Source organism: Stutzerimonas marianensis (assembly GCF_022810315.1).
GTDB lineage: Bacteria > Pseudomonadota > Gammaproteobacteria > Pseudomonadales > Pseudomonadaceae > Stutzerimonas > Stutzerimonas marianensis.
Map to the genome: position 1 here is coordinate 284,609 of NZ_JALGRD010000003.1, position 57,671 is coordinate 342,279.

Annotated in this window: 41 protein-coding genes (2 of these 41 running past the window's edge); 20 read left to right on the forward strand and 21 right to left on the reverse strand. The window is 63.9% G+C overall.

The genetic code is table 11. From position 1 onward, the window contains the following. On the forward strand, positions 1-437 hold the 3' end of the coding sequence (locus tag MST27_RS07035; RefSeq protein ID WP_275973113.1) for an efflux transporter outer membrane subunit. The gene continues 1,030 nt to the left of window position 1, outside the view; the window shows 437 of its 1,467 coding nt (coding positions 1,031-1,467); its start codon lies beyond the left edge, outside the window; it ends in the stop codon at positions 435-437. A 54-nt stretch (positions 438-491) separates the two neighbouring features. Here MST27_RS07035 and MST27_RS07040 read toward each other — a convergent pair whose 3' ends face one another. From MST27_RS07040 to MST27_RS07060, 5 genes are all read right to left on the reverse strand, one after another. Beyond that, on the reverse strand, positions 492-1,484 hold the full coding sequence (locus MST27_RS07040; RefSeq protein ID WP_243605395.1) for a TRAP transporter substrate-binding protein: 993 nt from the start codon (positions 1,482-1,484) through the stop codon (positions 492-494). Positions 1,485-1,696: 212 nt separating this feature from the next. After that, positions 1,697-3,100, reverse strand: a complete 1,404-nt coding sequence (locus MST27_RS07045) for an efflux transporter outer membrane subunit (RefSeq protein WP_243605291.1) — start codon at positions 3,098-3,100, stop codon at positions 1,697-1,699. Next, positions 3,097-6,267: an efflux RND transporter permease subunit gene (locus MST27_RS07050; RefSeq protein WP_243605292.1), complete on the reverse strand. Its 3,171-nt coding sequence runs from the start codon at positions 6,265-6,267 to the stop codon at positions 3,097-3,099. The genes MST27_RS07045 and MST27_RS07050 overlap by 4 nt, the downstream gene beginning before the upstream one ends. Positions 6,268-6,362: 95 nt before the next feature. Further along, entirely contained in the window at positions 6,363-7,595 is a 1,233-nt protein-coding gene (locus tag MST27_RS07055) for an efflux RND transporter periplasmic adaptor subunit (RefSeq protein WP_243605293.1), read from the reverse strand. A 259-nt stretch (positions 7,596-7,854) separates the two neighbouring features. Beyond that, the gene (locus MST27_RS07060; RefSeq protein ID WP_243605294.1) at positions 7,855-8,772 is read right to left on the reverse strand and encodes a LysR family transcriptional regulator; all 918 of its coding nucleotides are present in this window, start codon (positions 8,770-8,772) and stop codon (positions 7,855-7,857) included. Positions 8,773-9,039: 267 nt separating this feature from the next. Here MST27_RS07060 and MST27_RS07065 point away from each other — a divergent pair, with 267 nt between their 5' ends. The 11 genes from MST27_RS07065 (at position 9,040) to glgB (ending at position 27,127) form a co-directional block, all read left to right on the forward strand. After that, positions 9,040-10,056 (forward strand): zinc-dependent alcohol dehydrogenase family protein, encoded by a 1,017-nt coding sequence (locus MST27_RS07065; protein ID WP_243605295.1) that lies wholly within the window; start codon positions 9,040-9,042, stop codon positions 10,054-10,056. Positions 10,057-10,410: 354 nt separating this feature from the next. After that, a complete protein-coding gene (locus MST27_RS07070; RefSeq protein WP_243605296.1) occupies positions 10,411-11,268 on the forward strand; it encodes an SDR family oxidoreductase in 858 nt (285 codons plus the stop codon). Between the two features lie 25 nt (positions 11,269-11,293). Then, the gene (ku, locus tag MST27_RS07075) at positions 11,294-12,301 is read left to right on the forward strand and encodes a non-homologous end joining protein Ku (RefSeq protein ID WP_243605297.1); all 1,008 of its coding nucleotides are present in this window, start codon (positions 11,294-11,296) and stop codon (positions 12,299-12,301) included. Between the two features lie 17 nt (positions 12,302-12,318). After that, positions 12,319-13,239: a non-homologous end-joining DNA ligase gene (ligD, locus tag MST27_RS07080; protein ID WP_243605298.1), complete on the forward strand. Its 921-nt coding sequence runs from the start codon at positions 12,319-12,321 to the stop codon at positions 13,237-13,239. Positions 13,240-13,395: 156 nt separating this feature from the next. After that, entirely contained in the window at positions 13,396-16,470 is a 3,075-nt protein-coding gene (gene fdnG / locus MST27_RS07085; RefSeq protein WP_243605396.1) for a formate dehydrogenase-N subunit alpha, read from the forward strand. Then, complete coding sequence (gene fdxH, locus MST27_RS07090; RefSeq protein ID WP_243605299.1) at positions 16,470-17,405, forward strand: formate dehydrogenase subunit beta; 936 nt, start codon at positions 16,470-16,472, stop codon at positions 17,403-17,405. Before fdnG ends, fdxH begins: the two co-directional genes overlap by 1 nt. Continuing rightward, a complete protein-coding gene (locus MST27_RS07095) occupies positions 17,402-18,088 on the forward strand; it encodes a formate dehydrogenase subunit gamma (RefSeq protein WP_243605300.1) in 687 nt (228 codons plus the stop codon). Before fdxH ends, MST27_RS07095 begins: the two co-directional genes overlap by 4 nt. Further along, complete coding sequence (gene fdhE, locus MST27_RS07100) at positions 18,085-19,026, forward strand: formate dehydrogenase accessory protein FdhE (protein ID WP_243605301.1); 942 nt, start codon at positions 18,085-18,087, stop codon at positions 19,024-19,026. Before MST27_RS07095 ends, fdhE begins: the two co-directional genes overlap by 4 nt. A 408-nt stretch (positions 19,027-19,434) precedes the next feature. Further along, positions 19,435-21,447 carry an alpha-1,4-glucan--maltose-1-phosphate maltosyltransferase gene (locus MST27_RS07105; RefSeq protein ID WP_243605302.1) on the forward strand — a complete coding sequence of 671 codons (2,013 nt, stop codon included), beginning with the start codon at positions 19,435-19,437 and terminating at the stop codon, positions 21,445-21,447. 143 nt (positions 21,448-21,590) lie between these two features. Beyond that, entirely contained in the window at positions 21,591-24,914 is a 3,324-nt protein-coding gene (gene treS, locus MST27_RS07110; RefSeq protein ID WP_243605303.1) for a maltose alpha-D-glucosyltransferase, read from the forward strand. Continuing rightward, positions 24,911-27,127, forward strand: a complete 2,217-nt coding sequence (gene glgB, locus MST27_RS07115) for a 1,4-alpha-glucan branching protein GlgB (protein WP_243605304.1) — start codon at positions 24,911-24,913, stop codon at positions 27,125-27,127. Before treS ends, glgB begins: the two co-directional genes overlap by 4 nt. Before the next feature lie 64 nt (positions 27,128-27,191). On the opposite strand, the gene MST27_RS07120 is transcribed toward glgB, so the two are convergent. The 6 genes from MST27_RS07120 to MST27_RS07145 form a co-directional block, all read right to left on the reverse strand. Then, complete coding sequence (locus MST27_RS07120) at positions 27,192-28,202, reverse strand: lysylphosphatidylglycerol synthase domain-containing protein (protein ID WP_243605305.1); 1,011 nt, start codon at positions 28,200-28,202, stop codon at positions 27,192-27,194. Further along, positions 28,199-29,434: a cardiolipin synthase ClsB gene (clsB, locus tag MST27_RS07125; protein ID WP_243605306.1), complete on the reverse strand. Its 1,236-nt coding sequence runs from the start codon at positions 29,432-29,434 to the stop codon at positions 28,199-28,201. The genes MST27_RS07120 and clsB overlap by 4 nt, the downstream gene beginning before the upstream one ends. Continuing rightward, positions 29,431-30,234: an endonuclease/exonuclease/phosphatase family protein gene (locus MST27_RS07130; RefSeq protein WP_243605307.1), complete on the reverse strand. Its 804-nt coding sequence runs from the start codon at positions 30,232-30,234 to the stop codon at positions 29,431-29,433. Before MST27_RS07130 ends, clsB begins: the two co-directional genes overlap by 4 nt. Continuing rightward, a complete protein-coding gene (locus tag MST27_RS07135; protein ID WP_243605308.1) occupies positions 30,231-31,148 on the reverse strand; it encodes a DUF72 domain-containing protein in 918 nt (305 codons plus the stop codon). The genes MST27_RS07130 and MST27_RS07135 overlap by 4 nt, the downstream gene beginning before the upstream one ends. A gap of 16 nt (positions 31,149-31,164) precedes the next feature. Next, on the reverse strand, positions 31,165-32,430 hold the full coding sequence (locus tag MST27_RS07140; protein ID WP_243605309.1) for a zinc-dependent alcohol dehydrogenase: 1,266 nt from the start codon (positions 32,428-32,430) through the stop codon (positions 31,165-31,167). A 270-nt stretch (positions 32,431-32,700) separates the two neighbouring features. Then, positions 32,701-33,621: a LysR family transcriptional regulator gene (locus MST27_RS07145; protein ID WP_243605310.1), complete on the reverse strand. Its 921-nt coding sequence runs from the start codon at positions 33,619-33,621 to the stop codon at positions 32,701-32,703. Between the two features lie 102 nt (positions 33,622-33,723). Here MST27_RS07145 and MST27_RS07150 point away from each other — a divergent pair, with 102 nt between their 5' ends. Together MST27_RS07150 and MST27_RS07155 are read left to right on the forward strand one after the other, a co-directional pair. Beyond that, a complete protein-coding gene (locus MST27_RS07150; protein WP_243605311.1) occupies positions 33,724-34,536 on the forward strand; it encodes a DODA-type extradiol aromatic ring-opening family dioxygenase in 813 nt (270 codons plus the stop codon). A 19-nt stretch (positions 34,537-34,555) separates the two neighbouring features. Further along, positions 34,556-34,843, forward strand: coding sequence for a DUF2218 domain-containing protein (locus MST27_RS07155; protein ID WP_243605312.1), 288 nt, complete (start codon positions 34,556-34,558; stop codon positions 34,841-34,843). Between the two features lie 270 nt (positions 34,844-35,113). On the opposite strand, the gene MST27_RS07160 is transcribed toward MST27_RS07155, so the two are convergent. From MST27_RS07160 to glgA, 7 genes are all read right to left on the reverse strand, one after another. Next, entirely contained in the window at positions 35,114-35,968 is an 855-nt protein-coding gene (locus MST27_RS07160; protein WP_243605313.1) for a M23 family metallopeptidase, read from the reverse strand. A gap of 200 nt (positions 35,969-36,168) precedes the next feature. Further along, positions 36,169-38,319, reverse strand: coding sequence for a glycogen debranching protein GlgX (gene glgX / locus MST27_RS07165; RefSeq protein WP_243605314.1), 2,151 nt, complete (start codon positions 38,317-38,319; stop codon positions 36,169-36,171). A gap of 105 nt (positions 38,320-38,424) precedes the next feature. Continuing rightward, a complete protein-coding gene (locus tag MST27_RS07170) occupies positions 38,425-38,808 on the reverse strand; it encodes a DUF2934 domain-containing protein (protein WP_243605315.1) in 384 nt (127 codons plus the stop codon). Beyond that, positions 38,805-41,618: a malto-oligosyltrehalose synthase gene (locus MST27_RS07175; RefSeq protein WP_243605316.1), complete on the reverse strand. Its 2,814-nt coding sequence runs from the start codon at positions 41,616-41,618 to the stop codon at positions 38,805-38,807. Before MST27_RS07175 ends, MST27_RS07170 begins: the two co-directional genes overlap by 4 nt. Next, positions 41,615-43,693, reverse strand: a complete 2,079-nt coding sequence (gene malQ / locus MST27_RS07180) for a 4-alpha-glucanotransferase (protein WP_243605317.1) — start codon at positions 43,691-43,693, stop codon at positions 41,615-41,617. The genes MST27_RS07175 and malQ overlap by 4 nt, the downstream gene beginning before the upstream one ends. Continuing rightward, on the reverse strand, positions 43,690-45,459 hold the full coding sequence (gene treZ / locus MST27_RS07185) for a malto-oligosyltrehalose trehalohydrolase (RefSeq protein ID WP_243605318.1): 1,770 nt from the start codon (positions 45,457-45,459) through the stop codon (positions 43,690-43,692). The genes malQ and treZ overlap by 4 nt, the downstream gene beginning before the upstream one ends. A 12-nt stretch (positions 45,460-45,471) precedes the next feature. Continuing rightward, positions 45,472-47,025 (reverse strand): glycogen synthase GlgA, encoded by a 1,554-nt coding sequence (glgA, locus tag MST27_RS07190; RefSeq protein ID WP_243605319.1) that lies wholly within the window; start codon positions 47,023-47,025, stop codon positions 45,472-45,474. Between the two features lie 299 nt (positions 47,026-47,324). Here glgA and MST27_RS07195 point away from each other — a divergent pair, with 299 nt between their 5' ends. Continuing rightward, the gene (locus MST27_RS07195; protein WP_243605320.1) at positions 47,325-47,825 is read left to right on the forward strand and encodes a CinA family protein; all 501 of its coding nucleotides are present in this window, start codon (positions 47,325-47,327) and stop codon (positions 47,823-47,825) included. A 70-nt stretch (positions 47,826-47,895) separates the two neighbouring features. Here MST27_RS07195 and MST27_RS07200 read toward each other — a convergent pair whose 3' ends face one another. Beyond that, positions 47,896-49,008, reverse strand: coding sequence for a mechanosensitive ion channel family protein (locus tag MST27_RS07200; RefSeq protein WP_243605321.1), 1,113 nt, complete (start codon positions 49,006-49,008; stop codon positions 47,896-47,898). A gap of 270 nt (positions 49,009-49,278) precedes the next feature. On the opposite strand from MST27_RS07200, the gene MST27_RS07205 reads away from it, so the two are divergent. Next, entirely contained in the window at positions 49,279-49,809 is a 531-nt protein-coding gene (locus tag MST27_RS07205; RefSeq protein WP_243605397.1) for a ferritin-like domain-containing protein, read from the forward strand. 10 nt (positions 49,810-49,819) lie between these two features. On the opposite strand, the gene MST27_RS07210 is transcribed toward MST27_RS07205, so the two are convergent. After that, positions 49,820-50,098 carry a DUF1652 domain-containing protein gene (locus MST27_RS07210; protein ID WP_243605322.1) on the reverse strand — a complete coding sequence of 93 codons (279 nt, stop codon included), beginning with the start codon at positions 50,096-50,098 and terminating at the stop codon, positions 49,820-49,822. A 233-nt stretch (positions 50,099-50,331) separates the two neighbouring features. Here MST27_RS07210 and MST27_RS07215 point away from each other — a divergent pair, with 233 nt between their 5' ends. Together MST27_RS07215 and ligD (MST27_RS07220) are read left to right on the forward strand one after the other, a co-directional pair. Continuing rightward, positions 50,332-50,652 carry a hypothetical protein gene (locus MST27_RS07215; RefSeq protein ID WP_243605323.1) on the forward strand — a complete coding sequence of 107 codons (321 nt, stop codon included), beginning with the start codon at positions 50,332-50,334 and terminating at the stop codon, positions 50,650-50,652. Positions 50,653-50,670: 18 nt separating this feature from the next. Further along, positions 50,671-53,235: a DNA ligase D gene (gene ligD / locus MST27_RS07220; protein ID WP_243605324.1), complete on the forward strand. Its 2,565-nt coding sequence runs from the start codon at positions 50,671-50,673 to the stop codon at positions 53,233-53,235. A 570-nt stretch (positions 53,236-53,805) separates the two neighbouring features. On the opposite strand, the gene MST27_RS07225 is transcribed toward ligD (MST27_RS07220), so the two are convergent. Beyond that, complete coding sequence (locus MST27_RS07225; RefSeq protein ID WP_275973115.1) at positions 53,806-54,822, reverse strand: SDR family oxidoreductase; 1,017 nt, start codon at positions 54,820-54,822, stop codon at positions 53,806-53,808. Positions 54,823-55,135: 313 nt separating this feature from the next. Between MST27_RS07225 and MST27_RS07230 the strand changes: the two genes are divergently transcribed. Continuing rightward, positions 55,136-57,337 carry an FAD-dependent oxidoreductase gene (locus tag MST27_RS07230; protein WP_243605325.1) on the forward strand — a complete coding sequence of 734 codons (2,202 nt, stop codon included), beginning with the start codon at positions 55,136-55,138 and terminating at the stop codon, positions 57,335-57,337. A gap of 80 nt (positions 57,338-57,417) precedes the next feature. Continuing rightward, a protein-coding gene (locus MST27_RS07235) for an AEC family transporter (RefSeq protein ID WP_243605326.1) crosses the window boundary here: on the forward strand, positions 57,418-57,671 show its 5' portion. It continues 676 nt past the right edge of the window; 254 of the gene's 930 nt are visible here — the first part of the coding sequence; the start codon lies at positions 57,418-57,420; its stop codon lies off the right edge, out of view.

Genomic DNA, 57,671 nt, shown 5'->3' on the forward strand with positions numbered 1-57,671 from the left:
GCTACTGGTCGTTGGGGCCGCAGCTGGCCGTCACGCTGCTGGACTTCGGTGCCCGCCGCGCGGATATGGAGCAGGCCGAAGCCGCCTACGACCAGACCGTGGCCAACTACCGGCAGACGGTGCTCGACAGTTTCCGCGAGGTCGAGGACTCGTTGGTTCAAATGCGCGTACTGGCACGAGAGGCCGTCGTCCAGCAGGAGGCATTGGACGCCGCTCAGGAGTCCCTGCGCCTGATCGAAAACCAGTATCGCGCCGGTACGGTCGACTTCCTGAGTGTCGTCACGGTGCAAACCACGGCGTTGAACAACGAACGGACCAATCTGACCTTGTTGGGTGACAGGCTGATCGCGAGCGTTCAGTTGATTGCCGCGTTGGGCGGAGGGTGGGACGAGGTGTCGCTGGAACAGGAGCCGGCGCTGCGGGCGCCTACGCCCTGATCGTGACAGGGGCAACGGCCCAGGAAATTCCTGGGCCGTATGGCAGGCGGGGTATCAGTTGCGCTGTTTGCGGTTGACCGTCTGCGCCGCTTTGATGATGTCGGCACCGATGTCGGATTCGAATTCCTTCCAGACGGGGCGCATGGCGTCGCGCCAGGCTTCGCGCTGCTCCGGGGTCAATTCGATGATTTCGCTGGTGCCTGCCTTGCGGATTCGCTCGCGGTCGGCTTGGTTGGCTTCCTCGGCAGCACGATTCACCTGATAGGTGACCTCTTCGATGATGCCCTCGAGCTGCGTCCGGATCTGATGCGGAATGGCGAACCAGAATTTGGTGTTGCTCACCAGCATGTAGTCCAGCACACCATGGTTCGTCTCGGTGATGTACGGCTGAACCGTATGCATCTTCTTGCTGTAAATATTCGACCAGGGGTTTTCAGCGCCCTGAACCGTTCCGTTCTGCAGAGCGGAGAAGGTTTCGGCGAACGCGATTTTCTTCGTCGAGGCACCCAGCTGGGCGAACTGCGACTCCAATACCCCGGAAGGCTGAATGCGGAAGGCGAGGCCACTCGCATCGTTTGGCATGCGCAGCGCTTTGGTCGCCGAGAGTTGCTTCATCCCGTTGTGCCAATAGGCCAGACCGGTGATGCCTTGCTTCTCCATCGACAGCAGCAGCTGACGGCCTTTGGCGCGTTTCTGGAAGCGATCGACCGAAGCGAGGTCGTCAAACAGGAAGGGGAGGTCAAAGACCTGCAATTGCTTGGTGTACTGCTCGAACTTGGCCAGCGAGGGCGCAAGTAGCTGGACCTCGTTCTTGGCCAGGGCATCCAGTTCGTCGGCGTCGCCGAAGAGCGTGGAGTTGGGGTAGACCTCGACGGTGACCTGACCTGGCAGGCGTTCCTCGACCAGTTTCTTGAACAACAGGGCGCCTTGGCCTTTGGGCGTGCTCTCGGCGACGACGTGAGAAAACTTGATGACGATGGGTTCAGCTTCGACCGCGGTCGCGGTGAGGGCCAGCACAAGTCCGGCCAGGGTGATGATCGGCTTGATCATGGAGGGCTCTTTGTTCTTGATCGGTTGGCATGACATCCGAATCGGATGCGATTGAGCTTCCGCGACGTTATGCCAAATAAGCCGCATCACAAAAAGTGATTTCGCGCAAAATTCACAACTAACCGAGCGGGACCGGGAACAGATCACATTTTTCGCTGTCCCGCGCAATTGCCTACGCCGGCGAATGCCGGCGTAGAGCGCTCCGTTGATCAGCTACGGTCGACCTGCCAGCCGCCCCCCAGCGCTTTGTACAGCGCGACGACGCCGCGATAGAGCTCAACCTCGGCTTGCGCCTGCGCATCCTCGGCCTGTAACCGCTCGCGCTCGGCGTCAAGCAGCACCAGAAAGTCGGCGGTGCCCTCGCGGTAACGCACCTCGGCCTGTTGCGCCGCGGCCCGGCTGGCGGTGGACTGGCGGATCAGCGCGAGCAGGCGCTCTTGCGTTCGCGAATAATCGGAGAAGGCATTTTCCGACTCCTCGAGCGCCAGCAGCACCTGCTGCTCGTAATTCGCCAGGGCGCCGTCGGCGTCCGCCTCGGCGCCCCGCAGGCGGGCGCGAACGCTGCCCAGGTCGAAGGCGGCCCAGCGAATGCTGGGAGCGACCGACCAAGCCTCTGCCGCGCTGGCACCCAGTTGCGAGCCCCGCCCGGCGATGAACCCCAGGAAGCCGGACAGGCTGACGCGGGGAAAGAGATCGGCAGTCGCGACACCGACATCCGCCGTGGCCGCCGCCAAACGACGCTCCGCGGCGATGACGTCCGGGCGACGGCGCAACAGCTCGCCCGGGTCACCGATCGGCAAGGCCTTGGCGATCGCCGGCAGGTTCCGTGCAGACAGGTCGACGCTCAGCTGGTCGGCGCGCTGGCCGAGCAAGGTGGCGATACGGTTGCGCGCCCGGGTTTGCTGGGCCTGCAGCTGCGGCAGGCTGGCTTCGGTCGACGCCAGTCGCGCGTCGGCACGCAGTACATCGAGTTCGCTGCCGACACCGGCTTCGCGCAGTTGCTCGGTGAGCCGATGCGAGTTGCGCTGGTTGGCCAGGTTCTCCCGCGCAATTCGCTCACGGAGCTGGGCGCCGCGCAATTGCCCGTAGGCGTCCACCAGCTCCGCGACGATACTCACCTGCAATTGATACAGCTCGGCTTCGGCGGCTTCGGTCTGCGCTTCGCTGGACTCGATGCGCCGCTGGATGCGACCGAACAGGTCCAGCTCCCACGCCATGTCCAGGCCCAGGTCGTAGCGTTCGCTGTTGGTGCGCTCGTCCGTGAAGCCCGGCTGTTGCGCTTCTCCGATTTCCGCGCTGGTTCGAGCGGTCACCGTGGGGATCCGGTCATTGGCGGCGTCGTCTCGTATTGACCGCGCGGCGCGCAGGCGAGCGAACGCCACCCGCAGTTCACGATTGTCCGCCAGCGCCTGACCAACCAGGGCGTCCAGCGTCGGGTCCTCGAATTGCCGCCACCAGGCGGCTTCGAATTGCGTGCGGTCGAATGGGTCCGTCGTGGCCCGCTCGATACGGGCCGGCTCCGTTTGCGGCGCTCGGTAGTCCGGGCCGACTGCGCAGGCGCTCAGGGCCACGGCAATAGCGAGCAGCAGCGGGGTGGTGACAATGGCCTTCATGCATGAGCCTCCTTCAGTACAGCCTTTTTCTCCTCGCGCCGTTCGACGAAGGCGCGGATCACCAGATAGAACACGGGGGTTAGCAGCAGACCGAAGAAGGTCACCCCGAGCATCCCGCTGAACACCGCGACGCCCATGGCATGGCGCATCTCCGCACCGGCCCCGGTGGAGATCACCAGCGGCACCACACCCATGATGAAGGCGAAGCTGGTCATCAGGATCGGCCGCAACCGCAGGCGGCAGGCTTCGAGCACGGCGGCCAGGCGGTCCATGCCTTCTTCCTGCTTGTCCTTGGCGAACTCGACGATGAGGATCGCGTTCTTGCACGCCAGGCCCACGAGTACGATCAAGCCGATCTGGGTAAATACGTTGTTGTCGCCTCCCGACAGAATCACCCCGGTGATCGCCGAGAGCAGCGTCATGGGGACAATCAGGATCACCGCCAGCGGCAGACTCCAGCTTTCGTACTGCGCAGCCAGCACCAGGAAGGCAAGCAGCACGCAGAGCGGGAAGACGAAGATCGCCGTGTTGCCCGCCAGAATCTGCTGGTAGGTCAGCTCGGTCCACTCGAACGTCATGCCGTTGGGCAGCTCGTTGCGCAGCAGCCGTTCCATGGCGGCCTCGGCCTGGCCGGAGCTGTAGCCCGGTGCGGCGGCGCCGTTGATTTCCGCGGTCAGGAAGCCGTTGTAGTGCATCACGCGATCAGGCCCCGCGCTGTCGCTGACCTTGACGAAGGTCGACAGCGGGACCATCTCGCCGCGGTCGTTGCGTACCTTCAGCTGCCCAATCTGCTCGGGCGTGAGGCGAAACTTCTGCTCGGCCTGCACATTGACCTGGTAGGTGCGCCCGAAGCGATTGAAGTCGTTGGCGTACAGCGAACCGAGGTAGACCTGCATGGTGTCGAAGATCTGGTCGATCGCCACGCCATGGGTCTTGGCCTTCTCACGATCGATGTCGGCATCCACCTGCGGCACGTTGACCTGATAGCTGGTGAACAGCCCCGCCAGCTCCGGATAGTCGGCGCTCTTGGCGATGACGTTCTGCACCTGCTTGTACAGCTCCTCGTAGCCGAGGTTGCCACGGTCCTGCACCTGTACGCGGAACCCCCCGATGGTGCCCAGACCCTGCACGGGCGGCGGCGGGAAGATCGCGATGAAGGCATCCTGAATCTGTGCAAACTGGCCGTTCAGATCCGCCGCAATGGCGTTCGCCGACAGCGACGGGTCCTTGCGCTCGTCGAAGGGCTTGAGCGGGGTGAAGACGATGCCGCTGTTCGGGCTGTTGGTGAAGCCGTTGATCGACAGGCCCGGGAACGCCACGGTGTTCTCCACGCCGGGATGCTCCGCGGCGATCTGCGACATGCGCTTGATGACGTCTTCGGTACGGTCCAGCGTGGCGGCGTCCGGCAGTTGGGCGAACGCGACCAGGTACTGCTTGTCCTGCGGCGGCACGAAGCCGGTCGGTGTACTGGCGAAACCCATGTAGCCGAGTCCGACCAGGCCGACATAGATCACCAGCGCGATGCCGCTGCCGCGCAGAATGCGCCGTACCGCACCGACGTAGCCATGGCTGGCGCGATCGAAGACGCGGTTGAAGGGACCGAACAGCCAGCGACCGAACAGCCTGTCCAGCAGCCGCGAAAAGCCGTCCTTGGGGGCGTCGTGGCCACGCAACAGTGCGGCGGCGAGGGCAGGGGAAAGCGTCAGCGAGTTGAACGCGGAGATTACGGTCGAGATGGCGATGGTCAGCGCGAACTGCTGATAGAACTGCCCGGTCAGGCCGGAGATGAACGCCGTCGGGATGAACACGGCACAGAGCACCAGGGCGGTAGCGATGATCGGTCCGGTCACTTCCTTCATGGCCTGCTTGGTCGCCTCCACCGGCGACTTGCCCAGACCAATGTTGCGCTCGACGTTTTCCACCACGACGATGGCGTCGTCCACCACGATACCGATCGCCAGCACCAGACCGAACAGCGACAGTGCGTTGAGCGAAAAGCCGAGCAAGTGCATGACGGCAAAGGTGCCAATCAGCGAAACGGGCACGGCAGCGAGCGGAATGATCGAGGCGCGCCAGGTTTGCAGGAACAGGATGACCACCAGCACCACCAGCACGATGGCTTCGAGCAGGGTATGAACCACCGCTTCGATGGAACCACGCACGAAAATGGTCGGGTCATAGACGATTTCATAGTCGACCCCCTGCGGGAAATCCTTTTTCAGTTCGGCCATGCGTGCACGAACCGAGTCCGAAATTTCGATGGCGTTGGAACCGGGGCGCTGGAACACCGGAATGGCAACCGCGGGCTGGTTGTTTAGCAACGAACGCAGCGCGTACTGGCTGGAGCCCAGTTCGACACGTGCGATGTCCCGCAGACGGGTGATTTCGCCATCGCTGCCGGCGCGAATGATGATGTTCTCGAACTCATCCTCGGTGACCAGGCGGCCCTGGGTATTGATCGACAGCTGGAAGTCGGTCGCACCGGGGGCGGGCGGCGCACCCAGCGCACCGGCGGCGACCTGGCGGTTCTGCTCGCGAATGGCGTTGACCACGTCGGTCGCGGTCAGGTTGCGCGAAGCGACCTTGTTCGGATCGAGCCAGACGCGCAGTGAATAGTCACCCATGCCGAACAGCTGCACGTCGCCGACGCCATCCAGGCGCGCCAGCTCGTCTTTCACGTTGATCGCGGCGTAGTTCGACAGGTACAGCATGTCGTAGCGGTTATCCGGCGACGTCAGGTGCACCACCATGGTCAGGTCGGGTGAAGCCTTGTCCACAGTCACACCGAGCCGCTGCACTTCGGTCGGCAGCGTGGGCATCGTCCGCGTAACCCGGTTCTGCACCTGCACCTGGGCATTGTCCAGGTCGGTGCCCAGCGCGAAGGTGATGGTCAGGTTCAGCTTGCCGTCGGCTGTCGCCTGGGAAGACATGTAGAGCATGCCCTCGACGCCGGTGATGGCCTGTTCCAGCGGCGAGGCGACGGTTTCCCCGATGACCTTGGGGTTGGCGCCGGGGAAGTTCGCCCTGACGACGACCGTTGGCGGGACCACCTCGGGGTATTCGCTGATCGGCAGCTGGAACAACGAGATGGCGCCGCCGATGAGGATCACCAGGGACAGCACCGCCGCGAAGATCGGCCGCTGAATGAAGAATTGCGAGAAATTCATGACGCACTCCGGGGAAGAGGGCGCGCCGGACGCGCCCTGACGGAATCGGATGGTGTTGTTGCGCCGTGGCGCGGAATCGAGGACTTGCGCGGGGCTCAGCTGCTAGGGCGACGCGCGACGTTGCGATCGACGACCTCGGTCTTGAAGGCAGCCGTGATGGCGCGGTTCTGTTCCTTGAGCGCAGCCAGGGTGTCGGCGTCGGCCATGGGGACTGTTTCCGGTGTCACCGGGCTGCCTGGGCGAACCCGCTGCAGGCCGTTGACGACGATGGTCTCGCCTTCGGCCAGGCCATTGCGCACGATGCGCAGCCCTTCAAGCTTCGGTCCGAGCTCGACGGCGCGATAGCTGACCTTGCCGTCTTCCTCGAGCACCAGGACGAACTTCTTCCCAAGGTCGGTTCCTACGGCGACGTCCTTGATCAGCACGGCGTCATAGGTGGCACTGCCGACCAGCTTCAAGCGCGCATAGAGGCCGGGGGTGAAGCTGCCGTCACGGTTGTCGAACACCGCACGGCCACGAATGGTGCCGGTGCGCGGGTCGACCTGGTTGTCGACGAAGTCCATATGGCCCAGGTGCGGATGACCCTCTTCGTCGGAGAGACCGAGGTACACGGGCGTTTCGTCGCCGCGCGAGCCGTTGCGGGCCAGTTCGCGATACTTCAGGTAGGTACGCTCATCCGCCTCGAAATAGGCATACACCTTGTCGGTGGACACCAGGGTGGTGAGCAGGGCTTCACCGGCGTTGACGAGGTTGCCCGCCGTGATCATCGCGCGGCCGACGCGACCATCGATGGGGGCGGTGACACGGGTGAAACCAAGGTCCAGCCTGGCGGCCTCCAGTTGCGCCTGAATGGCGGCCACGGCGGATTTCGCTTCGCTGGCGGCACTGACACGGGCGTCGGCCAGCTCCGCGGAGATGGCATTGTTGGCGCGCAGCCGCTCGCCGCGCTCGGCCTCGCTGGCGGTCCGACGCTGAGTCGCCAACGCCTGTTGCAGTTCGGCCTGCAGGCGTTTCACCTCGGCTTCGAACGGACGTGGGTCAATCTGGAAGAGCAGGTCGCCCTTGTTGACCAGTTCACCCTCCTCGAAGGCGACCTTGTCGATGAAGCCGGACACCCGCGGGCGAATCTCGACCGATTCCGGGGCTTCGAGGCGCCCGGTCAGTTCGTCCCATTCGGTTACCTGTTGTTCGATGACCTGGGCGACGCTGACGGCCGGTGGAGGCGGCGCTGCAGCCTCGGTTGCTTCCGGCGATCGTCCGCATGCGCTGATCAAGGCTGCGACGACCGCAACCAGTGGATAACGCAAGGCTTTGAGTGAACGTTCCATGCTTGACTCCAGAAATCGCTTTTTTATCGATGGCGTGGAGTGTGCGTGGCGCGGGACCAATGCAGAAATCGAACGAGGCGAATGTAAATATCATCCGCGATGATGTTGCAGGGTTTTTCATTGATGGCCAGTGCGATGGGGTTGGCCGCAGAGCTGAGTTCATCAAAAGGCGGGCGCGAGGGCGCAGGCCCCGAGTCGAACGTCGGGACGTTATTCCACGAGCGGATTAGCGCTGAGTTCCGGCAGGGGCGATCTTGTTTTACAGACTGTCCGGGTCACCGACGAACATCTGGATCCGCGAACGCAACCAGCGTTCGGCCGGGTCGTTGTCCTGCGCGCCGCTCCAGGCCATGGACAGTTCGAAATCCTGACTGGTCTCGAAAGGCAGCGGCTCGGCCCGCACGCCGCCGCGTGCGGCAAGGGCCTCGGCGGCATAGTCGGGCACCGTTGCAACCAGATCGGTGCCGGCCAGCAGGCTTGCCAGACCGTTGAACTGGGGGACGGCCAGCACCACCTTGCGCTTGCACCCGTGCAGCGCAAGTTCCTCGTCGATGTAGCCATTGAGGTCACCCGCGAAGGACACCATGGCATGCGGACGGGCGCAGTAGTCTTCCATGGTCATGCGCCCCGGAATGCTGTCGGCGCGGAGGAGCATCGGTTTCGGCCGACGCAACACCTTGCGCTTGGCGTTGGCGGGTAGCTCCTCGGTGTAGCAGACACCCACCGAAATCTCCCCGGACGCGAGCAAGCCCGGCATCAGCAGATAGTTCGCGCGCCTTACCACCAGCACCACGCCCGGCGCTTCGGCGCGAATACGGCGAAGCATCTGCGGCAGCAGAGCGAATTCCACTTCGTCAGTCAGGCCGATGCGAAACACCAGCGTGCTGGTAGCCGGGTCGAAGGTCGCCGCGCGGCTGACGGCGGTGGAAATCGAATCGAGCGCTGGAGACAGCAACCCGGCGATCTCCTGCGCGCGGGCGGTCGGCTCCATGCTCCGCCCGGTGCGTACGAACAACGGATCGTCGAACAGCGTACGAAGGCGGGCGAGGGCAGCGCTGATGGCGGGCTGCCCGAGAAAGAGCTTTTCCGCTGCACGCGTCACGCTGCGCTCGTGCATGAGCGTTTCGAAGACGATCAGCAGATTCAGGTCTACACGGCGAAGATCGTTGCGGTTCATGCCATTCACTTCATGCTGGGGTCAGCCTGGGAATGCGGCTAACCTTCAAGGTGTGCGCCTGCATTCTAGACACAACCATGAGGCCGGAGCATGTCCATTTCCGCTTTGCAAATGCATAAACCTGCACGGGTTGGTTTGGCATTACATACACACCATCATCATTCCTGTGCATGGCAACTATCGAACGGAATGCGGTATCGGCGGCTGGAGTTGTGCCAGCGGTGCAGATAGAGTCACAAACACAGTAGTAACCGAGGGGTCTTCTCCATGTCCCGCATCATCCGTTTTCACCAGTTCGGCCCAGCCGAAGTGCTGCGCTACGAGCAGCGGGACACGCCGCGCCCGGGGCCGGGCGAAGTGCTGGTTGGCGTGAACGCCATTGGGGTCAGCTGGAACGACGTGCTCTGGCGACAGAATCTCGCGCCTCGCAAGGCTCAGCTGCCGGCCGGGCTTGGTAGCGAAATCGCCGGCGAAGTTCTGGCGGTAGGGGACGACGTGGACGGTTTCGCCGTTGGTGACCGGGTCGCGAGCTTTCCCGGACACGATCTCAACCAATATCCGCTGTATGCCGAGCAGGCGCTGTTGCCCTTTACCTCGCTTGTTCACTATCCCGAGGTGCTCAGCCCCACCGAGGCCTGCGTACATTACACGCCGGCGCTGGTGGCCTATTTCGCGCTGGTTGAATTGGCGCAACTGGAGCCGGGGCAGCATGTGCTGGTCACCGAAGCCAGGCACTGCACCGGGCCAACCGCCGTTCAGCTGGCAAAAGCGCTGGGTGGGCGAGTGATCGCCACCTGCGATACCTCCGAGGATCGCGATTACCTGCGTGAAATGGGCGCCGAGACGGTGATCGCCACTGAGGAAGAGGACCTCGTTGGCCGTTTGCAGAAAATTACCGGCGGCTCCGGCGTGGAGGTGGTTCTCGACGGGTGTGGCGGATCGCGGATGAAGCTGCTGGGTGATGTCATCGCTCCGCGCGGCAAGCTCATCCTCTATGGCCTCAACGGCGGTAACGAAACGGCATTTCCGGCTTGCGCGGCGTTCCAGAAGAACTTCAAGTTCTTCCTGCACTGCCTCTGCGATTTCACCGGGCAACCGGAACTGGGCATCGAGCAGAATTGCCAGGCGCTGGAGCGCGCGCTGCGGCACATCAACCAACTGACCGCCGACCGGCTCGTTACTCCGCAGGTCGATCGCGTATTCGGTTTCGACGAGGTGGTGGCCGCCCACGCATACGTCGAAAGCGGCGTGCCCCGCGGACGGGTCGTGATGCGCGTGGATTGACTGAATCGGCAACAGTGCCGCCCCGTAACGGACCCCGCCTAGCGCGGGGTTTCTGTTTTTCAGGTGACTGATCCCACCTGCTGGAAGGGCGTCGCCTTCGAGCGGGTGTGCAGGTGTTGGGTCAATTCCTCTGCGTCGTCGGCGCTGGCGAGCTCACCGTCGTTGAAGAACGCGAGCCAGCCACCGCGTCGCTGGCGGCGCGCCGAAACTCTTGCTCGCCCCACCGCCGTACGCTATGGCGAACGCTCAGCAATGCGGCCGCATCCATGGCCCCTCTCATCGCGCGGCCGAAACTTTTCGCGGCGCGGCCAAGTCCTCCGAAGACATTCATCACTCCATTGGCGAGGCGAATTCATGTCCGACGAGAACCAGACACTCCCACCACAACAGCAACCTGAACCTGGCAAGGAAGGGGAAATGAATCCACGTCCGGAATACCGAGGCGAGGATTACAAGGCGGCTGGCAAGCTGCAGGGCAAGGTCGCGATCATCACCGGCGGCGACAGTGGCATTGGCCGCTCGGTGGCCGTGCTGTTCGCGAGAGAAGGTGCTGACGTGGCGATCCTATACCTCGACCAGCATCAGGATGCCGAGCAGACCCGCAAGGTCGTGGAGGAGCATGGCCGTCAGTGCCTGACCTTCGCCGGTGACGTGGCGGATCGGAGCGTGTGCGACAAGGTCATCAACGAAACCCTGGGCAAGTTCGGCAAGCTGGATATCCTGGTCAACAACGCCGCCGAGCAGCACCCGCAGAAGTCCTTCGAAGACATCCCGCCGGAGCAGTGGGAGAAGACCTTTCGCACCAACGTCTTTGGCATGTTTCAGATGACCCAGGCCGCGCTGCCGCATCTGAAGGCAAGTGCCTCGATCATCAACACCAGTTCGGTCACGGCCTACAAGGGCAATCCGATGCTGATCGACTACAGCTCGACCAAGGGCGCCATCGTCGCCTTTACCCGGGCGCTGTCGATGAGCCTTGCCGAGCGGGGGATCCGCGTCAATTCCGTCGCGCCGGGTCCGATCTGGACACCGCTCATCCCATCGACCTTCGACGCGGACAAGGTTGCCGAATTCGGCGCCAACGTCCCCCTCAAGCGCCCCGGTCAGCCGGACGAAGTGGCACCGGCCTACGTGTATCTCGCCAGCAGCGACGCCTCGTACGTCAGTGGTCAGGTGATCCACGTGAACGGTGGCACGGTGGTGAACGGCTGAACCCGGCCCAATCAGGAGAACGCTCATGCCTCGCACGATCTGGAAGGGTGCGGTCAGTTTCGGTCTGGTGCATATCCCCGTCGCGCTGGTTCCGGCGACGACACGGCAAGGCATCGACTTCGACTGGCTCGACAAACGCAGCATGGATCGCGTCGGTTACAAGCGCATCAACAAGACGACCGGCGAAGACATCGACAGCGAGAACATCGTCAAGGGGGTCGAGTACGAGAAGGGGCACTACGTCGTGATCAGCGATGACGAGATCAAGGCAGCCCACCCCAAGGCGACACAGACGGTGGACATCATTGCTTTCGTCGATGCCAAGGACATCTCCTTTCTGTACATCGATACGCCGTACTACCTCACGCCGGACCGACGAGGCGAAAAGGTCTACGCGCTGCTGCGTGAAACCCTGATCCAGACCGGCAAGGTCGGCATCGCCAACGTCGTGCTGCGCAACAAGCAGCACCTGGCGGTGGTGATGCCGCTGGGCAAGGCGCTGGTGATGAACACCCTGCGCTGGGCCGACGAGGTGAGAGGCGTCGAATACCTCGAAATGAAGGATGAGGCGCTCAACGCGGAACTCAATCCACGTGAACTGGACATGGCCAAACGCCTGGTCGAAGACATGAGCGAGGAATGGGACCCGGCCCAATACAAGGACACCTTCCAGGATCAGATCATGGATCTGGTCGAGACCAAGGCGCGCGAAGGCAAGCTGGAAGCGGTCGGCGGGCCGGAAGAATCGGTGGATCGACGCTCGGCGGATGTCATCGATCTTACTGAACTGCTCAAGCGCAGCCTCGCCGGCAAATCGGCGAAGAAACCGGCGCCGGAAGAGGCGTCCGACAACGAGGATGAGGACGAAGAACGGGCGTCACCAACCCGGCGCTCGACGAGCAAGGCGGCTTCGAACAAGAAGGCTCCGGCCAAATCCACGGCCAGCAAAGCCAGCGCCAGCAAATCGACTACCAGCAAGACAACCACGCGCAAGACCAGCACGAGCAAATCCAGCAGCAAGAAGGCCAGTTGACCCGACGAGGAGGCTGCATGCCTGCAAAGACCGGCAAGAGCCGCCCCGACGTGGGCGGCATCGGTATCAGCAATCCCCAGCGGGTCATCGACTCGCACAGTGGCGCCACCAAGCTGCAGCTCGCGCAATACTACCTCGCGGTCGGTGAATGGCTGGTGCCGCAACTGGCCGGGCGGCCCCTGTCCATCGTGCGTGCACCGGATGGGGTCGAGGGCGACAGCTTCTTTCAGCGGCACTGTGGCCGGCTGAAGATGCCGCACATGAAGGTGCTGCCCAAGTCGCTCGACCCGGAACATGCGCGTCTGATCCAGGCCGATAGCGTGACGGCAGTGGTCGAGGCGGCGCAAATGGGCACGGTCGAATTCCATACCTGGAACGCTCACAGCGACCGTATCGACCGGCCGGACCGCGTGGTCTTCGACCTCGATCCCGACCCCGAACTGCCTTGGGAGAAGATGGTCGAGGCGACCGGCCTGACGCTGGACCTGCTCGACAGCCTGGGACTGCGTGCTTTCATCAAGACCAGTGGCGGCCGCGGCATGCATGTGGTCGTGCCCATCGACCGGCGCAGCAGCTGGGATTGCGTCAACGAGTTCGCCCGCGGCGTCACCGTTCGGCTGGCCAAGGAGTCGCCTGAGCGAATCGTGGCCAAGATGGGGCCGAAAAACCGGATCGGCAAAATCTTCGTCGATTACCTGCGCAACCAGCGTGGCGCCAGCACCGTCGCGGCCTACTCAGCGCGCGCCAGGCCTGGGTTGCCGGTCTCGATGCCCGTGCGTCGCGACGAGCTGGGTAGCCTCGGCGCGGCGAACCGCTGGAACATCCTCAACGCCCACGAGCGCCTGGATGCCCTTGAACATGACCCCTGGGCCGACTACGGCTCGACCCGCCAATCGCTCTCCAGCCGCCTGTTGGCGTCGCTCGGCAGTCGCGAATGATGGCGAAAACTTTCCTTCGCCGATTCCTCAGCTAGCCTTACAGAAGCGCAGCCGACATGCGCCTGCCTCATCACGCTGGAGGAACCATCCTAGAGCGGGTGGAGTCGATTGTTGCGATGAGGCAGACATAATAAGTAGCAGGAGATACCGATGACCGTGCGAGTATCCCGGCGACAGTTCCTGAAGTTCGGTGCAGCCGGAATTGGCGCATCGAGCATGGCAATGATGGGATTTGCGCCTGATGAAGCCGTTGCGTCGATACGTCACTTCAAACTGACCGGCGCCAAAATAACCCGCAACATCTGCACCTATTGTTCAGTGGGCTGCGGCATGCTGCTTTACGCGCGTGGAGACGGCTCGGCCAACGTGGTCGACGAGATCTACCACGTCGAAGGCGACCCGGATCACCCGGTCAGTCGCGGTTCGCTCTGCCCTCGAGGCGCGGGCGTGCTGGATTTCATCAAGAGCGAATCGCGGGTCAAGTACCCGGAAGTTCGCGAGCCCTACACCAACGAGTGGAAGCGGATCAGCTGGGACGAGGCGTACAGCCGCATCGCCCGGCATATGAAGGACGACCGCGACAGGAATTTCGAGACGCATGACGAGCAGGGCAGGCTGGTCAACCGCTGGATGACGACCTCGATGGTAGCCGCCTCGGCCTGCACCAACGAGACGGCTTATCTGACGCAGAAAATCACCCGCGCACTCGGCATCCTCAAGCTGGACAACCAGGCTCGCGTTTGACACGGACCAACGGTGGCAGGTCTTGCCCCAACATTTGGTCGCGGTGCCATGACGAACCACTGGACCGACATTGCCAACGCCAATGTCATCCTGTCCATGGGCGGCAATTCCGCTGAAGCACACCCGGTCGGTTTCCGCTGGGTCATCAAGGCCAAGGAGCGCAGCAATGCGATCCTGATCTCCATCGACCCCCGGTTCAACCGAACCACGGCGGTGGCGGATTATCACGCCTGGATCCGTACCGGCACGGACATCGCGTTCCTGGGCGGCTTCATCAATTACCTGATCGAGACCGACCGCTACGCGCACGAGTACGTGCGCGAGTACACCGATGCCAGCCTGATCGTGGCGGAGGGGTTCGGGTTCGAGGAGGGGCTGTTCACCGGTTACGACCCGGAAAACACCAGCTACAACCGCGAAACCTGGAATTTCGAGCTGGATGAAAACGGCTTTGCGCGTCGTGATCCATCGCTCGAACACCCGCGCTGTGTCTTGCAGCTGATGCGCAAGCACTACAGCCGCTACACGGTGGAACAGGTCGAGACCATCTGCGGCATGCCGAAAGAGACGGTCCTGCAGATATGGGACCTGATGGCGCAGACCTCGGCGCCCGACAAGACCATGACGATCCTCTACGCGCTGGGGTGGACGCAACACACCATCGGCTCGCAGATCATTCGTTGCGGCGCCATGGTGCAGCTGCTGCTGGGCAACATGGGGATGCCAGGCGGCGGCGTGAACGCCCTGCGTGGCCACTCCAATATCCAGGGCCTGACCGATATCGGCCTGCTGTCGAATCTGCTGCCGGGCTACATGAACCTGCCGTCGGTGACGCTTCAAAGCTACGACGAGTACATGAAGACCCGCGTCAAGCAGCCGCTGCTCGAAGGCGAGGTGTCCTACTGGAAGTTCTACGAGCGGTTCTTCGTCAGCCTGATGAAGGACTGGTACGGCGACGTCGCCACGCAAGAGAACAACTGGTGTTACGACTGGCTGCCCAAGCTGTCCGAGCCGATCTACGACGTGCTGTACGCCATCAACGACATGACGCTGGGCAAGATGACCGGTGCGTTCTGTCAGGGCTTCAACATCCTGGCGGCCTTCCCGAACAAGGCGAAGGTCATGGATGGTCTGTCCAAGCTCAAGTACCTGGTCATCATGGACCCGCTGACGGTGGAAACCGGAGAGTTCTGGAAGAACTTCGGTGAATACCACGACGTGGATCCCTCGCAGATCGCTACCGAGGTGTTCCGCCTGCCGACGACCTGTTTCGCCGAGGATGACGGTTCCATCACCAACAGCTCGCGCTGGCTGCAATGGCACGAGAAAGCCGCACCCGGACCGGGCGAGTCGATGACCGACACCGAGATTCTCGGGGAAGTCTTCCTGCGGCTGAAGCACATGTACCAGGAGGAGGGCGGCGCGTTCCCGGACCCGATCCTGAACCTCAGCTGGAACTACAAGGATCCCGAGTTCCCCAAAGCTTCCGAACTGGCCATGGAGTACAACGGCCGCGCCCTGGCGGACATCACCGACGATGCCGGCAATGTTATCCGGCGCAAGGGTGAGCAGCTGAAGGACTTCAGCGAGCTGCGCGCGGATGGGTCGACCGCCTGCGGTTGCTGGATCTATTCCGGCGCGTGGCCGCAGGAAGGCAACATGATGGCGCGGCGCGACAACGCCGACCCCTACAACACGGGCAACACGCTCGGCTGGGCCTGGGCCTGGCCGATGAATCGCCGCCTGCTGTACAACCGTGCCTCGGCACGGCCGGACGGGACACCCTGGGCACCGAACAAGGCGTTCATCTGGTGGAACGGCGAGCGCTGGGTCGGTGCGGATGTACCGGACTTCCCCGTCACGTCGCCACCGGAACAGGGTGTCGGGCCCTTCATCGTCACGCAAACGGGCGGAGGGCACTTCTTCGCCTGCGAGTGGCTTAATGAAGGGCCCTTCCCGGAGCACTACGAGCCGATGGAGAGCCCGATCGACCGTAATCCGATGAGCCCGAACAATCCCCTGGCGATGCACAACCCCGTCGCCCGGGTATTCGAGCAGGATCGCGATTCGTTCGGCAGCAACAAGGACTTTCCATACGCCGCCACGACGTACCGCCTGACCGAGCACTTCCACTACTGGACGACGCACGTGCGGCTCAATGCCATCGCTCAGCCCGAGAAGTTCATCGAAATGAGCGAAGTACTGGCCAACGAGCTGGGTATCGCGGCGGGCGAACGGGTGCGAGTGACTTCCAAGCGTGGGTATATCACTGCCGTCGCGGTGGTAACCAAACGGCTGGTTCCGTTGCAGATCGACGGCCGGACCGTGCATCAGATCGGTATTCCGATCCACTGGGGTTTCAAGGGCGTCGCGAAGAAGGCGCACCTGACCAATACCCTGACGCCCTTCGTGGGTGACGGGAATACCCAGACACCCGAGTTCAAGTCGTTCCTGGTGAACGTGGAAAAAATCGGAGGATCCGTCTGATGCGTGGCGACCAGATCAATCTGCAGAACATCATCGCCCGCTCGGCTGAGACCACGCCGTCGCCGCAGGTGCGGCACGGCGGCGTCGACAAGGTGACCAAACTGATCGACGTCTCCGTGTGCATTGGCTGCAAGGCCTGCCAGGTGGCGTGCTCGGAGTGGAACGACCTGCGTGACGAAGTCGGCGAGTGCGATGGCACCTATAACAACCCGCAGGACCTGACCCCGGAGTCCTTCGAGGTCATGCGCTTTTCCGAGTACGAGGACGAGCAGGGCAATCTCGAATGGCTGATCCGCAAGGACAACTGCATGCATTGCGCCGAGCCGGGCTGCCTCAAGGCCTGCCCGTCCCCCGGCGCCATCGTGCAGTACGCCAACGGCATCGTGGATTTCAACTCCGAACACTGCATCGGCTGCGGCTACTGCGTGGCGGGCTGCCCCTTCGACATCCCGCGGATCTCGAAAAAGGACAACAAGGCCTACAAGTGCACGCTGTGTTCGGATCGTGTCTACCACGGCCTCGAGCCGGCCTGCGTCAAGAGCTGCCCGACCTCGGCGATCATGTTCGGGACCAAGGACGACATGCTCGACTACGGCGCCCATCGGGTTGAACACCTCAAGGGCAGGGGGTACGAAAATGCCGGGATCTACGATCCGCCCGGCGTTGGTGGGACCCACGTCGTGTATGTCCTGCAGCATGCCGACAAGCCGGAAATCTACAGCGGCCTGCCAAAGGATCCGCACATCAGCCCGACCGTCGAGCTGTGGAAAGGCGTCACCAAACCGATCATGTCCGTGGCGCTGGGGATGTCGGTGCTGGCGGGCTTCTTCCACTACGTCATGAAGGGGCCGAAGGAAGAGCCGGAGGATGATCCCGATCCCGAGCTCGCCGCGGCGGACCGCGACCTCGATCGTCGCGGGGAGGAGAGGTTATGAGCCATTCCAATGTGAAGCACGGCATCCTGCGGTATGGTTGGTGGACGCGCGTCAACCACTGGTTGATCGCCTTCAGCTTTGTACTGCTGACGCTGAGCGGCCTGGCCTTGTTCTACCCGGCGTTCTTCGGCCTGACCGCGCTGTTCGGCGGGCCGGAGCCGACGCGGATCGTGCACCCCTACATCGGGGTGTTCATGTCGCTGTTCTTCGTCATCCAGGCCGTGCGCTTCTTTGGTGACAACCTGATCCGCCGGCATGACATCCAGTGGGCGAAGCAAATCCGGGACGTGCTGAGCAATCGCGACGAGCGTCTGCCCCCGGTTGGCAAGAACAACTTCGGGCAGAAGATCGTGTATTGGATATTTCTAGCCACGGTTCCCGTGCTGCTGGTCACCGGCGTGGTGCTCTGGCGGCCCTGGATCGCCAACGACATGCCAATCTGGGCGCTTCGCTGGGCCGTGACCATCCATGCCTATGCGGCGTTCATCGCCATCATCACCCTTGTTATTCACGTCTATTCGGCGATCTGGGTGAAAGGGTCGGTACGCGCCATGACGCAAGGGCGCGTCAGTCATGCCTGGGCCAGGCATCACCACGGCCTCTGGTATGAAGACATCATGCGCAACAGGAAAAACGACGATCAGGCGGCCTCGCCAACCAGTGAAGTGCAGGACCGCCGATGAAAGGAGCTGCAGTGAGTCATGCCTTTGGAAGTGCGCCATCCGGGATCATGGAAGCACCCTACGTGGTGTTGCCCGACGCCAAGCTGTTCAGCAAGCGCGCAGCCCGGCTGCGCGAGCTGGTTGAGCAGGTGCCACCGCTCGACGAGTTCCTCGCATTCATGGCACGCGTGGTACAGGCGCAGCATCAGGTCCTGACGGAGCGAGAGCCTGCCTGGCAACCGGCGCCGAACGCCTTCGATCGGGCGCTCGAACATGGTATGCCGCCGTTGGGGTTCGTGGCGTTACGCCGCGATATCCACTGGCAGGACGACCTGCGCGCCATGCTTGATGCCATCGAGTTGCATGTCGGGCAACGCCAGCGCCCCTTTATCGATCGCCTGCGCAAGATGGATGGCGAAGCGCTCGACCGGCTCGCCGATGAGGTGCTCGAGGCATCACCGGGGGATGAGGTGACACGTCCCTTGCTGCCCCTGGTAGCCGCAGCGTTGCAGGTGAGCTGGGCTCGGCTGGCCATGGGATTACCACGTCCGCCGGAGCGCCCGACCGGCGATGCTCGCTCGCTTTGCCCGACCTGCGGGTCGGCACCGGTCGCGAGCGTGGTTCACAACGAGCGGCATCGCAGTGGCGTGCGCTATCTGCATTGTTCGCTCTGCGCGACGGAGTGGCACCTGGAACGGGTCAAATGCAGCAGCTGCGACAGCGGCGGCAAACTGCTCTATGTGGAGCTCAAGGACGAGCAGGGCAAAGCCGTGTTGCCTGTTCAGGCCGAAACCTGCGACGGCTGCCACAGCTATCTGAAGCTCATGCAGCGCGAGATTCATGGGCGCGCTGACCCGATCGCCGATGATCTGGCCAGCCTGGCGCTCGACATGCTGCTGGCCGAGCAGGGCGAGTACGCACGCAGCGGTTACAACCCGTTGCTGATACCCGGCGATTGACGGCAGGCCGGGCCGCGCCCGGCAGTTCCGGCGTCCATCCGGGGCGCCGGCATGATTGTTCACGCATAGGGTCCAGCCCCTCATACAAGGGCATGCAGGCAGCCCTTGCGCCTGTGATGGTGGCTAAACCCCTCGGCACCCGCATTCGCTCCCGGGTAGCCCCGTTCACCATGCATATGCCCGCCGTACAACAGCCTCTTCACGGCAACAGGCGCAACGCGCGCTGTGGCAAGGGATAGCGGTCGCCTGAGCTGAACTTTTGACGCGTCTCTTGGTTCGGAAGAACAGAGCCCGAGAAAGCCCGTCGTTACGGGTTTTCCCACTGGTGAACCGCTGACTCTATGCCGCTTGCGTTTGCAAGTGGCTGGTTTGCCGTTTCGCACCGATCACGCGTCAGGAGCCCGTTCGATGAGCGATGCACAGCCCACTGCACCCATCCACCCCCGACTGGAACAAGCATTGCGGATACCGCGTATCGCCATTGAGGCCATTCAGCCGACGCTCGAAGGCGGGCGGTTTGCGGCCAAGGCGATCATCGGCCACGAAGTAACGGTGACCGGCAAGCTATTCGCCGATGGGCATGACCAGCTCGCCGCCAGCATTTGCTGGCGCGTAAGGGGTGAGTCGAGCTGGCGGCGCTCGCGGTTGAAATTGCTGGGCAACGACAGCTGGGAAGGCTTCTTCACGCCGACCCAGGTCGCGATGCACGAGTTCATGGTCGAAGCCTGGTGGGACGTATACGAAACCTACCGCTACGAGCTATCCAAGAAGCACGCAGCCGGCGTGCCGGTGCAGTTGGAACTGCAGGAGGGCCGCATCCTCCTGGAACAGGCCAGCAGCCGGGCACAGGGCGAAACCCGCGCGGTCCTCGACGATCTGTTGCATCGCCTGGATACGGCCCACCTGGACGACGAGCGCGTCTCGGTGATGCTGGCCAGCGAGACCGCAGCGGCGATGGCCGATGCCGATCCGCGTGAGCATTGCAGCCAGAGCGCGATCTTTCCGCTCGATGTCGAGCGACCGCTCGCCCAGTTCGCCAGCTGGTATGAACTCTTTCCCCGTTCGGAAACCGATAATCCCAACCGGCACGGCACCTTCCGTGACGTTCATAAAAGGTTGCCGTCGATCCGTGACATGGGCTTCGACGTGCTGTACTTCCCGCCCATTCACCCCATCGGCCGCACGCACCGCAAGGGCCGCAACAATAGCCTCGAGGCCGGACCGAGCGACCCGGGCAGCCCTTACGCGATCGGTAGCGAGGCCGGTGGCCACGATGCGATCCATCCTGAGCTGGGCACCCTGGACGACTTTCGCGACCTGGTCGCGGCCGCCCGTGAGCATGGGCTGGAGATCGCGCTTGACTTCGCCATCCAGTGTTCGCAGGACCACCCCTGGCTGAACGAGCATCCGGGCTGGTTCTCCTGGAGACCGGACGGGACCATCAAGTACGCCGAGAACCCACCGAAGAAATACCAGGACATCGTCAACGTCGATTTCTACGCCGAAGATGCGATGCCCGACCTCTGGATCGCGCTGCGCGACGTGGTGTGGCATTGGGTCGAGCAGGGCGTGAAGATCTTCCGCGTCGACAACCCGCACACCAAGCCGCTGCCGTTCTGGGAGTGGTTGATCGCTGATATCCGCGAGCGCGACCCGGACGTGATGTTCCTCTCCGAAGCCTTCACCCGGCCCGCGATGATGGCTCGGCTCGGCAAGGTCGGCTTCAACCAGAGCTACACCTACTTCACCTGGCGCAACAACAAGGCCGAGCTGAGCGAGTACTTCACCGAGCTCAACCAGCACCCGCTGCGCGACTGCTACCGGCCGAACTTCTTCGTCAACACGCCGGACATCAACCCGTTCTTCCTGCACGACTCGGGCCGGGCCGGTTTCCTCATCCGGGCGGCGCTGGCCACCATGGGGTCGGGCCTGTGGGGCATGTACTCGGGCTTCGAACTCTGCGAATCCGCACCGATTCCGGGCAAGGAGGAATACCTCAACTCGGAGAAGTACGAGATCCGTCCGCGCGACTACCACGCGCCCGGCAACATCATCGCCGAGATTGCCCAACTGAACCGGATCCGCCGGCAGAACCCCGCGCTGCAGACTCACCTCGGGTTCCAGGCTTACACGGCCTACAACGACAACATCTTCTATTTCGGCAAGCGCACGCCGGATCGGAAGAACTTCATTCTCGTCGCCGTCAGCCTCGATCCCTTCAACGCGCAGGAGGCTCACTTCGAACTGCCGCTGTGGGAGCTCGGTTTGCCGGACCACGCCGAAACCCGTGGCGAAGACCTCATGAACGGGCACCGCTGGACCTGGTACGGCAAAACCCAATGGATGCGCATCGAGCCCTGGCACCTGCCGTTCGGCATCTGGCGGATCTCGTCCGATGCGATGGATCCAGACTTGAAGTGAAGTGTTAAGAGTCGGAGCAAAACAGCGCTAAATCAGTAGTTTGCGAGGCGTACTTAAACGTGTTTATAGCCCGCTAAGTGGCTGACTGCTTCGCTTCCGCACAAGACATGTGCGGAGGCGAGGCGGAATAGGGGAACGAGACCATGGCGAGACCACGTAAACCGGCGGCGTTCATCAAAGATCCGCTCTGGTACAAGGATGCGGTGGTCTATCAGGTCCACCTCAAATCCTTCTTCGATTCGAACAACGACGGCGTGGGCGATTTCCAGGGGCTGATCGATAAGCTCGACTACATCGCCGACCTCGGCGTGAACACCATCTGGCTCCTGCCGTTCTATCCCTCGCCGCGCCGCGACGACGGGTACGACATTGCCGAGTACCGTGGGGTGCACCCGGATTACGGCACCATGGCCGACGCCAAGCGTTTCATCGCCGAAGCGCACAAGCGCGGCCTGCGGGTCATCACCGAGCTGGTCATCAACCACACCTCGGATCAGCACCCCTGGTTCCAACGTGCACGCAAGGCCAAGAAGGGCTCGGCCGCGCGCAATTTCTACGTCTGGTCGGATACGGACGACAAATACCAGGGTACGCGGATCATCTTCCTCGACACCGAGAAGTCGAACTGGACCTGGGACCCGGTTGCCAAGCAGTACTTCTGGCACCGCTTCTATTCGCACCAGCCGGACCTGAACTTCGATAACCCGCAGGTCATGAAGGCCGTGCTCAGCGTCATGCGTTACTGGCTGGACCTGGGCATCGACGGGCTGCGCCTGGACGCCATCCCGTATCTCGTCGAGCGCGACGGCACCAATAACGAGAACCTGCCCGAGACCCACGTGGTGCTCAAGCAGATCCGCGCCGAGATCGACGCCAACTACCCGGACCGCATGCTGCTGGCCGAAGCCAACCAATGGCCGGAAGACACTCAGCTGTATTTCGGCGGCGAGGACGGTGGACTCGGCGATGAATGCCATATGGCGTTCCATTTCCCGCTCATGCCGCGCATGTACATGGCACTCGCGCAGGAAGACCGCTTCCCGATCACCGACATCCTCCGGCAGACACCGGACATCCCGTCTAACTGCCAGTGGGCGATCTTCCTGCGCAACCACGACGAACTGACGCTGGAGATGGTGACCGACCGCGAGCGCGACTACCTCTGGAACTACTACGCCAGCGACAAGCGCGCACGCATCAACCTGGGCATCCGCAGGCGCCTGGCGCCGCTGCTCGAACGCGACCGCAGGCGCATCGAGCTGCTCAACAGCCTGCTGCTCTCGATGCCGGGCACGCCAGTGATCTACTACGGCGACGAGATCGGCATGGGCGACAACATCTTCCTTGGCGACCGCGACGGCGTGCGCACGCCCATGCAGTGGTCGCTGGACCGCAACGGCGGATTCTCCCGCGCCGACCCGCCGAGCCTGGTCCTGCCGCCGATCATGGACCCGCTCTACGGTTACCAGGCGATCAACGTCGAGGCGCAACAGCGCGACCCGCATTCATTGCTCAACTGGACACGCCGCCTGCTGTCGATCCGCAAGCAGTTCAAGGCGTTCGGCCGCGGCACGCTGAAGATGCTCGCACCCAGCAACCGCCGGATCCTGGCGTACCTGCGCGAATTCACGGCGCCGAGCGGCGAAACAGAGGTGATTTTCTGCGTCGCCAACGTGTCGCGCTCGGCCCAGGCGGCTGAGCTCGAGCTGTCGCACTACGCCGGGATGGTGCCGGTGGAAATGGTCGGCGGCAGTGCCTTCCCCCCGATTGGCCAGCTGCCGTACCTGCTGACCCTGCCTCCCTATGGCTTTTATTGGTTCCAGCTGGCCACGACTCACCAGATGCCCAGCTGGCACCAGGAACCGGTGGAAACCATGCCTGACTTCCAGACCCTGGTCCTCAAGCGCCTGGATGCGCTCAACGCCGCGAACAAGCGCATCCTGGAAACGGAATCGCTGCCGGCCTATCTACCCAAGCGCCGCTGGTTCGCCAGCAAGGATGCGCCCATCGATTCGGTCAGGATCTGCTACAGCGTGCCCTTCGGCGATCCGCAGCGCCCGGTGCTGCTCAGCGAGATCTCCGTCGAATCCGGTGGGCGGACCGACCTTTATCAATTGCCACTGGGGTTCCTCGACGAGGACGACTTCGATACCGCCTTGCCTCAGCAATTGGCGATGGCCCGCGTGCGGCGCGGTCCTCAGGTTGGCCTGCTCACCGATGCCTTTGCCCTCAAGCAGTTCGTCCTTGGCGTCATTCAGGCCTTGCGCGAAGAACGTGTCCTGCCTTGTGGTGACGGAGAGATTCGCTTCCAGCCCATGCCGCAACTCGCCGACATCGACCTCGCCGAGGACGCCGAGGTGCGCTATCTCACGGCCGAACAGTCCAACAGTTCGGCGATCATCGACAGCAGCATGATGATCAAGGTGCTGCGCCGGGTGTCGGCAGGCATGCACCCCGAGCTGGAGATGGGCAGTTTCCTCACGGAACAGGGTTTCACCCATATCTCCGCGATGCTCGGGCAGGTCAGCCGCTTCGACAAGAATGGCGAGCAGCATGCCCTGATGGTGGTGCAGCGCTTCCTCGATAACCAGGGCGATGCCTGGGAGTGGACGTTGAACACGCTGGACCGCGCCGTGCGCGACCAGATCGCCGGTGGCGTGTCGCTGCACGAAAACCAGTTCAGCGCACTCGAAGAGCTGGAAGCCTTCAACCGTCTGCTGGGCCAGCGGCTCGGCGAAATGCACATGACGCTCGCGGTCGAGACCGACAACCCGGCCTTCGCCAGCGAACCGACGAAGGCGGCCGATGCGAAGGAGTGGACCCAGTCTATTTCCGGTCAGGTCGAGCGCGCGCTGGATTTGCTGCAAGATCGCCGAGGCGACCTCGACCGCAAGGCGCTGGCCCAGGTCGATCAGCTGCTTGGCCAGCGCAAGGCCTTGCTCGCCGAGGTCAAGCGCCTGGCCGACAAGACCCTGGGCGGGCTGCGCACGCGGGTCCATGGTGACCTGCACCTGGGGCAGATTCTGGTCGCGCAGGGTGATGCCTATTTCATCGATTTCGAAGGCGAGCCGGCACGCTCGCTGGAAGAGCGCCGCGCCAAGCTGAGCCCCTTCAAGGATGTCGCCGGCGTGCTGCGTTCCTTCGAATACGCCACCGCCATGGCGCTGCGCAACGCGCAGATCAGCGACAGTTCCGAAACGGCGGATCAGGCGCGACGCAACATATCCGCTACCTATCAACAAAGCGCACGCCGTGTGTTCCTCGAAGCGTATCGCGAGGCGACAGTCGAGCTGCCGCACGCCTGGAAGGATTCCGCCGGAGCCGAGGCTGCTCTGGCGTTGTTCAGCCTGGAGAAGACGGCGTATGAAGTGGCCTACGAGGCAGAGAACCGCCCGGCCTGGCTGTCGGTCCCATTGCAGGGGCTGGCCGAGCTGGCACAACAGATTTCCGATGGAGGTTCCCAATGAGTGATCGACCGGTCGTAACCATGCCCGGAGAAAACCTGCTGCCCAGCGATGCCGACGTCGATGCGCTGGTACGCGCCGAACATGGCAACCCATTCTCCATTCTCGGGCCGCACCCGGACGGCGAGGGCATGATGATCCGGGCCTATCTGCCGAATGCGCTGGGTGTCGAGGTGCTTGACCGCACCGGCGCGCGCGTTCTGGCAGCGATGGAGCAGGGCCAGGTTCCCGGGTTCTTCTTCACCCGTCTGACCAACCAGCAGCCTTACCTGCTGAGGGTTCGCTGGGCCGGTGGTGAGCAGGTGACGGAGGACCCCTACAGCTTCGGCCCACAGCTCGGCGAGATGGATATGTACCTGTTCTCCGAGGGCAACCATCGGCAGATCGGACGCGTGTTCGGTGCTCAGCCGATGGAGATCGACGGTGTACAGGGCGTGCGCTTCGCGGTCTGGGCGCCAAACGCAAAGCGCGTGTCCGTCGTCGGGGATTTCAACGGCTGGGATGGCCGTCGGCACCCGATGCGGCTCCGTTTTCCATCTGGGGTGTGGGAGATCTTCATCCCGCGCCTGCAACCGGGTGACCGCTACAAGTACGAAATCCTCGGGCCGCACGGCATCCTGCCGTTGAAGGCCGACCCCATCGCCCTGGCAACCGAGTTGCCGCCGGGCACCGCTTCGGTGATTGCCAGCCCGCTCGACTACGAGTGGAAGGATGAGGCCTGGCTGCAACAGCGCAAGGCTCGCCAGTCGCTGAATGCGCCAATGACCATCTATGAACTGCACGCCGGCTCCTGGCGGCGCGACGGGGGGGATGACGGGCGCCTGTACAACTGGCATGAACTGGCCGAGCGACTGATCCCCTACGTGGTGGACATGGGCTTCACCCATATCGAGCTGATGCCGATCATGGAGCACCCCTTCGGGGGTTCGTGGGGTTATCAGCTGCTTTCGCAGTTCGCCCCGAGCGCGCGCTACGGCAATGCGCATGATTTCGCCGAGTTCGTCGATGCCTGCCACAACGCGGGTATTGGTGTGATCCTCGACTGGGTGCCAGCGCACTTTCCGACCGATGCCCACGGCCTGGGCGAGTTCGACGGCACCGCGCTGTACGAGTACGCCCACCCGTTCGAGGGCTTCCACCAGGATTGGGACACCTACATCTACAACCTGGGGCGCACCGAGGTGCACGGCTTCATGCTGGCCTCGGCATTGCACTGGCTGCGTGAATTCCACGTCGATGCACTGCGCGTCGACGCGGTGGCCTCCATGCTTTATCGCGACTATTCGCGCAAGGAAGGGGAGTGGATCCCGAACCGCCATGGCGGTCGGGAAAACCTCGAGGCGATCGACTTTCTCCGCCACCTGAACGACGTGGTGGCGACCGAGACCCCTGGTGCGTTGGTCATCGCCGAAGAGTCCACCGCCTTTCCCGGCGTCAGCAAGCCGACCAACGAGGGCGGCCTGGGCTTCGCCTACAAGTGGAACATGGGCTGGATGCATGACACCCTGAAGTACATCCAGGAAGATCCGATCAACCGGCAGTATCACCACGACAAGATGACCTTTGGCATGGTCTACGCCTATTCCGAGCATTTCGTGCTGCCGATCTCCCACGACGAGGTGGTACACGGCAAAGGATCGCTGATCGACAAGATGCCTGGTGACCGCTGGCAGAAGTTTGCCAACCTGCGCGCCTACCTCACCTTCATGTGGACGCACCCCGGTAAGAAACTCTTGTTCATGGGCTCGGAGTTTGGCCAATGGCGAGAGTGGAGTCATGACCGCGAGCTCGATTGGCACCTGCTCGACGAAGCGGATCACCGTGGCACCCAGAACCTGGTGCGCGACCTGAACCGCCTCTACAGTCAGGAACCGGCGCTCTACGAGCTGGACAGCGACCCGGCCGGCTTCCAGTGGCTGATCGGTGATGATCGCGTCAATAGTGTCTTCGCCTGGTTGCGCAAGAGCTCGACCGGACATCCCGTGCTGGTGGTGGGCAATTTCACGCCGGTGGTGCGCGAGGGGTATCGGATCGGCGTGCCGGTCGACAGCCGCTGGCTGGAGATCTTCAACAGTGACGCCGAATGCTATGGCGGGTCCAACGTCGGCAATGGCGGGAGCCTCGCGGCCGAAGCCGTGGAGTCGCACGGCGAGCAGGTATCGCTGTCGCTCACCTTGCCGCCGCTGGGCGTGATCATCCTCCGACCGCAGGTGTGAGAGTGGCGTAGAAAAGCCGGGCCTTCGAGGGCCCGGCTTTTTCATGCCTGGAGCACGACTGGCGCTACGCCGTGCGCCTCGGCTGCGGTTCTTCATCAGATTGAGCCTGATTGCCGCTGCGAAGTTTTTTTGCACGCGCCTCGAGGATCACATAGACGAGCGTGGCGAACATCAGCGGGATCAGGAAGTACACCACCCGATAACCGATCAGCCCACCGACGATGGCCCCCTGGCTCATCTGGTCGACCAGCATCGCGGCGAACACCGCCTCGATAACACCCAGGCCCGCCGGAATATGCGCCAGCACGCCCGCCATGCTGCTGATCATCAGGATGCCGAGCACCTGGGGGTAGGGCGCCTTCTGCGAGAGCATGAAGTAGACGACCAGCGCCATCAGCGACCAGTTGGCAGCACCGAGCAGCATCTGGAACACCGCTAGGCGGAGCGAAGGCAGATGAATCTCGTGCTGGCGGATGGTCCAGTGGCGTCGCTTGGATATCCCGCAGGCCAGGAGGTAGACGGCGGCAGCCAGCAACAGACCGAACCCCAGGGCGCGCAGCGCCGTCTGGCCGATCTCCCAGTCGGCCGGCGGGCTGATCCAGCCCATCGCGAAGATCAAGCCCGCAAGCCAGAGATAGCCGAGCCAGTTGGTCAGAATGCTCAGGGTGAACACGCTGGTGATCTGCGACGCTCCCAGGCCGAGGCGCGAATAGAGCCGATAGCGCAGCGCGATGCCGCCTACCCAGGCGCTGAGGTTGAGGTTGAAGGCGTAACAGACGAAGGTCACCGGGATGATCTGCCGCACCGGCAGGTCATGGCGCGCGTATCGCTTGCCGAGGACGTCATAACAGCAATACACCGCATAGCTCGTCAGGGTAGCGGCACCGGCCAGCAGCAGGGTGCCGGCGCTGTAGTTGCGCAGCGTGGTCGCGACCTCGCTCCAGTCGACGTTACGGGCCAGGCCGACCAGCAACCCCACCACAAGGATGAAGAAGGCATAGGTCAGCAACTTCTTGATCACGGGCCAGGCGCGCTTCCAGCGACTGGTTGGTGGGTCGTGGCGGGCCTCGGTCATTGATGGTCTCGCTGCAGCGGCGCCGGCGTGGGTTCGACCGGCTCCGGGTCCAGCAGCTCCAGCCTGGGTCGATGGGCGGGGAACAGCCCAACCAGCTGCGGGAAGTGGCGCAGGAAGTGGAAGATGATGAAGATCAGCGGGGCTCGCCACCAGTAGCCGCGGACGATCCGCTCGAGGGGTATTCGCCGGCAGTCCTCATGCAGTAGCCGATCCAGCTTTTCGTGTAGCAGCCGATTGAAGCTGTGGTCGCGAATGATGAGGTTCGCCTCCAGGTTTAGCGACAGGCTCAGCGGGTCGAGGTTGCTCGAACCCACCGTGGACCATTCGTAGTCGACCAGCGCCACCTTGCCATGCAGCGGGCGACGGCAATATTCGTGGATCTCCACGCCATCGCTCATCAGGTAGTTGTAGAGCATGCGGGCGCCGAACTTGGCGATCGGCATGTCCGGCTGTCCCTGCAGGATCAGGCGCACCCGCACACCGCGCCGCGCGGCATTGCGAATCTCGCGCAGCACACGGTAGCCGGGGAAGAAGTAGGCATTGGCGATCAACAGCCGCGAACGGGCGTCGCGAATGGCCTGCAGGTAGTGCTCTTCGATGTCGTTGCGATGGCTGTCGTTGTCGCGGGTGACGAAGAGAGCGCGGGCCTCGCCGCGGCTGGCGCCGGCGTAACCATTGCTGTGGCTGCGATCTCGGCGGTGCCACCAGCGACGCGGTGTCTGTCCCTGGGCCAGCGCGGCGAGCGCGAAACGGTGGACATCATGCACCACCGGCCCTTCGATCTGCATCGCGTAGTCCTGCTTGGCGGCAGGGCCGAAGTCGCCCAGGTGGTCCGCCGAAAAATTGATGCCGCCGATGAACGCCAGTTCGCCATCGACGACGACGATCTTGCGGTGCATGCGGCGAAACACGTTGACGCGTTTGCCGAGCAGGCGCTTGCCGGGGTCGAACACGTGGATGCGCACGCCAGCGCGCGTCATGGCCGCGGCGAATTCACCGTCCAGGTCCGCCGAGCCGTAGCCATCGACCGTCACATCGATGCTTACGCCGCGCTGCGCGGCTTCGATCAGAACGCTCTGCAGCTCCGAGCCGACCTTGTCCTTGAAGAAGATGAAGGTTTCCAGCAGGACTTCGCTTTTCGCGTTCGCAATGGCCTCGAACACGGCAGGGAAGAATTCCTCTCCGTTTTCCAGCAACTGAAGACGATTCCCGTCTCTCCAGTGAAAGTTCATAGGTGTATCTCCACCGCCAAGGGCAGATGATCGGACAAGTGCGTCCAGGGTTTGTTACCAAGAATCCTGGCTTTGTGGCTGGTGGCGTTGCGTACGTAGATGCGGTCGAGGCGCAACATGGGCCAGCGCGCCGGAAAGGTCTTGGCCACCTTGCCGTGTGACACCGCGAACACCTCGTGCATTCCGGCGCAACGGTCGAGCACATCGGCGCCCTTCAGCCGCCAGTCGTTGAAGTCCCCGGCGACCACCACCGGAGCATCCTGTGGCAGTGAATCGAGCAGGTCGCACAGCAGGCGCAACTGTTGCTGACGATGCGATTCCCGCAGGCCCAGGTGCACGCAGATCGCATGGAATTCATCGTGCCCCGGAACCTGCAGCACGCTGTGCAGCAGGCCGCGGCGCTCCGGGCCGGCGATCGAGATGTCGAGGTTCTCATACCGCGTGATGGGGTATTTCGACAGCAGGGCGTTGCCGTGGTCGCCGTCCGGGTACACCGCGTTGCGGCCGTAGGCGAAGTCGGTCCAGATGCTGTCGGCGAGAAACTCGTATTGCGACATCTTCGGCCAGTCATGAAAGCGCATCGCATGCTTCTCGTGCGTGCCCAGCACTTCCTGCAGGAACACCACGTCGGCCGACACGGCACGAACGGCCTCGCGCAGCTCCGGCAGGATGAAGCGTCGATTGAGGGCGGTGAAGCCTTTGTGTGTGTTGACGGTCAGCACGCGAACCGCGTTGACCGCTGTGGACATGTGGGCGTCGAGGTCGCTGCTGTCGAGCGGATGGTTCTTGTCCAGATTCAAGCCGGTACTCCTTCCAATTGGCCCGGGGTGGTCTGCAAGCCGTCTTCCAGCCCAAGACGGCGCAGCAGTTGCCGCGCGTCGTAGGGCGCGCGAACCTTCACGTCGTTATCGAAATAGCAGTACACGTCACGGTGCTTTCGTGCCGGAGGTTTGCGAGTGCTGATCAGGTGTGCATCATCGGGTTGGTCACCCTCGCTCCAGAGCCTGATGCGCCGGCACCACGCATCCAGCGCCTGGTCGGTGTAGCCACTGGTGTACAGCTCCTCGGCGCCGTGCAGGCGGATATAGACGAAGTCGCTGCACAGGTCCTCGCGGTACGGCCACTTGCCAGCCGTATCGGCAACGACCAGAGCCACGTCGTAGCGACGCAGCAGCTCGATGAAGTGCGGATCGACGAAGCTCTCGTTACGGATCTCCACCGCGTGGCGCAGCTTCCGCTTGCGGTCGATCTGCAGGTAGCTGCGGCCTTCCATACGGGCTTCGCAGCCCTTGGCCATTTCCAGAGCCGCCTCGGTGTCGTGTGGGAGCAGGGCAAGAAAGGCCTCGAAGCGCTCGGCATCGAACTTGAACGAGGGTGGAAACTGCCAGAGCATCGGACCGAGCTTGTCCTTGAGCGCCAGCACACCCGATGCGAGGAAGTTGGCGATGGGTTTCTCCACGTCTCGCAAGCGCAGGATGTGGGTGATGTAGCGGGGCGCCTTGACGCTGAAAACGAAGCCGTCCGGCGTTTCGTCATACCAGGCGGCGTAGAGTTCCGGCCGCTGCAGCGAGTAGAACGAGCCGTTGATCTCGATGCTGTTCACGGCCCGCGAGGCGAACTTCAACTCGTGCTTCTGCACCAGTCCCTTGGGGTAGAAGTCGCCTCGCCAGGGTGCGTAGCGCCAGCCGGAAATGCCGATATGGATGGCTGCCATCGCGTGCTCCTGCGGCCTATTTCGGGTTTTGCATGGTGGTCGGATCGCTGGCCGGGAAGGTGTCGGCGACCGCCTTGTCGACCACCGCCTGGGCTTCGGCCGCCTGGCTCGACCCGCTGCGCTGGGGTTGCAGCTCCACCTTGATCCACCCGCGCTCGCGGCGGTCGAAGGCCTCGAAGGCGGCAATCGCATCGGGCATCGGCTCGACCTGCGTGAGGATCGTCTCCGGTGCGATGCGCTTGGCCTGAACCATCTCGATCAGGCGCGGGATGTATTTGCGGTGGTGGCAGTTGCCCATGTTGATGGTGATGTTGCGGTTCATCGCCATGCCGATGGGGAAGGTAGTGGCATCCGGCGGGTAGACGCCGATGATCGACAGCGTGCCGGCCTTGGCGAGGCTCTGTACGCCCCATTCCAACGCCTGCGAAGGGGCATCGCCCGGGCGCCATTGACCGTTCTGCCGGGTTTCCGCGCCCTCGGCCGGCTTGCCCGAGCAGCAACCGTGCTCGGCGTCCACGCCCACAGCATCGATGACGCGATCGACGCCGATGCCGCCGGTGAGTCGCTTGATGGTTTCGACCGGGTCTTCACGATTGAAATCGATGACCTCCGCGCCCTGGCGCCGGGCCATCTTGAGGCGATCCTCGAACTGATCGATGGCAAATACGCGTCCGGCACCCAGCAGCTTGGCGCTGGCGATGGCGAATTGGCCAACCGGTCCGCAGCCGAATACCGCGACCGTGTCGCCGGGTTCTATCTCGGCCATCTCGGCGCCGAAGTAACCTGTCGGGAAAATGTCCGAGAGCAGAATCGCCTGATCGTCGGTGATCTCCGCCGGCAGCTTGACCAGGCCGATATTGGCGAAGGGGATCCGCGCCTTTTCCGCCTGCAATCCATGGAAGGGCCCGGTCGCGGCAGGGCCGCCGAAAAACGAGGTGCCCGCTTCCTTGCCATTGGGATTGGCCACATCGCACTGGGCGAAATAGCCGGCACGGCAATAGGAGCAGTTGCCGCAGGCGATGGTGGAGGGCACCACGACACGGTCACCGATCTCCAGGTTGCGCACATCGTCACCCAGCGCCTCGACGATGCCTACCGCTTCATGGCCAAGGATGGTGCCGGGCTTCATGCCACTGAAGGTGCCGCGGACGAAGTGAAGGTCCGTTCCGCAGATGGCTGACGCGGTGATCCGTACGATGGCGTCAGTGGGTTCCTGAATGCGTGGTTCGTCGACGTCTTCCAGGCGGATGTCGCCGACACCGTGATAAACAACAGCTTTCATGGCTACTCCGTATCGGGGGCCGCGCAAGCGCATGCTGGCTTGCCGGCGGATTGGGTCTTGGCCTCCTTCGTGGCGACCGACCAGGCGGCACGGTCGCACGCTACGAAGCGCCGCTATCGGGCGCTCCAGCCGCATTCCTGATGAGCGGCTTGCTCTGTTCTTCGGACTGACCACGGCTTGCACGGTTCATCTTTTTTTCCGCGAACAGGGCCGGGCGCCCCGCGGCGAGGCGATCCAGGCATCTCAGGCGAAGCCGATACGTCGGCGGTTTCAACCGCGAGGATTGTCCCAGGGCAGCTCGCCGGAAAAGGCCTCGACCAGATACTCGATCATGGCGCGGACCTTCGCTGGCGGGCGCCGATCAGGCGGGTAGACGGCGTACACGCCACCGAGCCTCATCGGTTCGACGTCGAGGGGCAGGGTGACCAGCGCGCCACGAGCCAGCGACGCAGAGACAATGAAGTGCGGCTGGTAGATAAGACCCATGCCACCCGCGGCGGCCGCTACCAGCGCGGCGCCATTGTTGGCGATCAGGTTGCCGCTGATCGGGACGCGGATTTCCCCGGCGCGTCCGAAGGCCCATTCCCGCGGGCCCATGCTGGACAGGCTGTAACCCATGCAGTTGTGCTCGGCAAGATCGCTCGTGCGCCGCGGTGTGCCCCGTTCGGCCAGATAGGCAGGCGAAGCGCAGAGCAGCATCGGGCAATCGGCAACTAGGCGACGCGCTTGCAGCGGGCTGTCGTCGAGCCGGCCGATGCGCACCGCCAGGTCCCAGTTCCCGTCGATCAGATCGACCTGGCTGTCGGTGAAACCGAGCTCGATGCTCACTTCCGGGTGCCGTCGGCTGAAGGCCGGAAGCAACGGGGCGATATAGCGCGTGCCGAAGGACAGCGGCACGTTCATCCTCAACAACCCCTTCGCCTCGACCCGCTGGGAAGCCACGCTCGCCTCAGCCTCGTCGATTTCCGGCAGGATGCGCTGGCACGCCTCCAGATAATCGGCGCCGGCGGCGGTGAGGGTGAGACGACGCGTGCTGCGGTGGAACAGTTTGACGCCCAGCCGGCTCTCGAGCGCGTCGACGTGTTTGGTGGCCATGGCCGGGGACATGTCCAGGTGCCGCGCCGCTGCTGAAAGGCTGCCGGCACTGGCAGCCCGTACGAACACACGCATGCCGGTGACGCGGTCGAGCATGGGATTTCCTACTGTGAGTGAGAGCTGTAGTGGTGTTTTGGCGGTTTAAGGGCCGATGGAGTGTAATCCATACTGCCCGCTTACCCAGACAGGCAGCCTCCCATGAACGCTCCAAGCAACCGCATGCCCACACTCTTCGTGCCGCATGGTGCCGGCCCATGCTTCTTCATGGACTGGGACCCCGTGGACGCCTGGGACCGCATGCGCGCCTATCTCGAAAACATCGCCACGACCCTGCCGGAGCGTCCAGGCGCCATCCTTGTGATCTCCGGCCACTGGCTCGAAGCGAATGTCCGCGTGACGGCGCATCCGCATCCTTCGCTCATTTTCGATTACCACGGCTTTCCTGAGCATACCTACCGGCTCAGCTACCCGGCGCCGGGCGAACCGGTGCTGGCCGATACCGTCGTCGCGCTGCTACATGAGGCGGGAATCCCGGCCGAAGGCGACCCTGCACGGGGTATCGATCACGGCGTGTTCGTGCCGCTGAAGCTGATGTTTCCGGAGGCGGACATTCCAGTCGTGCAGCTTTCGCTGCGCCGCGACCTCGATGCCCAGGCTCATCTGGACCTTGGTCGTGCATTGGCGCCGTTGCGCGATCGGGGCGTGCTCATCATTGGCAGTGGCATGAGCTTCCATAACATGCGTGGGTACCGCGATCCGCGCTTCACGCCCATTTCGGAACAGTTCGACGCCTGGCTCGCCGACACCGTGACTTCGCCTGGAGCCGAGCGTGAAGCGGCCCTGCGCGACTGGGCGCAGGCCCCGTCCGCGCGCCTGTGTCACCCACCTCGCGCCGAGGAGCATCTGCTTCCGCTGCTCGTCGCGGCCGGTGCCGCGGGCGAAAGCACCGGACGTAGGACCTTTTCCGACCGTGTCATGGAAACGGCCCTGTCGGGCTTTCAGTTTGGCTAATCAACTCAGGAGGAGCGACATGCTCGAATCCAGCGTACAGATCACCACCACCGACCCGAGCCGGCTGATCCGCCGGCTCTGCAAACATTGGAGCCACAAGTTCGAGGTCACCTACGACGACCGGCACGGCAGCATTCCATTCGGCAGCGGTCATTGTGAGCTGAGGGCCGATGAGGGCCGCCTCACTGCCGAGGTCCGCGCCGAGGACCCGGCGCAGCTGGAGAAACTGGAGACGGTCGTCGCCGATCACCTCCAGCGCATGGCCGCCGATGAGACGTTCAGCTTCGACTGGAAGCGCCGTGCGTGAGTCAGTCGCGGGCGAATAAATTCGCCCCTACGGGGGCCCGGTTGCATAGCGGGTGGGGCGGACAAGGGCGGGTGGAGGATGCACGAGCAGCATCTCCGGCACTTGTGGCGGATGACCGCGGACAGGGTGGCCGCCCGACAATGTGCGGGGGTGGGCGAATAAATTCGCCCCTACAACGGCAACTGCCCAGCGAGCCGGCATGCAGCACGCAAGTGCATCCAGCGCGGCACGCCCTGTAGGGGCGAATTCATTCGCCCATCGTGCCCTCGGTCAATCGTTGCGGGCGAAGTTGGGCAGGGCGCTGACCGGTCGGGAGAAGCGGAAGGGGATGGACACCAGCGAATCGCCGTAGGCTTTCTGCACGACGAAATGCAGGTGAGGGCCGGTGCTGCGGCCGGTGTTGCCCGATTGGCCGAGCAGGCTGCCGGTCCTGACCGTCTGCCCCGGTTTGACCTTTACCGAGCCGCGCTTGAGGTGCAGGTAGGCGCTGTGGGTGCCGTCGGCATGTTCGATACGCACATAGTTGCCGGCCGGATTGGGCAGCCGGCCGCCCTGGCCGTCATGCACCTCGATCACCTTACCGTTGCGGGCTGCGACGATGGGGGTGCCGACCGGCATGGCGACGTCCACGGCGTAACGGCCCTTCGGCGAGTTGTGGCTGAAGTCGCCGCCGGCGCCCTGAGAAATATGGAAGGGGCCACCCGTCCAGGGCAGCGCGTAGGCGTAGCCGCCGACCGAACCGGCTTTGCCGGGCTCGGGCGAGTAGATCAGCGCATAGCTGAACGACTGTTGATACATCATCGGGTAGCTCCCCTGGCGCTTGCGCAGGGTCGCGACGCGCAAGCGTGTGCGTGCCGGTACCGTCTTGCGGATCACGCCGTTGCCGACGCCGGTGACGTTGACCAGGCGCGTCAGGCGCAGCACCACTTCTACCGGCACGTCCGTCTCGTTATTGACGTCCATGGCCTTGCCGCCGCGAATGGTGTTGACCATCAGCCTGACGTTGCCTGGCTTGCCAGCCGGCAGGGTCGCATTGGTGATGGTGCCGCCCGCCAGGCTCGGCGAGACGTTCAGGTAGCTGGCAATCAGCAGCGTAAAGGCGATGAGCAGCCGGGAAGCGCGCATAGGGTGTGATCCATCACGGAGGGACAACCTGCCTGCGGCTGGCAGGACGCATCCGTTGGGTTCGTGTGAGCCGCGTTGTTCATGGGTGCGAAGGGTCCGCACATGCCGATTTGGGACTGGCGCGCGCGGCGCGGGTTCCTACCGCACGTCGGTCAAGCCATCGGCCGGCGCGAACCGGGGTTCGCCGCCGGCCGGGACGGCTATTCCTCTTCCTTGATCAGCTCGAACAGCAGCAGCGACCGACCTGTGAGCACGTATTCGTCGTCAAAGTCGAAGCGTGCGGTGCGGGCGTTCGGATCGTTGGTGTCGATCAGCCGGTTCCAATAGATGCCTTGCGGCGACTCCGGCAGCTTGAAATTGACGACGTCGTGATGGGCGTTGACCACCAGCAGCAGGGTGGCGTCAGAGCCGGCCTTGCGAATACCGGTCGGTTGCGCGCGGCCATCGAGCAACATGCCCATGCAGCGGTTGTTGCCATCTTCCCAGTGATCGATCGTCATCTCTTCCCCATGGGGGGCGAGCCAGGTGACGTCCTTGACGCCCAGTTCTTCGTTGTAGGCGCCGACGAGGAAGCGACCACGGCGCAGCATCGGATAGCGCTGGCGCAGCCGGATCAGCTTGCGCACGAAGGCTTGCAGGGCACGGCTCTGCTCGGGAATGTCCCAGTTCACCCAGCCGATTTCGCTGTCCTGGCAGTAGGCGTTGTTATTGCCGTGCTGGGTACGCGCGAATTCGTCGCCAGCGACAATCATCGGCGTGCCCTGGGAGAAGAGCAGCGTGCCGAAGAAGTTGCGCATCTGGCGGAAGCGCAGCTCGTTGATCTCCGGATCGTCCGTCGGGCCTTCGACGCCGTGGTTCCAGGAAATGTTATTGCTGCTGCCGTCGCGGTTGTCCTCGTCGTTGTCCTCGTTGTGCTTGTCGTTGTAGGACACCAGGTCGTTCAGGGTGAAGCCGTCGTGCGCGGTGATGAAGTTGACCGAGCTGAACGGGCGTCGACCGCGTTGGTTGTAGAGGTCGCCAGAGCCGGTCAGGCGCGCGGCGAAATCCGGCAGCTGGTCGCTGTCGCCTTTCCAGAAGGCGCGGACGGTGTCGCGGTACTGGTCGTTCCATTCGGCCCAGCCCGGCGGGAAGCCACCGACCTGATAGCCGCCGGGGCCGCAATCCCAGGGCTCGGCAATGAGCTTGGTCTTGGCCAGCACCGGGTCCTGGCGACAGGCGACGAGGAAGCCATGGCGCTCGTCGAAGCCATAGTGCTCGCGGCCGAGAATGGTCGCCAGGTCGAAGCGGAAGCCGTCCACGTGCATTTCCGTGGCCCAGTAGCGCAGTGAGTCGGTGACCATCTGCAGCACGCAGGGGTGGCTCATGTCGAGCGTGTTGCCGGTGCCGGAGTCGTTGATGTAATAGCGCTTCTGGTCCGGCATCAGGCGGTAGTAGGAGGCATTGTCGATGCCGCGCATGGAGAGGGTCGGGCCCAGCTCGTTGCCTTCGGCGGTGTGGTTGTAGACCACGTCGAGAATGACTTCGAGATCCGCGTTGTGCAGGTGCGCGACCATTTCCTTGAATTCGCTGATCTTGCCGCTCGCCAGGTACTTCGGATGCGGCGCGAAGAAGGCGATGCTGTTGTAGCCCCAATAGTTGCTCATGCCTTTTTCGAGCAGGTGCTGGTCTTGGACGAAACCATGAATCGGCAGGAACTCGATCGACGAGACGCCAAGCTTGCGGATGTAGTCGATGACGTCCGGCGACTTGAACCCGGCGAAGGTGCCACGCATGTCTTCAGCCACCGACGGATGGCGCATGGTGAAACCCCGTACGTGGGTTTCGTAGATGATCGTCTGGTCCCAGGGCACCTGCACGGGGCGGTCATGCCCCCAGGTGAAGGCCGGATCGATGATCTTCGACTTCGGCACGAAGGGCGCACTGTCGCGCTCGTCGTAGCTGAGGTCCGCATCATGATGGCCGATGGTGTAGCCGAATAGCGCCTCGGACCACTTGAGCTCCCCGACCAGCTGTTTGGCATAAGGGTCGATGAGCAGCTTGTTCGGGTTGAAGCGGTGGCCGGCGTCCGGCTCGTAGGGGCCATACACGCGATAGCCGTAGATCTGGCCAGGGTGCGCATCCGGCAAGTAGCCATGCCAGATCTCGTCGGTGTACTCGGGCAGTTCGATGCGTTCGAGCTCGGTCTCGCCATCGGTATCGAACAGGCACAGCTCGACCTTGGTGGCATTGGCGGAGAAGATCGCAAAGTTGACGCCCAGCCCATCCCAGGTCGCCCCAAGCGGGAAGGGCTGGCCTTCACGAATCCGCGAAGGGATCAGGACGTGGGGCGCCGCAGGTTTTTTCTTGCTCATGACATCTCCAGTAGCAACGCGTGACTGAGGCTGCGCCGGTTTTGCGGACGCACGGTCGCGCCAGCTCCCGGAAGGAGCTGGAACAGCGGCCGATCCTCCTGTCGTTCAGGTTTCTTTCTTGGTGCGCGGGGCGCGGGCTTTCTTGACGCCGTCGGGTGTGCCTTCAGCCGCGTCGGTGCCGGCTTTGGCCTTGGATTTGGCGGTGCCCTTGGCGGCAGCTGACGCCTTGGCCGGCTTGACGTCCTTCGGCTCCTTGGCATCCTTGGCCGATTTGGCAGCGCGAGGCGCCTTGGTCGCAGGCGTCGCGTCGGTCGGCTTGGTGGCGGTCTTGCGGGCTCGACTGGCTGGCTTGGCGTCAGGCTTCGCCTTTTCCGCTTCTACCAGCTTGCGAGCCATTTCCCAATGACGCGCATCCTGGCCCTCCGGCCGTCCTTCCGATACCCAGATGTCATATGCGAATTCGCGGATGCGCTGCTCGTCGTTCGTCATCGTTCTGATTCTCCTGTTGAACTGATTGATAGCTGTAGAACCGCCAGGGGGAGGGGCTGCAAAACCTCTTCCATGTTCAGGACTGCTTGTCTGGCTCTGACTGTATTTGTGTCGAAAAGTCGCTCGAAGACATGACCGCTCAGCGCCTCGGGCAGGACCACACGGGTGTCCTTCCAGCGTTCGGCCGCAATCTGCGGCGTCGGCGAGTCGCCGAGCAGGGAGCTCGACAGCCGCGCCGCTACCACGATCAGCCAGTGCCCCTGCCACTCACGCGCGAAGGCGACCAGGTGTTCGGCCTGTTCGCCTTCGGCTTTCAGCGGTATGTAGCGACCCTCGGTGAACAGATGCGGCAGGGTGCGACGCAGCTTCAGCGTCCGCGTGATTAGCCATTGCTTGATGCGGCCATCCTTCCAGTGCTGGAGCAACTCGGCGGGCTGCGCGTCGGGATCGAGCTGCTGGCGGCGGCTGTCGTAATCGACCGGGCGACGGTTGTCCGGATCGACCAGGCTGAAATCCCAGTAATCCGCGCCCTGGTAAAGATCCGGCACGCCGGGGGTGGTCATGCGTAGCAGCGTCTGGACCAGGCTGTTGAGCGCGCCAGCGGGCGCCAGCTCGGCCGCGGCTGCGGCGATGTCCTCGCGCAGCGTCCTGGCCTGTTCGTCGAGCAACAATGCGCGCGTGTAGGCCTGACAGGCGCTTTCGTACTCGGCGTTGGGGTCGGTCCAGGTGGTGCGCAGTTTGGCTTCGCGCAGGGCTTTTTCCTGCCACTTGACGATGCGTTCGCAGTAGCGCTCGAGACCGGGTTTGTCATCGGGCGACAGCTCCAGCGGCCAGCTGCCCAGGAGGATTTGGTACAGCAACATCTCGTCGGCCGGCGAGGGCGCGGGTCCGTCCGGCAGGCTCTGGCGCAGCCCGTAGGCCAGCTGACGCCAGTGGCGGACCTTGCTGGCGTACCATTCGGCGCGTTCGCTGAGCACGGTCATGCGCGCCCGGGTGTCTTCGCCGCGCTTGTGGTCGTGGGTCGCGGTGGTCAGCAGATTGCGCGGAAAATGCTCGGCACGCGCGACGCATTCGGCGTGGAAGCTGTCGACCGAGGCGCTGAAGGTCTGCGGGTCGAAGCCGACGTCGTTGCGCGACAGCAGCGCGCCGGAGCGGTAGCAGGCCGTGTCTTCGACCGCCTTGGCGGCAGCGGGCGAGGTGAGCTGCTGGAAGCGCGTGCAGGCGTAACGACGCAGGCGCCGCGCAGGGCCCGGCGGCAGGGTGCGCAAACTCTGGCCGCCAAGCCAGCGGTCGAGGTGGTCGAGCAACGGCCAATCGGCTTCGCCCAATGTGGTCCGGGCGCCGGCCAGCGCCCGCTGGAAGAAGGGTTCGTCAGCCTCGCGGCGGCCATGTGCCCCGATATAGGTGCGGTAGACGGGAAAGTGCACGATCAATTCGAGCAGGGCGCGGCGAATCGCACCGAGGGTGATGTCGCGGGTCATGACGTCATAACGGGCGACTTGCAGCAGGGCCTGGGCGACGGTTTCGAAGTCGCCGGCCAGCGGCCCGGTCAGCACCAGTTGTCGCGCCAGGCGCACCTCTTCCATGAAATCGGCGGGGCGTTCGGTGGTTTCGCTCCAGAGCTCGCAGATCACCGTTTTGCCGGCGGGATCGTGCTGCAGCAGCGACACCTGGTTCATGAATTCGTAGCCGGTGGTGCCGTCCACGCCCCAGTCGTCGTGCAGGTGTTCGCCTTCGGCAAGGATCTTTTCGACGTAGATCGGCACGTGATCCTGGGCGGCCTCGGCGGGACGCGCGGCATTGAGCCGGTCGACACGGCGGCGCAGCCGACGACAGTAACCGCGCGGGTTGGCCAGGCCGTCGACATGGTCGATGCGCAGCCCGTCGACCAGCCCTTCGCTGATCAGCTCGAAGATCTTCGCGTGGGTTTCCTCGAACACGACAGGCCGTTCGACGCGCAGGCCGCCCAGTTCGTTGATATCGAAGAAGCGTCGCCAGTTGATGTCGTCACCCGCGGTGCGCCAGCTGGCCAGCCGGTAGTTCTGACGTTCCAGCAGGCCGTGCAGGCGCTTGAATCCCTCTTCGGTGGTGCCGTCGTAGTGCTGCAACGCGGCCTCCAGGGTCTGCCGCGTGGCGCTGTCTTCGAGCAGGCGAGCCAGGTCGGCGCGCAGCTCGCGTGCGGTCTGGTAGGGCGCCGGCGCCGTTTTCAACGCATCGAAATGCTGCGCCAGGCTGCGCAGCTCCGGGTGGTCGGTCAGCCGCAGGATCTCGCCGTAGCTGGGTGGCGTGATCGGGAAGCGATGTTCGTAGTGCTCGGCATGGAAGGCGCCGTTGTCGATGTCCAGGCGCAGCACGACGGTGCCTTGCTGCAGGGCCTCGCCATAATCGCTGCCGAGGAAGGGAACCAGCAGCTGGCCCTCGAGCAGCGGGTCCGGCGAATTCCATTGGATGTCGAAGAACTGCGCATAAGGGCTGCGCCGGCCCCATTCGAGCACGTCCAGCCACCAGGGGTTGCCCGAGCCGCCGACCGCCATGTGGTTGGAGACGATGTCCAGTATCAATCCCATGTTGCGCCCACGCAGCGCTTCTACGAAGCGGCGCAGTGCCGGTTCGCCGCCGAGCTCGGGGTTGATCCGGGTCGGATCGATCACGTCGTAGCCATGCATCGAGCCGGGGCGAGCGGTCAGCAGCGGCGAGGCGTACACGTGGCTGATGCCGAGGTCGGCAAAATAGTCGACCAGGCCCGTCGCGTCATCGAGGGTGAAGTCACGGTGAAATTGCAATCGCAGTGTGGCGCTGAGGTCTCTCATCGAGCATGTTTTCCAATGGACTGTTTACGCGCGTCAGCAAGGATGGCCAGGCGTCGCGCGCAAGCGGGCGGGTCGAGCAGTGACGCGCTGTCGGCCGGGTATCGACGGCGCCAGTTCGGGTGCGTATCGACGATGCCCGGCAGGTTCGGCTGTTCGAGCAGGCACAGGGCATCCTCGACCGGGAAGAGCACGAGCGGAGCGGGCGTACGGCCAAGGAATGCCGCGCAGGCATCGGCCAGTACCTCGGGGTCGTGGAGGTCGCCGTCGATTTCCGCTGCGTGTTTTCGCAGAAGATGCAGCAGGCCCTTGCGCTCGCGCTCACGCTCGTCCAGCTGCTGCGGCCGCTCGTGTTCCTGGTGTTGGCCGACGCGGATGCGCCAGTCGATGTCGTGCGCCTGCCACCAGCCGTTGATGGTCGGCAGGTCGTGTGTCGTGGAGGTGCCAATGGCGCTGGCCGGCCACTCGTGCGGCTCCTTGAAGGTGCCGTTGTGGTCGCGCTCGAAAAACAGCACGCGCATGCCGAGCAGGCCGCGCGCCGCCAGCTTGTCGCGCAAGCCTTCGGGTACGGTGCCAAGGTCTTCGCCCAGGACCACCGCATTGCGCCGCCAGGCCTCCAGCGACAGCAGGCGCAGCAGGTCGTCGAAGGGGTAGTTCAGGTAAGCGCCTTCCTTGGGGCCGGCGCCGGCAGGCACGACCCACAGGCGCATCAGCCCCATCACATGGTCGATGCGCATGCCGCCCGCGTGGGCCAGGTTGGCGCGGACCATTTCGATGAAGGCACGGTAACCATGGGCCTTCAGGCCCCAGGGTGAAAAGGCGGAAATGCCCCAACTCTGACCCTGGCGGTTGATGATGTCCGGCGGGGCACCGACGCTGACCGAGGCGAGCACCTCGTCCTGACGGCTCCAGGCCTGGCTGCCGCCACCATCGGCACCGACCGCAAGGTCGCTGATCAGGCCGATCTTCATCCCGGCGCTGCGCGCAGCGGTCTGGGCGCGTTCCAGGCCGCGGGCGATGAGCCACTGGCAAAAGGCGTAATAGCTCACCTCATCGGCGTGCTCGGCGGCGAAGCGCTCGACCTCGGGGCTGTCGGGGGTGCGGTATTGCGCCGGCCAGTCCCGCCAGTGCTGCGGGTGGCCGTCAGCGCTGAGCAGGGCGGCGTGCAAAGCTTCGAAACGGCAATGGTTTTCCAGCGCCTCGCCGCCGGCTTCGCGGAAGCTGTCGAAATCGGCCTGCTGCGCGTTGCCACCCTTGGAGAAATCCTCGAACAGCGCCCGAAGCAGGCATTGGCGGGTACGGGACACGGCGTCCCAATCGATCAACTCCAGCGCCTCGAGGCGCTCGAGCTCATCGGCCAGCCCGCAGGCATCGACGGCCATGCGCATCGCCTTCTCGCCGAGGATCGTTTCCGGCGCGCTGTGCAGGATGTTGAAGAACAGCCGGCTGGAGGGCGAGTAGGGGCTGTACTGGCCGCTGTTGCCGGTGAACATCGCATGCAGTGGGCTGATGCCCAGCGCGTCGGCGCCATGGGCGGCAGCGTTGCGCGCCAATGCTTCGAGCGCCTGGGTGTCGCCCAGACCACCATCGCCACGCCGGCGCAGCCCGTAGACCTGCACGGTCAGCCCCCAGGCATTCGGGCCGGCGACATCCTCCACGCTTGGGCAGGCCGGCGGGGCGACCGCGACGGTAAGACGATGACCAGCCACTTCCAGGCGGTGATAGCCCGGCGTTTCGATGGGGGCGAGGCGCGCCTGGCCGTCGAGCTCGCCTTCGAGATGGTTACCATCTTCCAGTTGCAGGCTGTAGCGCGTGCCGGGCTCGACGTGGCCGGCGAGGTCCAGCATCGCGTCGTGGTCGACCGTCAGCATGGGCGGGATGCCGCCGTCGCCATTAGCGGCTTCGAGCGTAGCCAGGCTCTGCTCGACGTCGGCGTCCGTGTCGGCATTTAGCCCCAGGCCCTTGAGCACGGCGCGCAGGGTATCGGGCGCTACGCGTTGGTCACGCCCGTCGGCGTCCACCCAGTCGATGGACAGGCCCGCCGCCTCGGCCAGGCGGTTCAGTCGTTCATCGCTCATACGGCATCTCCAGCGTCATCCAGGTACATCCGCGCGGTGCGCGCCGGCAATGCCTTCGCATCGCCTCCGTCGCGGCTGCTGTACAGCAGACGGCCCCCGGCGGCAGGCGTCGCCAAGTCGGTCTTGCCGAGATTGAGTTCCAGGCGCAGCACGGCGCCGTCAGCCATCTGCCAGCGGGCACGGGCGGCCGCTTCGCCGAGCGTTTCGGCGCCCAGGAAACGTGAGCCCTCCAGGCGCGGCACGATCTCGGCGTGGCGGATGTTCAAAAGCGTTCGGTAGAGGCCGAGCCACTCGGCGTGCCCGGCCGTTTCACGCTTGCTGAAGTCGGGCCTGGATGCCTCGAAGGTGGCAGCATCGTTCGGGTCGGGGATGCGTTCGCGGGTGTGCTCGTCAGCAAACTCGGCGAACTCTGCGAATTCGCCGCGGCGGCCCTCGCGCACCGCGTCGGCCAGTTCACCATGGTGGCTGGTGAAGAAGAGGAAGGGTTCGCGCGCGCCCCATTCCTCGCCCATAAACAACAGCGGGACCATCGGCGAGAGGAGCAGGACGGTGGTGGCCGCTCGCAGCGCGTCGGCGTCCGCGAGGTTGATCAGGCGATCCCCGAAGGCGCGGTTGCCGGTCTGGTCGTGGTTCTGCAGGAACAACACGAAGGCGGTCGGCGACAGATGCCCGCTCGGCTCGCCGCGCGATTCGCCGCGCCGGTTCTCGTGGCCCTGATAGATGAAGCCTTCACCCAGAAAGCGCACCAGCTTGCTGGTCGCGTCGCTGTGGTAGTCGGCGTAGTAGCCCTGACGTTCGTCGGTCAACAAGGTATGCAGGACGTTATGGCCGTCGTCGTTCCATTGTGCAGTGAAGCCCTGGGTGAGCAGGCTGGCGCGGTTGTCCTCGTTCTCCAGGACCAGATGAACATGGCGGCCCGGCTCGGTTTCAGCCCGCACGCGTTCGGCCAGCTCGGTGAGAAAGCTGCGATCGGGAATGGCATGCACCGCATCCATCCGCAGGCCGTCGAAGCGGTACTCCATCAGCCACATCAGCGCGTTGTCGATGAAGAAGTCGCGGACCTCGGGGCGCCGGAAGTCGATGGCGTCGCCCCAGGGGGTTTGCTGGTCGTGCCGGAAGAAGTGCTTGGCGTAGCGCCCCAGGTAATTGCCGTCGGGGCCGAAGTGGTTGTAGACCACATCGATGAACACCATCAGCCCCAGCCCGTGAGCGGTATCGATGAGGTGCTTGAGTTCGTCGGGGCTGCCGTAGCTCGCCTCGGGGGCATAGGGCAGTACGCCGTCGTAGCCCCAATTGCGGTCGCCAGGAAATTCGGCCAGCGGCATCAGCTCGATGGCCGTGACGCCGAGATCCGCCAGCGCCTGGAGCCGCTGCTCGATGCCGGCGTAGCCGCCATAGGCGCCCACATGGAGCTCATAGAGCACGGTTTCGTGCCAGGGCCGGCCGCGCCAGTCCGCATGACGCCAGCGGTAGCGTTCCGGGTCGACCACTAGGCTTGGCCCGTGGACGTCGCTTGCCTGGGCCCGGGAGGCCGGGTCAGGCACCTTCAACTCGTCGTCGATGAGGAACTGGTAGCCGGTGCCCGCCGGGGCAGTCGCCTCGGCGAAGTACCATCCTTCGTCCTCAGGCTGCATCGGTAGCGTTTCGCCACCTTCGATTACCAGGTTGACGCGTTGCGCGTCCGGGGCCCAGAGCCTGAACCGGGTACGGGAATCATCGAGTAGTACCGGTCCGTGTCGCCCTGTGCGGGCAGGCCTGTTTTGCATTGATCGACCTCGTCATATAGTGGCTGTGACCTCTCGCCGTCCGCCCAGCAACTGCTGGTACAACCGGTCATAAGGTTCGATCGCGTGGCTCCAGAAAAATCCCCCGCTCATCGCACGACAACGCATCGCGTTGAGCAACTGCGGCTTCTGATGCACGGCCAACGCCCGTTCGACCGCACGCCGGTAGCTCTCCACCGTTGCGTCGTCGAAAAGAAAACCGGTCACGCCGTCGTCGATGCTGTCGGCCAGACCACCGGTGCGGTGGGCAATGGGTAGGGAGGCAAAGCGCTGTGCGTACATCTGGCTCAAGCCGCAGGGCTCGTAGCGCGACGGCATCAGCAGGAAGTCGCTGCCGCCGAACAGGCGCCGGGCGTCGGTTTCGTTGAAGCCGATATGCGCACCGACACGGCCTGGAAAGCGCTCGGCCAGGCGCCGGACCTGGTCTTCGATCAGCGGCTCGCCGCGGCCAAGGATCGCCAGTTGCCCACCGCGCTCGACGATGGTTTCGGCCACGGCGATGGTCAGGTCGATGCCTTTCTGATGCACCAGACGCGACACCACGGAAAACAGCGGGCCGTCGCCTTCATCCAGGCCGAACAGCTGCCGCACGTGGGCGGCATTGGCACGCTTGCCGGCCCAGTCATGCGGGCCAAACGGGCTGATGAGGTGTTGGCAGCTCTGCGGCTCCCAGCTCTCGTCGATGCCGTTCAGCAAGCCGCTGAGCAAGCCCTGGCGCGCCTTGAGGCTGAGGAAGCCCTCCATGCCGCAGCCAAAGGCGGGCGTGGTGATCTCGTGGGCATAGGTGGCGCTGACGGTGGTGATGCGGTTGGCGTAGGCGATGCCGGCCTTGAGCAGCGAAAGGGCACCGTAGAACTCCATCCGCTCGGGGCCGCAGCCTTCCATCGGAATGCCCAGCGCACGGCGCTGGCTCATGTCGATGTTGCCCTGGTAGGCAAGGTTGTGAATGGTGAAGACGCTCGGCGTCGTCAGGCCACGCCAGTGCATATAGGCCGGCGCCAGCCCGGTTGGCCAGTCGTGGGCATGCACCAGATCCGGTGTCCAGCGGATGCCGGCGGTGCAGGCGGCGATGTCGGCGGCGACCATGCACAGCCGGGCGAAGCGCACCGGGTTGTCCGGCCAGTCGTTGCCATGCTCGTCGCCGTATGGCAGCCCGTCTCGCTCGTAGAGTTCAGGGCAGATCACCACGTAGATGATCAGCCCGTCAGGCATGTCGAGCCGGCCGACCTTGCAGGCGGGCAGGTCGCCGTGGGACATGACGCTGCCAACGATGCGGATCGGCTCACCGCACTGCATCACCTGCGTGTAGCCCGGGATCAGTACGCGTACGTCGTGGCGGGCGGCCAGCGCGCGCGGTAGCGCGGCGGACACGTCGGCGAGGCCACCGGTCTTGACCAGGTCGGTCAATTCCGAGGTGACAAAGAGGATTTTCTTTTTATCGTCCTGCGTGCTGCGAAGCTGCAGCACGGGGCGTTCCACAGGCGCGCCCAGGCGTTGAAGCGGGTTCAGGCGGCTAAGCGGCCGGGTGTTGACAGCTGCGATACTCATAGCACTTCTCCCCAATGACCGGCCCCCTGGCCAGGTCAGTTACGAGCACATTTCTCCCACACAGCCCTCATCGGAGCGCTGCAAAACCATGAGCACGGCAAAGTGTGAAAACGTTCTTGGAGACCGCGGGAGCCGCGGCGTAGAGCTGCGTTGGCCCTACCTTGAAAGAAGACCGGGGGGCTGTGAATAAGTTCTCACTTTCCGCCGGAAGGAAGTGGCCGGGAACTTTGCGATTTGGGGTTCGCTCCCAAACCTGACCAGACAGATACGTTCTTAGGGCGTGAGCCGGAGCAAAGCCAATGCAAGACCTTGCTGAAATCGTGCGGTTTCTGAGTGACAAGCAGATGAAATTGACCACTGCCGAATCCTGCACCTGTGGCCTGATGGCCTCGTTGTTGGGCGACATCCCGGGCTGTGGCCAGGTGCTCGACAGCGGGTTCGTCGTCTATTCACCCAAGGCGAAGAACCGGCTGCTGCATGTGAGCTTCGAAACCATCGAAACCTTCGGCCTGACCAGCGAGGAAGTGGCTACCGAAATGGCCATCGGTGCGCTGAATGCCAGCGTCGCCGACATCGCCATCGCCAACACGGGGGTCGCCGACGACAATGAAGAGGACGAAGGCGGTACCCAGTGCTATGCCTTTGCGCTGATGCAAGGTGAACGCCAGGTCAGCCTCAGCGAGACGGTTCAGTTCGAGGGCGATCGGGTCTCGATCCGCAAGCAGGCGGCGAGATACGGGCTAGAGCAGTTGCCGGCCAAGTACGAGCAACTGCGCCGCAAGCTGCAGGAGAAGGCGTGAGGTGACGTCCTCGCTCGGGTGCACCGAAACCCCGCAGCCGCGCGTTGCCGGTGCGCCATCTTGCGGCGCGTCACACGGGCGGCTGGCGCTCCGGCTCGACGTGGTCAGGGGTTGAGCGATCCACCGCTTGCTTCTGGCCCACGCTGAGGTCGGCGCGCAGCTGCGGCAGGCATTGCGGATACTGGCGCTGGATGAAGCCGATCAGGTTTTCGCGCAGATGACAGCGCAGATCCCAGTTGCGCGAAGAGTCCGGCGAGCTGACCAGCACACGCAACTGGATGGATTTTTCGCTGGTGTCGGTCACCTGCAGCACGATGACACGACCGTCCCACAGCTCTGGCACCTCCTGACACAGCCGTCGTAATTCCTCGCGCAGGGGTTCCAGCGGGAGGGAGTAGTCCACCCAGAAAAATACCGAGCCGATGATGCTGGAGTTGCGTCGCGTCCAGTTCTGGAAGGGTTTCTCGATGAAGTACTGCAGGGGCACCACGAGACGGCGATCATCCCAGATCCGCACGATGACGTAGGTGCCGGTGATTTCCTCGATCCGCCCCCACTCGTTTTCGACGATCACGACATCGTCCAGGCGGATCGGCTGGGTAATGGCGATCTGCATCCCGGCGATGAGGTTACCCAGCACTGGGCGGGCGGCGAAACCGACGGCCAGGCCGGCCAGGCCGGCAGAGGCGAGGAGGCTGGCACCGAACTGCCGTGCACCCGGAAAGGTCATCAGCATCCCCGCGGCACCGATGAGCAGGATGAAGAAGCTCAGCGTACGCAGCAGCACCCGAGACTGCGTCTGGATTTGCCGGGCCCGGAGGTTGTCGGTCACATCCACCGGGTTCTTCAACCGTATGGCCTGTTCGACGCCGCGCAGCAGTCTCATCGCCAGCCAGGTGAAACAGCCGATGATCAACAGCAGGGTCAGGCGCCGTGCCAGCGGGACGAGGGCAAGGTCGCCGCTGGCGGCCGTGAGTACCGCCTGCAGACCCAGCAGCGGCAGCAGCACCCGGACGGGCTTTTCCAGTTGCTCGGAAACGGCTTTGGTAAAGAGGAAACCGCGCCCCAGGCGCATCATGATGGCAGTCAGCACGCGGCTGAACACGCTGAGCAGAAGCACCACCACGGTCGCCGCGACCAGCACGCGCAGCGCTGGCTGGGTGATGTAATTCTCCCACTCCATCAGGAAAGCGAAGGATTCGATAATACTGCTCCCATCCAGGTTCGAAGGCAGGGAGCGTGCCGGAACACGCTCGTCTCGCTCGTGTGCCTGGCGCCACGGGCCGTTGCCGTACCGCTTGTGCCGGACCCTAGCTGATGACTGGGCTCACTCCGCAAAGTTCACGGCGCAAGGGTGTCGTACGCACTCATCGGGTGATTGGAACTCCTGCTGGTCCACCGCTTTCCACCTAACAAGGGCCGAGAGCTCATGACCACTTGGGAGATCAACACCATGCAGAGTGCACAAACCGGTAACGACATCCGTATCGAACGACTGATCGAATGGCTGCGTGATGCCCACGCCATGGAGGCTCAGGCCGAAACCATGCTGAACAAGCAAGCCAGCCGCATCGAGCACTATCCGGATCTCAAGGCGCGCATTGAGCAGCACATTCAGGAAACCCAGAACCAGGCCAAGTTGATCGAAAGCTGCCTGCAGCGTTACGACAAGTCCTATTCAGGCTTCAAGGACCTTGGCGGCAAGATGATGGCAATGGGGCAGGCCATGGGCGGAATGATGGTCAACGACGAGATCGTCAAGGGCGCGCAGATGGGCTACGTGTTCGAGAACCTGGAAATCGCGTCCTATGAAATTCTCATTGCCGCCGCCGAGGCGGTAGGCGATACCGAAACGAAAGAGATCTGTACGCGCATCCTGGGTGAGGAGGTCGCCATGGCCGAGTGGATGCGCAGCCATCTCGCGCAGCTGACCCAGGCCTACCTGACCCGGGCCGAGACGCCCCATACCGAGGCCAAGCGCTAGAGAAAGGTCGTTAGCCGCCGGCGCTTTTGGCCGGCGGTGCGGCGAGCATGGCGCTGCGGGTCGCATGCAGCTCGAAACGGAGCTCCTGGGCCAACCGGATCAGGTCGTCGGCGTTCTGACATTGCTCATCGGTAATTCCGAAAACGGTGAGTTGCTCGGCGTCGTCGTGCTCGTCATAGAGCCGTACGGTGACGCGGCTTTCATCCTGAACCTGACAGTCGCAACGGAAGGGCTGGAGTTGATCACGAAGGATATTTTCTATGGTCAACAAAGGTAGACGTGAAGCCATGGCCTTTTCCTCCCGCTGTCAGTTGTCACAACCCGCCTCGCTTCGCGGTTCCGTTGGCAGCTCGGCAAATATGAACGCTAGCAGGCTGTGTTTGGTTGTAAACACCCCGTCGGCTGAACGTTCTGCGGCTCGTGGACGCATGCCGGACGCGTAGGAGGGCCAAAACCCTTGGATTTCAGACAGCTAGCGCCTGATTCACGCCAAATGGGCGAATGCCAGAATGGAGAACGATCATGAAAAAAGTCATTGCAGCCGTAGCGCTCACCGGAGTGTTCACCGGGGCGGCATTTGCCCAGTGGCCCGCCGGCACGCCTGAATCGGAGCGGGGCGCCCGGCCGAGCCCGATGGGCAACCCCACCCCACAGGAAGAGGTCGAGACACGTACGGATAGGCAGGGCAGAACGGTCACCGAGGACGGCAAGCCCGTGAAAACGCTCAAGGGCAGTGAGGCGGACGTGGACGAATCGGCAGACGATCCGTCGGTCGAGCCGGGCCGGCACTCCAGCCACGGCGGCCCGACAGACAGCGCCTCGGACCCCGGCGAAATCGAATAAGCCGTCGGGAGGCGTGCCATGGCCCTCGATGAGTACAACCGCAAGCGCGACTTTTCCGCCACGCCCGAACCGGGCGCCAGCAGTGGGTCGAAACGCCGCAAAAAGGGCGCGTTGCAGTACTGCATACAGAAGCACGACGCCACGCGCCTGCATTACGACTTTCGCCTGGAGCTGGACGGCACGCTGAAAAGCTGGGCAGTGCCCAAGGGCCCCTCGCTGGACCCGAAGTCCAGGCGCCTGGCCGTGCACGTCGAGGATCACCCACTGGAGTACGCCACCTTCGAAGGGACGATTCCCGCCGGCCACTACGGTGCCGGTGACGTCATCGTCTGGGATCGCGGCGTCTGGATGCCTGAGGGCGATCCCGAGGACGGCTATCGCAAGGGCAAGCTCAAGTTTCGCCTCGAAGGTGAGAAGCTCAGCGGCAGCTGGAACCTCGTCCGGACCCGCATGGACGGCGGCAAGGAGCAGTGGTTTCTGATCAAGTCCAACGACGAAGCCGCGCGGCCCGAGGCCGAGTACGACATCGTTCGCGAACTGCCGGACAGCGTCCTCAGCGAGCGGACACTGATCCCGCGCAAACGAGGCAAGACCGAGGCCACGACGCCACCGAAACCGATCAGAAAGCCCGCGGCGCGGCGTCGCCAGGACAGTGACCAGACGCTGCTCGGCGCCAAGCCGGCTGCCCTGCCCGAGCAATTCAAGCCGCAGCTGGCCACTCTGGTCGAGTCGGTCCCCGACGGCGACTGGCGCTACGAGATCAAGTTCGATGGTTACCGGATCATGGCTCGTATCGATTCGGGCAAGGTGCAGTTGTTCACCCGCAACGGGCACGACTGGACGGCCAAGATGCCTCAGCAGGCCGAGGCGCTTGCCGGGCTGGGACTCGAGTCCGCCTGGCTCGACGGCGAAGTGGTGGTGCTGGACGAGCAGGGCACGCCAGACTTTCAGGCCCTGCAGAACGCCTTCGAGGCGGGCCGTAGCGGCCAGATCGTCTACTACCTGTTCGACGTTCCCTATCTCAATGGCCACGACCTGCGCGAAGTACCGCTCGAGGCCCGCCGCGCCGCCCTGGGCGCGCTGCTCGAGGCGAACGAGAGCGAATTGCTGCGCTTCTCCGCGGACTTCAGCGAAGACCCGGAAAGCATGCTCGAAAGCGCCTGCCAGATGCGCCTCGAGGGGCTGATCGCCAAGCGCGCCGGAAGCGGATATGTGTCTCGGCGCAGCAGCAGCTGGATCAAGATCAAATGCAAGAATCGCCAGGAGTTCGTCATCGTCGGCTACACCGATCCCCAGGGCGCACGTAGTGGGTTCGGGGCGTTGCTGCTCGGGTTGCATGACGACAACGGCAAGCTGCATTACGCGGGCAAGGTGGGCACCGGCTTCAATCAGGCCACGCTGAAGAGCCTGCACGCCAAGCTCGAACCGCTGAAGGTCGACAAGCACCCGCTCGACAAGGCACCACCCGCCGCTGACGTGCGCGGTGCGCACTGGCTGAAACCGGAGCTGATGTGCGAAGTCGCCTACGCCGAGATGACGCGTCAGGGCGTCGTTCGTCACTCGGTATTCCATGGGCTGCGCAACGACAAGCCGGCCGAGGCTATCACCCATGAGCGCCCGGCCAGCCGGGGCCGCTCCCGGGCGACCCCCTCTGCAGCCGAGCGCCCAGCCGGCAAGATCAAGATTTCCAACCCGGAACGGATCATCGACGCCTCCATCGGAGCGACCAAGATGGACCTGGTGCGCTATTACGCGGAGGTTGCGCCTTGGGCGCTGCCGCATCTGCACCAACGCCCGCTGGCGCTGGTGCGCGCCCCGGAAGGCATCGCCGGCGAGCTGTTTTTCCAGAAGCATGCCGAAAAGCTGAGCATCCCCCATATCAACCAGCTGGACCCCGCGCTCTATCCCGAACACGCCGCGCTCATGACCATCGAGAGCCCTGAAGCACTGGTCGGCGCGGCGCAGATGGGCACCATCGAGCTGCACGTCTGGAATGCCGTGGCCCCTGCGCTGGATCATCCGGATCGCTTCGTCCTCGACCTCGACCCGGACCCGGCCCTGCCCTGGAAGCGCATGATCGAAGCCACGCAGCTGACCCAGACGCTGCTGGACGAGATCGGCCTGCGGTCCTTCCTGAAGACCAGTGGCGGCAAGGGGCTGCACGTCGTGGTTCCGCTCGAGCCGGTGCATGGCTGGGCCGACGTGAAGGCTTTCAGCCAGGCGATCGCGCAGTACATGGCCAAGCTCATGCCGCAGCATTTTTCAGCTGTGAGCGGGCCGAAGAATCGTATCGGGCGCATCTTCATCGACTATCTGCGCAACGGGCAGGGCGCGAGTACGGTGGCGGCCTATTCGGTCAGGGCGCGCGAGGGGCTGGGTGTGTCGGTGCCGATCCATCGCGATGAGCTGGCCGAACTCAAGGGCGCCAACCTCTGGACGATCCGCAACCTGATCCCGCGCCTGGAAGAGCAGGGCGGTGATGACCCTTGGGCGACGATCGCAGAAACGCAGCAGAAGATCACCGCGCAGATGCGTGAACAGCTGGGTATGAAAGCTGCCGGTCGGGCCACGACGGGCGACTGACTTCGCCCCTACAGGTACACGGCCCGACTGGTTAGCGGACCTGTAGGGCCGAATTTATTCGGCCAGCGGAGTACGGGTTTCGACCCGGTGCCAGGTGGACCATGTTGGGCGAATAAATTCGCCCCTACGGTGCGGCCCGACCGGTTGGCCGACCTGTAGGGCCGAATTTAATTCGGCCAGCGGAGTACGGGTTTCGACCCGGGGCCGGGTGGGACCATGTTGGGCGAATAAATTCGCCCGCAGGGTGCATGCGGCCCGACCGGTCGACAGGCCGGTAGGGCCGAATTTATTCGGCCAGCGGACTACGGGTTTCGGCACGGTGCCGGGTGGGACCATGTTGGGCGAATAAATTCGCCCGCATGGTGCATGCGGCCCGACCGGTCGACAGGCCTGTAGGGCCGAATTTATTCGGCCAGCGGAATACGGGTTTCGGCACGGTGCCGGGTGGGACCATGTTGGGCGATAAATTCGCCCCCACGGTGCGGCCCGACCGGTTGGCAGGCTGTAGGGCCGAATTTATTCGGCCAGCGGGGCATGAGGCGACCCCGCTGCCGCGCTGCCACCTGATCGTCAAGGCTGACCGTTGCCGCCGGATGCGCCGAACACTTGCCCGGTGACGTAGCTGGCCTCGGTCGAAGCCAACTGTACGTAAAGCGGGGCAATCTCTGCCGGTTGGCCGGGGCGCCCCATGGGCGTGTCCTTGCCGAAGGTCTTGAGGTTCTCCATGGTTTGCCCACCCGCCACCTGCAGCGGCGTCCAGAACGGCCCGGGCGCGACGGCGTTCACGCGGACGCCCTTCTCGATGAGCTGTTTGGCCAACCCCTTGCTGAAATTCACGATGCCAGCCTTGGTCATCGAGTAATCCAGCAGGTTGACCGGCGGATCGTAGGTCGTCACCGACGAGGTGTTGATGATCGCCGACCCTGGCGGCATGTGCGGCACCGCGGCCTTGGTGATCCAGAACATGGCGTACAGGTTGGTCTTCAGCGTCCAGTCGAACTGTTCGTTGCTGATGTCGAGGATCGACGCGTGACTCTGCTGCCGCGCGGCGTTGTTGACCAGAATGTCCAGGCCGCCCAGTTGCTCGACGGCCTGGTCGATCAGGCGGCGGCAGAAGCCTTCATCGCGAATGTCGCCGGGCAGCGCCACAGCCTTGCGGCCGGCCTGACGAATCAACTCGACAACGGCCTGAGCATCCGGCTCCTCGTCAGGCAGGTAGTTGATCGCAACGTCCGCTCCCTCGCGTGCATAGGCGATGGCAGCGGCGCGGCCGATGCCGGAGTCCCCACCGGTGATCAGCGCTTTGCGCCCGGCCAGGCGGTTGCTGCCCTGGTAGCTGTCTTCGCCGTGATCGGGGCGGGGCTCCATGTCACGGGCGAGCCCGGGCCATGGCTGTTTCTGCTCCTTGAACGGGGGCTGCGCGTAGAGCTGGGTGGGATCACGCATCGGGGCGGGGTTGTTCGATGCGGGCGCCGCGCCGGAAGAAGATTGCGCAAACACGGGTGTCGCCACGCCTGCTGCGAGTGTGGCGGCCGCGCCCTGGATGAGCAGGCGGCGGCGCGAGGGGTTATGGTCGTCCGATTGCATCGGGGCCTCCAATCAGATGATGGCGGTCCGCTCGCCGGGATCGGGTTCGTTCCTGGAAAGCTACAGGGTCGTAACCGCTGTGGCATGGGTGTAGACGATTCGCCCTTTTCAAACGTTCAGCCCCGATGACGACCGGGTTGATCTGACGCTGACGATCACCTTGGCCGGAACACTGGCGCGCCGGAAGGTTCGAACCTAGGCACCCCGACGAGAGCCGTAACTTGACCTACCCATTTCGAACCGCCGCCTCACCGGATCGCGCCGCGTCGCGCCCGGACCGTGGCGCTTGCGCTGACCGCAGGGCAGGGCGCGCATGAAGCTGACACGAATCCTGATCGTCCTGGCCTTCGTCGTCGGGGCGGTCTGCTTTTTCTGGTTCGATCTGGGTGAGTACCTGACGCTGGAGACCATCCAGTCGCGCAGTGGCGCGCTCAGGGATCAGGTCCAGGCGCATCCCTGGTGGGCGGCGACCGTGTTCTTCACGGCTTACGTTGCGCTGACCGTCCTGTCATTTCCCGGCACGGTGGTGCTGACCATCCTGGCCGGGGCGCTGTTCGGGTTGCTCGGCGGCACGTTGCTGGTGTCCTTCGCCAGTAACCTGGGTGCGCTGATCGCGATGCTCATCAGCCGTTTCCTTCTGCGTGACTGGGTTCAGCGACGATTCTCCAAACAGATCGCCAGCATCAACCGCGGTCTGGAGCGGGATGGCGCCTTTTACCTGTTTTCCCTGCGGCTGATTCCCATCGTTCCCTTCGTCCTGCTGAATCCGGCGCTGGGGCTGACGCGCGTTGGCATCTGGACCTTCTGGTGGACGACTCAGGCCGGGATGCTGCCCGGTAACGTCGTCTATGTGAATGCCGGGTTGCAGCTGTCGCGCATCCGCGAGATCTCAGACATCCTATCGCCGAGCATGATCGGCACCCTGGTCCTGCTCGCCGTGTTCCCCTTGGCGGCTACGCGGCTCTTGACGCTGTACAAGGCTCGCAAGGCATTTCGCGGCTGGAGCAAACCCAAGGGCTTCGATTACAACCTGCTGGTCATCGGCGCGGGCAGCGGAGGGCTTACTGCCGCACGCATTGCCGCGTCGTTGAAGGCGCGGGTCGGGCTGGTCGAGCGTGGGCAGCTCGGCGGTGCCGCTCTGCACAGCGGCAGCGTGCCGGCTCGGGCGCTGATGCGTGCGGCAAACATGACCCACGCCCTGCGCCGAGGCGACACGCTTGGAGAGGGGCAGTGTCCGGACGTCGATTTTGCCAAGGTGATGCGGCAGGTGCGGCACACGCTCGGTGAAGCGCAGGCGCGCGTGACGGTCGATGCCTATGAAGAAATGGGCGTGCGGGTGCTTGAAGGCGAGGCGCGTCTGACCTCGCCCTGGACGGTGGAGGTCGGCGATCGTGCCATCTCCACACGTGCCGTGATTCTGGCAACCGGCAGCCACGCTTATCTGCCACCGATCCCGGGGATCGATGAGGTCGACCCGTTGACCTCCGAAAACCTCTGGGAGCTGCAGGAGCGCCCTGATCGGCTGCTGGTCCTTGGCAGTGACGGAAATGCCTGCGAGCTGGCCCAGGCGATGCAGCGGCTGGGTTGCCAGGTGACCATGGTGTTCGAGCAGGAGCAATTGCTCGAGGGCTTCGAGCCGCAGGCACGCCAGGCCATTGCCGAGGCGCTGGAGGCCGACGGCGTCCGGTTGCTGCCGCAACACAGCGCAGAGCGATTCGAACGGGCAGGGGCATCGCATCGGTTGATCTGTGCAGCGGGTGAGGGCGGGGCCAGCCCGGCGGTCGACTTCGATCGCGTGCTGATCGCGCTCGGTCGTCAGGCCTGTCTCGACGACCTGGGGCTGGATACGCTTGGCTTGAGCACCCGTGAAGACGGCAGCCTGGAAGTGGACGAGTACCTCGCCACGCGTTACCCCAACATCTACGCCGTGGGCGCCGTCGCGGGACCGGACACCACGACGCACGAAGCGGCGCACCGGGCAGGATTCGCCACGAGAAACGCCTTGTTTTCGGGGCTGCGGCGTGTGGCGGTCAGCGACAGGGTGGTGCCGAGGGCCGCCTATACGTCGCCCGAAGTCGCCATGGTCGGCCTGACCGAGGAGCAGGCTCAAGCCGTGCAACAGGAGTACGAGGTCACCCTGATTCCGCTCGAAAGCATGGCGACGGCTTATCTGAGCGCGGGTAACCGGGGTTTCGTCAAGGTGTTGACCGACCAGGGCCGTGACCGGATTCTCGGCGCCACCTTCGTCGGCGATGGTGCCAGCGAGGCCTTGGGCGTCCTGGTGGTCGCGATGAAGCACAAACTCGGTCTCAACAAGTTGCACAAGGTCGTGCACCTTAACCCCACGCTGGCCGAAGCGAGCGTCGCCGTCGCCGAAGCATGGCGCCAGGCGCACGGTGCGAAGCGCCCGTTGGCCTGGTCCGAGCGGCTGCAGCGCTGGCGTCGTGGCAAGGCGAATCGACAATCGCACACTAATGGCGACGCCGAGGCCAAACAACCCAACACGGCCGTCTAGCGAACCGGGGCGTCGCGTATGCTCAGCGATGGGTGCAGCTTCGCGCCTGACCCTCCGGCAAACCTCGATCAAGAAGACCGATGCTTTCCATCCTCGCCATCACCGCGCCCATCTTCATCCTGATCGCCATTGGCTTCGTTTCCAGCCGGGCAGCGCTGGTTAGCCGGGACCAGGTCGCCGGGATGGGGCGCTTCGTGATCACCTTGGCGCTGCCGGCACTGGTCATACGCGCGCTACTCGAACGGCCGTTGCACGAGGTGATTCACTGGAATTACCTCATCGGTTACGGGCTCGGTTCGTTACTGATCTTCGGGCTGGGTTACGCCTTTGCGCG

Coding starts and splice junctions, on each gene's coding strand:
- MST27_RS07155 (WP_243605312.1), top strand. CDS start 34,556: ATGCTCGAATCCAGCGTACAGATCACCACCACCGACCCGAGCCGGCTG.
- MST27_RS07175 (WP_243605316.1), bottom strand. CDS start 41,618: ATGAGAGACCTCAGCGCCACACTGCGATTGCAATTTCACCGTGACTTC.
- MST27_RS07195 (WP_243605320.1), top strand. CDS start 47,325: ATGCAAGACCTTGCTGAAATCGTGCGGTTTCTGAGTGACAAGCAGATG.
- MST27_RS07170 (WP_243605315.1), bottom strand. CDS start 38,808: ATGACGAACGACGAGCAGCGCATCCGCGAATTCGCATATGACATCTGG.
- MST27_RS07215 (WP_243605323.1), top strand. CDS start 50,332: ATGAAAAAAGTCATTGCAGCCGTAGCGCTCACCGGAGTGTTCACCGGG.
- MST27_RS07065 (WP_243605295.1), top strand. CDS start 9,040: ATGTCCCGCATCATCCGTTTTCACCAGTTCGGCCCAGCCGAAGTGCTG.
- treZ (WP_243605318.1), bottom strand. CDS start 45,459: ATGCAAAACAGGCCTGCCCGCACAGGGCGACACGGACCGGTACTACTC.
- MST27_RS07135 (WP_243605308.1), bottom strand. CDS start 31,148: ATGGCAGCCATCCATATCGGCATTTCCGGCTGGCGCTACGCACCCTGG.
- glgX (WP_243605314.1), bottom strand. CDS start 38,319: ATGAGCAAGAAAAAACCTGCGGCGCCCCACGTCCTGATCCCTTCGCGG.
- fdxH (WP_243605299.1), top strand. CDS start 16,470: ATGCGTGGCGACCAGATCAATCTGCAGAACATCATCGCCCGCTCGGCT.
- ku (WP_243605297.1), top strand. CDS start 11,294: ATGCCTCGCACGATCTGGAAGGGTGCGGTCAGTTTCGGTCTGGTGCAT.
- MST27_RS07145 (WP_243605310.1), bottom strand. CDS start 33,621: ATGCTCGACCGCGTCACCGGCATGCGTGTGTTCGTACGGGCTGCCAGT.
- MST27_RS07140 (WP_243605309.1), bottom strand. CDS start 32,430: ATGAAAGCTGTTGTTTATCACGGTGTCGGCGACATCCGCCTGGAAGAC.
- MST27_RS07070 (WP_243605296.1), top strand. CDS start 10,411: ATGTCCGACGAGAACCAGACACTCCCACCACAACAGCAACCTGAACCT.
- MST27_RS07225 (WP_275973115.1), bottom strand. CDS start 54,822: ATGCAATCGGACGACCATAACCCCTCGCGCCGCCGCCTGCTCATCCAG.
- MST27_RS07150 (WP_243605311.1), top strand. CDS start 33,724: ATGAACGCTCCAAGCAACCGCATGCCCACACTCTTCGTGCCGCATGGT.
- MST27_RS07055 (WP_243605293.1), bottom strand. CDS start 7,595: ATGGAACGTTCACTCAAAGCCTTGCGTTATCCACTGGTTGCGGTCGTC.
- glgA (WP_243605319.1), bottom strand. CDS start 47,025: ATGAGTATCGCAGCTGTCAACACCCGGCCGCTTAGCCGCCTGAACCCG.
- glgB (WP_243605304.1), top strand. CDS start 24,911: ATGAGTGATCGACCGGTCGTAACCATGCCCGGAGAAAACCTGCTGCCC.
- MST27_RS07120 (WP_243605305.1), bottom strand. CDS start 28,202: ATGACCGAGGCCCGCCACGACCCACCAACCAGTCGCTGGAAGCGCGCC.
- MST27_RS07230 (WP_243605325.1), top strand. CDS start 55,136: ATGAAGCTGACACGAATCCTGATCGTCCTGGCCTTCGTCGTCGGGGCG.
- malQ (WP_243605317.1), bottom strand. CDS start 43,693: ATGAGCGATGAACGACTGAACCGCCTGGCCGAGGCGGCGGGCCTGTCC.
- MST27_RS07105 (WP_243605302.1), top strand. CDS start 19,435: ATGAGCGATGCACAGCCCACTGCACCCATCCACCCCCGACTGGAACAA.
- clsB (WP_243605306.1), bottom strand. CDS start 29,434: ATGAACTTTCACTGGAGAGACGGGAATCGTCTTCAGTTGCTGGAAAAC.
- ligD (WP_243605298.1), top strand. CDS start 12,319: ATGCCTGCAAAGACCGGCAAGAGCCGCCCCGACGTGGGCGGCATCGGT.
- MST27_RS07050 (WP_243605292.1), bottom strand. CDS start 6,267: ATGAATTTCTCGCAATTCTTCATTCAGCGGCCGATCTTCGCGGCGGTG.
- MST27_RS07210 (WP_243605322.1), bottom strand. CDS start 50,098: ATGGCTTCACGTCTACCTTTGTTGACCATAGAAAATATCCTTCGTGAT.
- ligD (WP_243605324.1), top strand. CDS start 50,671: ATGGCCCTCGATGAGTACAACCGCAAGCGCGACTTTTCCGCCACGCCC.
- MST27_RS07045 (WP_243605291.1), bottom strand. CDS start 3,100: ATGAAGGCCATTGTCACCACCCCGCTGCTGCTCGCTATTGCCGTGGCC.
- treS (WP_243605303.1), top strand. CDS start 21,591: ATGGCGAGACCACGTAAACCGGCGGCGTTCATCAAAGATCCGCTCTGG.
- MST27_RS07205 (WP_243605397.1), top strand. CDS start 49,279: ATGCAGAGTGCACAAACCGGTAACGACATCCGTATCGAACGACTGATC.
- MST27_RS07060 (WP_243605294.1), bottom strand. CDS start 8,772: ATGAACCGCAACGATCTTCGCCGTGTAGACCTGAATCTGCTGATCGTC.
- MST27_RS07160 (WP_243605313.1), bottom strand. CDS start 35,968: ATGCGCGCTTCCCGGCTGCTCATCGCCTTTACGCTGCTGATTGCCAGC.
- fdhE (WP_243605301.1), top strand. CDS start 18,085: ATGAAAGGAGCTGCAGTGAGTCATGCCTTTGGAAGTGCGCCATCCGGG.
- MST27_RS07200 (WP_243605321.1), bottom strand. CDS start 49,008: ATGGAGTGGGAGAATTACATCACCCAGCCAGCGCTGCGCGTGCTGGTC.
- MST27_RS07095 (WP_243605300.1), top strand. CDS start 17,402: ATGAGCCATTCCAATGTGAAGCACGGCATCCTGCGGTATGGTTGGTGG.